Annotated in this window: 40 protein-coding genes and 2 pseudogenes (2 of these 42 cut by a window edge); 5 read left to right on the top strand and 37 right to left on the bottom strand. The window is 34.9% G+C overall.

Features of this window, described 5'->3' with window-relative positions; genetic code table 11:
- Nucleotides 1-1,107, bottom strand: the 5' portion of a protein-coding gene (locus EDD66_RS15420; protein WP_123610472.1) for a carboxypeptidase M32. It extends 408 nt beyond the left edge of the window; the window shows 1,107 of its 1,515 coding nt (coding positions 1-1,107); its start codon is at nt 1,105-1,107; its stop codon lies beyond the left edge, outside the window.
- A 338-nt stretch (nt 1,108-1,445) separates the two neighbouring features.
- On the opposite strand from EDD66_RS15420, the gene argH reads away from it, so the two are divergent.
- Nucleotides 1,446-2,831 (top strand): argininosuccinate lyase, encoded by a 1,386-nt coding sequence (gene argH / locus EDD66_RS15415; RefSeq protein ID WP_123610491.1) that lies wholly within the window; start codon nt 1,446-1,448, stop codon nt 2,829-2,831.
- Nucleotides 2,832-2,955: 124 nt separating this feature from the next.
- Here argH and EDD66_RS15410 read toward each other — a convergent pair whose 3' ends face one another.
- The 3 genes from EDD66_RS15410 to EDD66_RS15400 are packed head-to-tail and all read right to left on the bottom strand — an operon-like array spanning nt 2,956 to nt 6,416.
- Entirely contained in the window at nt 2,956-3,630 is a 675-nt protein-coding gene (locus EDD66_RS15410) for an ABC transporter ATP-binding protein (RefSeq protein ID WP_123610471.1), read from the bottom strand.
- 25 nt (nt 3,631-3,655) lie between these two features.
- Nucleotides 3,656-4,933, bottom strand: coding sequence for an ABC transporter permease (locus tag EDD66_RS15405; RefSeq protein ID WP_123610470.1), 1,278 nt, complete (start codon nt 4,931-4,933; stop codon nt 3,656-3,658).
- A gap of 13 nt (nt 4,934-4,946) precedes the next feature.
- Nucleotides 4,947-6,416, bottom strand: coding sequence for an ABC transporter permease (locus EDD66_RS15400; protein ID WP_170164386.1), 1,470 nt, complete (start codon nt 6,414-6,416; stop codon nt 4,947-4,949).
- 255 nt (nt 6,417-6,671) lie between these two features.
- Between EDD66_RS15400 and EDD66_RS18975 the strand changes: the two are divergent.
- Nucleotides 6,672-6,892: pseudogene (locus EDD66_RS18975) on the top strand (transposase); the annotation flags it as partial.
- Between the two features lie 229 nt (nt 6,893-7,121).
- Here EDD66_RS18975 and EDD66_RS15390 read toward each other — a convergent pair.
- From EDD66_RS15390 to EDD66_RS15360, 7 genes are all read right to left on the bottom strand, one after another.
- The gene (locus EDD66_RS15390) at nt 7,122-16,376 is read right to left on the bottom strand and encodes an InlB B-repeat-containing protein (RefSeq protein ID WP_170164385.1); all 9,255 of its coding nucleotides are present in this window, start codon (nt 16,374-16,376) and stop codon (nt 7,122-7,124) included.
- A 57-nt stretch (nt 16,377-16,433) separates the two neighbouring features.
- On the bottom strand, nt 16,434-17,033 hold the full coding sequence (locus EDD66_RS15385) for a hypothetical protein (RefSeq protein ID WP_123610467.1): 600 nt from the start codon (nt 17,031-17,033) through the stop codon (nt 16,434-16,436).
- Nucleotides 17,034-17,218: 185 nt separating this feature from the next.
- Nucleotides 17,219-17,728, bottom strand: coding sequence for a hypothetical protein (locus EDD66_RS15380; protein ID WP_123610466.1), 510 nt, complete (start codon nt 17,726-17,728; stop codon nt 17,219-17,221).
- A gap of 437 nt (nt 17,729-18,165) precedes the next feature.
- On the bottom strand, nt 18,166-18,525 hold the full coding sequence (locus EDD66_RS15375; RefSeq protein WP_123610465.1) for a VOC family protein: 360 nt from the start codon (nt 18,523-18,525) through the stop codon (nt 18,166-18,168).
- 81 nt (nt 18,526-18,606) lie between these two features.
- Nucleotides 18,607-20,748: a DUF6449 domain-containing protein gene (locus EDD66_RS15370; RefSeq protein ID WP_123610464.1), complete on the bottom strand. Its 2,142-nt coding sequence runs from the start codon at nt 20,746-20,748 to the stop codon at nt 18,607-18,609.
- Nucleotides 20,723-21,625, bottom strand: a complete 903-nt coding sequence (locus EDD66_RS15365; RefSeq protein ID WP_123610463.1) for an ABC transporter ATP-binding protein — start codon at nt 21,623-21,625, stop codon at nt 20,723-20,725. The genes EDD66_RS15370 and EDD66_RS15365 overlap by 26 nt, the downstream gene beginning before the upstream one ends.
- On the bottom strand, nt 21,618-21,995 hold the full coding sequence (locus EDD66_RS15360; RefSeq protein ID WP_123610462.1) for a GntR family transcriptional regulator: 378 nt from the start codon (nt 21,993-21,995) through the stop codon (nt 21,618-21,620). The genes EDD66_RS15365 and EDD66_RS15360 overlap by 8 nt, the downstream gene beginning before the upstream one ends.
- 302 nt (nt 21,996-22,297) lie before the next feature.
- Here EDD66_RS15360 and EDD66_RS15355 point away from each other — a divergent pair, with 302 nt between their 5' ends.
- A complete protein-coding gene (locus EDD66_RS15355) occupies nt 22,298-23,590 on the top strand; it encodes a LysM peptidoglycan-binding domain-containing protein (RefSeq protein ID WP_123610461.1) in 1,293 nt (430 codons plus the stop codon).
- A 217-nt stretch (nt 23,591-23,807) separates the two neighbouring features.
- Here EDD66_RS15355 and EDD66_RS15350 read toward each other — a convergent pair whose 3' ends face one another.
- The 19 genes and pseudogenes from EDD66_RS15350 to EDD66_RS15260 form a co-directional block, all read right to left on the bottom strand.
- The gene (locus tag EDD66_RS15350; RefSeq protein ID WP_123610490.1) at nt 23,808-25,922 is read right to left on the bottom strand and encodes a glutamine synthetase III family protein; all 2,115 of its coding nucleotides are present in this window, start codon (nt 25,920-25,922) and stop codon (nt 23,808-23,810) included.
- 515 nt (nt 25,923-26,437) lie between these two features.
- Complete coding sequence (locus tag EDD66_RS15345) at nt 26,438-27,343, bottom strand: mechanosensitive ion channel family protein (RefSeq protein ID WP_123610460.1); 906 nt, start codon at nt 27,341-27,343, stop codon at nt 26,438-26,440.
- A gap of 45 nt (nt 27,344-27,388) precedes the next feature.
- A pseudogene (glgB, locus tag EDD66_RS15340) lies at nt 27,389-29,647 on the bottom strand (1,4-alpha-glucan branching protein GlgB); the annotation flags it as partial.
- An 87-nt stretch (nt 29,648-29,734) separates the two neighbouring features.
- Nucleotides 29,735-30,388, bottom strand: a complete 654-nt coding sequence (locus EDD66_RS15335; RefSeq protein WP_123610458.1) for a YesL family protein — start codon at nt 30,386-30,388, stop codon at nt 29,735-29,737.
- Between the two features lie 23 nt (nt 30,389-30,411).
- Nucleotides 30,412-31,659, bottom strand: coding sequence for a DUF1015 domain-containing protein (locus tag EDD66_RS15330; RefSeq protein WP_123610457.1), 1,248 nt, complete (start codon nt 31,657-31,659; stop codon nt 30,412-30,414).
- Nucleotides 31,660-31,677: 18 nt separating this feature from the next.
- Nucleotides 31,678-33,057 carry an aminopeptidase gene (locus EDD66_RS15325; protein WP_123610456.1) on the bottom strand — a complete coding sequence of 460 codons (1,380 nt, stop codon included), beginning with the start codon at nt 33,055-33,057 and terminating at the stop codon, nt 31,678-31,680.
- A gap of 181 nt (nt 33,058-33,238) precedes the next feature.
- Entirely contained in the window at nt 33,239-34,186 is a 948-nt protein-coding gene (manA, locus tag EDD66_RS15320; RefSeq protein WP_123610489.1) for a mannose-6-phosphate isomerase, class I, read from the bottom strand.
- A gap of 4 nt (nt 34,187-34,190) precedes the next feature.
- Nucleotides 34,191-35,339 carry a class II fructose-bisphosphate aldolase gene (locus EDD66_RS15315; protein WP_123610455.1) on the bottom strand — a complete coding sequence of 383 codons (1,149 nt, stop codon included), beginning with the start codon at nt 35,337-35,339 and terminating at the stop codon, nt 34,191-34,193.
- A 90-nt stretch (nt 35,340-35,429) separates the two neighbouring features.
- Nucleotides 35,430-36,251, bottom strand: a complete 822-nt coding sequence (locus EDD66_RS15310; RefSeq protein ID WP_123610454.1) for a 6-phosphogluconolactonase — start codon at nt 36,249-36,251, stop codon at nt 35,430-35,432.
- 20 nt (nt 36,252-36,271) lie between these two features.
- Nucleotides 36,272-36,946 (bottom strand): response regulator transcription factor, encoded by a 675-nt coding sequence (locus EDD66_RS15305; protein ID WP_123610453.1) that lies wholly within the window; start codon nt 36,944-36,946, stop codon nt 36,272-36,274.
- A gap of 14 nt (nt 36,947-36,960) precedes the next feature.
- Complete coding sequence (locus EDD66_RS15300) at nt 36,961-38,457, bottom strand: sensor histidine kinase (RefSeq protein ID WP_123610452.1); 1,497 nt, start codon at nt 38,455-38,457, stop codon at nt 36,961-36,963.
- A gap of 100 nt (nt 38,458-38,557) precedes the next feature.
- Nucleotides 38,558-39,610, bottom strand: a complete 1,053-nt coding sequence (locus EDD66_RS15295; RefSeq protein WP_123610451.1) for an ABC transporter substrate-binding protein — start codon at nt 39,608-39,610, stop codon at nt 38,558-38,560.
- Nucleotides 39,611-39,675: 65 nt separating this feature from the next.
- On the bottom strand, nt 39,676-40,467 hold the full coding sequence (locus EDD66_RS15290; RefSeq protein ID WP_123610450.1) for an ABC transporter ATP-binding protein: 792 nt from the start codon (nt 40,465-40,467) through the stop codon (nt 39,676-39,678).
- Nucleotides 40,443-41,252, bottom strand: coding sequence for an ABC transporter permease (locus tag EDD66_RS15285; protein WP_123610449.1), 810 nt, complete (start codon nt 41,250-41,252; stop codon nt 40,443-40,445). The genes EDD66_RS15290 and EDD66_RS15285 overlap by 25 nt, the downstream gene beginning before the upstream one ends.
- Nucleotides 41,253-41,398: 146 nt before the next feature.
- Complete coding sequence (gene nagA / locus EDD66_RS15280) at nt 41,399-42,550, bottom strand: N-acetylglucosamine-6-phosphate deacetylase (protein ID WP_123610488.1); 1,152 nt, start codon at nt 42,548-42,550, stop codon at nt 41,399-41,401.
- Between the two features lie 59 nt (nt 42,551-42,609).
- Nucleotides 42,610-44,727 (bottom strand): methyl-accepting chemotaxis protein, encoded by a 2,118-nt coding sequence (locus EDD66_RS15275; protein WP_123610448.1) that lies wholly within the window; start codon nt 44,725-44,727, stop codon nt 42,610-42,612.
- 160 nt (nt 44,728-44,887) lie between these two features.
- The gene (locus EDD66_RS15270; RefSeq protein ID WP_123610447.1) at nt 44,888-46,339 is read right to left on the bottom strand and encodes a lactate racemase domain-containing protein; all 1,452 of its coding nucleotides are present in this window, start codon (nt 46,337-46,339) and stop codon (nt 44,888-44,890) included.
- Nucleotides 46,340-46,367: 28 nt separating this feature from the next.
- A complete protein-coding gene (locus EDD66_RS15265; protein ID WP_123610487.1) occupies nt 46,368-47,204 on the bottom strand; it encodes a triose-phosphate isomerase family protein in 837 nt (278 codons plus the stop codon).
- A gap of 31 nt (nt 47,205-47,235) precedes the next feature.
- Nucleotides 47,236-48,402: a diphosphate--fructose-6-phosphate 1-phosphotransferase gene (locus EDD66_RS15260; protein WP_123610446.1), complete on the bottom strand. Its 1,167-nt coding sequence runs from the start codon at nt 48,400-48,402 to the stop codon at nt 47,236-47,238.
- A 356-nt stretch (nt 48,403-48,758) separates the two neighbouring features.
- On the opposite strand from EDD66_RS15260, the gene EDD66_RS15255 reads away from it, so the two are divergent.
- Nucleotides 48,759-49,805: a LacI family DNA-binding transcriptional regulator gene (locus tag EDD66_RS15255; protein ID WP_123610445.1), complete on the top strand. Its 1,047-nt coding sequence runs from the start codon at nt 48,759-48,761 to the stop codon at nt 49,803-49,805.
- A gap of 39 nt (nt 49,806-49,844) precedes the next feature.
- Nucleotides 49,845-51,161 (top strand): nickel pincer cofactor biosynthesis protein LarC, encoded by a 1,317-nt coding sequence (gene larC, locus EDD66_RS15250; protein WP_123610444.1) that lies wholly within the window; start codon nt 49,845-49,847, stop codon nt 51,159-51,161.
- A 207-nt stretch (nt 51,162-51,368) separates the two neighbouring features.
- On the opposite strand, the gene EDD66_RS15245 is transcribed toward larC, so the two are convergent.
- The 7 genes from EDD66_RS15245 to EDD66_RS15215 all read right to left on the bottom strand — a co-directional run.
- Nucleotides 51,369-52,217, bottom strand: coding sequence for an ABC transporter substrate-binding protein (locus EDD66_RS15245; RefSeq protein WP_243115386.1), 849 nt, complete (start codon nt 52,215-52,217; stop codon nt 51,369-51,371).
- A 177-nt stretch (nt 52,218-52,394) separates the two neighbouring features.
- Nucleotides 52,395-53,171, bottom strand: coding sequence for an ABC transporter ATP-binding protein (locus EDD66_RS15240; RefSeq protein ID WP_123610442.1), 777 nt, complete (start codon nt 53,169-53,171; stop codon nt 52,395-52,397).
- Nucleotides 53,172-53,175: 4 nt separating this feature from the next.
- The gene (locus EDD66_RS15235; protein ID WP_123610441.1) at nt 53,176-54,258 is read right to left on the bottom strand and encodes a FecCD family ABC transporter permease; all 1,083 of its coding nucleotides are present in this window, start codon (nt 54,256-54,258) and stop codon (nt 53,176-53,178) included.
- A 268-nt stretch (nt 54,259-54,526) separates the two neighbouring features.
- Nucleotides 54,527-55,282, bottom strand: coding sequence for a nickel pincer cofactor biosynthesis protein LarB (gene larB, locus EDD66_RS15230; protein ID WP_123610440.1), 756 nt, complete (start codon nt 55,280-55,282; stop codon nt 54,527-54,529).
- A gap of 48 nt (nt 55,283-55,330) precedes the next feature.
- Nucleotides 55,331-55,759 carry a DUF3842 family protein gene (locus tag EDD66_RS15225; protein ID WP_123610486.1) on the bottom strand — a complete coding sequence of 143 codons (429 nt, stop codon included), beginning with the start codon at nt 55,757-55,759 and terminating at the stop codon, nt 55,331-55,333.
- Nucleotides 55,760-55,867: 108 nt separating this feature from the next.
- Nucleotides 55,868-56,659 (bottom strand): sulfite exporter TauE/SafE family protein, encoded by a 792-nt coding sequence (locus EDD66_RS15220; protein WP_123610439.1) that lies wholly within the window; start codon nt 56,657-56,659, stop codon nt 55,868-55,870.
- Nucleotides 56,660-56,723: 64 nt separating this feature from the next.
- Nucleotides 56,724-57,671 carry the 3' portion of a glucose-6-phosphate isomerase gene (locus EDD66_RS15215; RefSeq protein ID WP_123610438.1) on the bottom strand. The gene runs 333 nt beyond the window's last position, so only the last 948 of its 1,281 coding nucleotides appear in the window; its start codon lies beyond the right edge, outside the window; its stop codon occupies nt 56,724-56,726.

Here is a 57,671-nt window from a genome sequence, read left to right as displayed (position 1 = left end):
TTTCTCCATTTCATATCTTATCATAATATGGAATGTATATGTTAACTCATCTGCTTCGATTCTTATTAACCCTGGCTCTGCCTTATTAATGCCACGGATAAAATCTTCCAATGTTACAGAATTTAATTGCTCCGGAAATGTACTGACCAATTTTGGATAAATCGGTTTCCAGAATTCATAACTTCTGCCAATTACATTTTCAAAGAATCTGGACTGTGATTCATGAACTCCCATAGAAGTACCTGCACCTACAATTGTTTGAGTCAATTCATCAGAAATCCCCATTTCATAAATTGCATGTCCTGATTCATGTATAACTGAAAATATGGCATTCTCCAGGTTCTTCTCCTGATAATGAGTTGTAATCCTTACATCCCTGTTGTGAAGATTTGTTGAAAAAGGATGCTCACTTTCAGCCAGAATCCCTCTGTTAAAGTCAAAACCAATGTAAGAACTGATCCATTTACAAAAATCCCGTTGCTTCTCTATTGTATAAGAAAGAGAATTATAATCTTTTGATATAATATCATTATATTTAATAACTTTATTTAATAAAGGAATGATCTCTGTTTTTATTTTACCGAAGAAATCATCCAGAAAGTCCATGGTGATTCCTTCTTCAAAATCATCAAGTAATATATTATACGCTTTTTCTCCCTCTTTATTTCTGTAATTCGCAAATCGTTTTTTATATTCAATAAGCTTTCCTAATACAGGAGCAAACTCTTCATAATTGTTCTGTGCTCTTGCTTTAGCCCAGATACTTGGTGCCATTGCACTAAATTCACAAAATTCCTTATATTCCTTTGAAGGAATGGCTTCCAATTGACGGTATGTCCTGCGAAGCTGTTTAATGACAGCTCTTTCCCTCTCATTCAGCTTATTATACTCTTCCTTGGATTCTAACTTCTTTAATATATTTTTAACATCATCATTAATTAAAGCTTTAAACTGTTCATCTGATAATATTCCAATGGCTTTACTTGTATTAGAGATACCTTCTAATGGTGCTAAGGTCTCATTATCCCACTCTAATAGGGTTAATGCAGTAGTAAGAGCCATATTCTTATCCAAATATGGTTGTAATTGTTCCAATACCTTTTCCAATCTAATCATCTCCATTCTTACTTTTATCATTATGTAAGGATTGCAAAACGAATAAATATTCTGAATTTATGATACAATTCATACAGATCCTACAAGGATTTTCTCTATAAGTATATACGTTTATCAACCACTTCATACTCATATAATATTTCATTGGGTTTTTGGTATATATCTTTAGATATATACCATATAATTCCTCTTCTTGTCTGTATTTTATCACATTGTAATATGTAAATTCTACTAAAAAATTAAAATGTGATAAAAGTCACATTATTTTTTGTTGCATAAATATTCAAAAAGAGTTAATATATAAACAAAAGTATGAAATGAGGTTGAATATTATGAAACTATGGGGCGGACGCTTTACGAAAGAGACCAATGAATTAGTAAATAATTTTAATGCTTCTATCTCCTTTGATCAAAGGTTTTATAAGCAGGACATAGAAGGAAGTATTGCCCATGTATCTATGTTGGCAAAGCAAAATATAATTTCTCAGAATGAAAAAGAAGAAATCGTTCAGGGGTTGCAAGGGATAAAAGTGGATATTGAAAATGGTATTTTATGCATTGATGAACTTCACGAAGATATCCATAGCTTTGTAGAAGCAAATCTGATTGACAGAATTGGAGAAGCCGGTAAAAAACTCCATACAGGGAGAAGCCGTAATGATCAGGTAGCTCTTGACATGAAATTATATACAAGAGATGAAGTAACCGAAATAGATTCCCTGTTAAAAGAATTATTAGCAACACTGCTAACGGCCATGGAAAATCACATAGAAACCTTTATGCCTGGTTTCACTCATCTTCAGAAAGCCCAGCCCATTACATTAGCTCATCATCTTGGAGCATACTTCGAAATGTTTAAAAGGGACCGAAACCGGCTTCATGATATCTACGAGAGAATAAATTATTCTCCACTGGGGTCAGGCGCATTAGCCGGTACGACCTATCCCCTTGACCGGGAATATACGGCAGCACTTCTAAACTTTTACGGCCCTACTCTAAATAGTATGGATTCTGTATCTGATAGAGATTACCTGATTGAATTATTAAGTGCACTTTCCACGATTATGATGCATTTAAGCCGTTTTAGTGAAGAGATCATTATCTGGAATTCCAACGAATATCAATTCATTGAACTGGATGATGCCTATAGTACCGGCAGCAGCATTATGCCACAGAAGAAAAATCCTGACATCGCAGAATTAGTGAGAGGAAAAACAGGTCGTGTATATGGTTCTTTAATGTCATTACTCACTACCATGAAAGGAATTCCTCTCGCCTACAATAAGGATATGCAGGAAGATAAAGAACTTACCTTTGATGCCATTGATACGGTAAAAGGCTGCATCTCACTATTTAACGGGATGATCTCTACCATGACCTTTAAGAAAGATATTATGGAGTCTAGTGCAAAAAATGGTTTCACCAATGCAACTGATGCCGCTGATTATCTTGTAAATCATGGAGTACCTTTCCGTGATGCCCATGGAATCGTAGGACAGCTTGTTCTGTACTGCATTGAGAAAAACATTGCTCTGGATGATATGACCTTAGAGGAATATAAAAGAATTAGTCCTGTCTTTGAAGAAGATATCTATGAGGCAATCAGCCTTGAGACTTGTGTAAATAAAAGGACAACTATCGGTGCTCCGGGGAAAGAGGCAATGGAAAAAGTAATTAATGTATATAAAGAGTATCTTAATAATTATCAGAAATAAAGGTACCAATGGAGTACTTTCCTTATATTTTGCAGCTTTACTTCAATAAAGATGAAATAAAGCTGCAAAACTTGATGATATATTCCTGTCAATAATCCCAATTTTTAATAACATAATGTATTCCTTAATCTTCACCAATAAATTTTCTATCTTTCAACCTAATTATAATATCCGAACTTTTCGCGAAGTCTTCAGAATGGGTAACGACAATTACACACTTTTGTTCCTGATGAGCCAGCATTTTAAATATTCCTATAATTTCTTTTGCCGTATCACTATCTAAATTTCCAGTAGGTTCATCTGCCAGCAGTATTTCTGCTTGAGTGGAAATAGCTCTGGCAATCGCTACACGCTGCTGCTCACCTCCTGATAATTGGCTGACATTTCTATTCATCATATGTTTATCTATTCCGATTTTTTCAAGGAACTCCTCTGCCCTTTCCTTTTTATTAAGGATTTCGTTCTTTGTTATCTCCATGGCTGCAATAACATTTTGTAATGGAGTCAAATAATTCAGCAAATTATAAGCTTGAAAAACAATTCCTATTTTCTGATTTCTATAATTATCATAACCTATTTCTTTTAAATTCTTTTCTTTATAGAGTACTTCCCCATGTTGGGGTTTTTCGAGACCTCCTAATAAAGTAAGAGCTGTGGTTTTTCCTGAGCCTGAAGGTCCTACAATCGTATATAGTTTTCCTGGTTCAAAAGAAAAATTAACATCTTGTAAAATATCCACCCTATTGTTTTTTGTTTGGTAATAATATCCTACATTTTGCATTTTTAATATTGATTTCATTAATCTCTCCTTATATATCTCTCTTTCACTCCATTATTTGCAAAAGTTTCTTTGGTTGATATTTCATAATTCTTTTTATGGGCAGGATACAGGCTGTTATTGCTAATACCAGACCACACACACATACAATGAAGATGGATTGTATGCTTACCAAGACTGTTATTTTCTCCATGGCTGGACCGTTGCTTAGTAATATCTCACCAAGCCAGCCAGCAATCAGATTACTGCTAATTATGCTTATGGGAATGGCCGGAAGCAAAGGTAAAAAAACCTCTATTATCATCTGTAAAACAATATATTTTCTTCTTTCCCCTAGAGACAATAACACTCCTACTTCAAAAAAACGTCCCAGCATGGAATATAGTACCATTAAACAAAGGACAATTCCTCCCATGAAAATAACGGATACTAAAATAGCATTGGCAACATAAATTGAACTTTTCATTGCAGAAGATGCTTGCAAGAACATAAGATTGTTAGTTTCAAATGTTAATTCTCCCTTGTCTTCCCCTTGCTCCACAATCATCTGTGCTGCATCTATAAAATTATTTGCTTTAAAGGCATTATTTAAAGTATACTCTGCCTTTTTAATACCTCCGGGACCCAGGTAATCTGCAAATTCAACTGGTGTAAAGATATAATTGCAATCAGCTTCATAACTTGGGAATGTATTGCCTATGGCTCCCGAATGAATTCCTACAATTTTGAATTCTTTGACTTTATTTTTCATGGTAAATGACTGTAAGGTAATAGTATCTCCAACCTCCAGATGATTTGTTTCAGCAAGCACTCTGCTTATAATCGCATATGACTTTCCTTCATCTTCCTTTTTTAAATGTCTTCCCTCCAGCAATTTATTTCTATTTTCTTGAAAGAACCAATAGTTACTTGTATCCGTGATCCCTACCAGGTTAACACTTCCATCCTCCCATTCCTTTGAATACCTTTCCGGAAGTATTTCCAGCGTATAAGTATATAAATCTTTATTAAAATAAGACTTGAAATCTTTTGCCACTGCTATCGTATCCGATAGGTAACTACCCATCTTCACCTGAGGAAGTTTTTCCATTTCATGGGCCATCTGTAAGCCAAAAGAATCAAGTTCCATATCATCTTTATGTTTTATTGCTAATACAGATATATCAACTGACTTTCCTATTTGATTAATGCCTTTTTCCGCTGCATCTCTAACACAAATAGAGGAAAGAACCAAAGTTAAAATTAACGTAAAAATTCCAAACAGCAGTAAATTGTTTCCTTTGTGGTAAATTACACTGTAAAAAGCACGCTTCACAAAACTCATATATTACTCCCCTCTACCATTTAGACAATAATAGTTTTATGGGACTTTGCTTAAGAAAGAACAGCATTTGTGGTATCAATGATATCAATACAAAAATAATTCCCAATCCCATAAAAATCATCATATTTTTTGTATAAAAAGAAACTGCCAACTGTTCCTTGGCCTTTACCAGATCGCTTTTATGCTCTAAAATATTTTTTAAGAAAAGTCCTTCTTGTTCACCTTCCAATTTAAAAAGTTCCTGCTTTTGCTCTAATTGAGTATTTGTTTGTTTCGCAGATTGGCCTACTATAATACTTCCAACATAGTTTTTTGTTGCAGATCCTAATAAAAGAGCCAGACAGAGTGCTGCAAAAATCAGGAATAGTTCCTCTAAAATTACTTGTGCGATTATTTTTTTCTTAGACTCTCCCATAGACATCAGAATTCCAAACTCGCGCTTCCGCCCTTTTAAAACGAACGCACTTACTAACAGCATTATAATATAAGTACTTACAGAGATTATTATAGTCACAACTTGTGTCATTCTACCAATTTCATTCATGGGTCTTGCTACAATATCAATCCAATCCTTGTCCCATTTATATATGTATTCAACCGTTTCTCCATGCTGAGTAAGGGTTTGTTTTCCCAATCTTTCTTTTATCCTTGTAATATATTCCTCTACCTGAGACAAATCTTTTAAATAAACGCTTACTTGCTTGGGCATGTAAAAGCTGGTTCCCTGTTCTTTCCCATAAGCTGTCAATGTACCCTGCGGCACGAATACAAAGTTGCCTTGATATTCATAGGGTACAGTGCTTTTTTCCTGCCAGTCTGGAAACTTGAAAATCCCACGAACTGTCAATTCCAGGGTTTGAATAGAAAAATATTCATCGAAATCTTCTCCATAGACCTCTTTTAACGTCTTCCAATTCGTTTCTGGCAGACATACTGTAATCTTGCTGCCAAGGGCAAGACTGTTCTTTCTAGCCAATTCCTCTGATATCAACGCAACCTTTTTTCCATCTTCTTTCTGTGTGATATCCGTTCCTTTTGTCAAAACTAAACCGGCACCGGCAAACATTACACATGATTCGCTATTGGTTATTCCAAACAACGTGCATCCCTCCGGTAATGGTAGTTGATAGGATTCCCAATACTCCTTTGTTCCTTCTTCCATAACAGGTTCTATATTCACAAAATCTGCAGTATCAATGGACGTTATATTAATTTTATTTATAGCAGAATCATTCGTAATTTTTTCTATTTCATCCTTGGTAAAATTATCATAAGCTTGCAATTCACCCAAAGGTGTTTTAAAAATAGTCACTGCATTTGCTATCGAATTTTTTAATTCTTTTACTTGTTCTTTACTGGAAAAACTGGATGCACCCATAACAATAATTAAATAGAAAAGTACGCTAAAAGACAGAATCTTGATAAAATTCTTCTTTTTATTATAGGTAATACTATGTAAAACACGATTTAAAACTGCACTCACCCCATCTATCATCCTTTCTTATTATAGAAAACAGAAACAGTGACAGATATAATTATCTGCCACTAAAACTATAAAATATAAAATTATAATAACATAAATTTAATAAAAAAACATACTGTTTATGGAATTAATATACATTTTTGTTTAAATTTACAATGTATTAGTACATCTTATATACGGCAAGTAACCTCTATGTGATTTCCTCACTGTCCGCAAATTCTAAAACTTCTTACCAATAACCATTAATGGAAATACAATTGGTCAGTCAATTGGGACGTTATCAGCCCTATTTTCAAGTTCTCTTCCGATGTACGGAAGGTTATCTATACGACAAATGTAATTGAAAGTCTGAATAGTACATACGTCGACTAAACCGCGGGCGAAGCGTATTTCCAAGTGATATTGCCTTGTTAAAAGCTCTTTATCTAGCAACTTTTGAAGCGACAAAAAAGTGGAGCCTGCCAATCCGAAACTGAGGTAAGATATATGGTGAACTGTCAATCATGTTTGAAGGCCGTTTATAATTATTAAAAATAACCCCTTTTTGAAAGGGTCTTATTGACATACACAAAAACATAATTTATATTAAAAATGAGGCATGAATACTGGATATCCAAGCACTCATGCCTCAAAAATTATCATAGAAAGCTAATTTACAGAAATTATTTCACACTCTCATTTTAGTTTTGTTTAATTAATTCTTATTTAGCTCCCCCAATATGCATAGAGATATATTGAGCCTGAAATTTTAACTCTTGTATCTGAAGTAACCTGTTCGTTTGAAGATTTAAACCAACCCAAAAATACATATCCATTTTTAGTCGGTGTTGGTAATGAATAATAATCACCGTAATTTACAATTTGTGTACTAGCTGGTAACACTCCTCCATTTGTTATGAAATAAATGGTCAATGTTTTTATCGTCCAATGAGCATATAAAGTCTGATCATTGGTAATTTCAACTATTGTGTCAAATGTAATTTTTTGACCATTATAGGTATACCACCCATCAAAATTATATCCTTCTCTTGTTGGTGTTGGTAAAGTGCCATACTTACTTCCATAGTAAACGTTCATACTTTGACTTGGTACACTGCCACCATTCCCATTAAATGTAACATTTGAATCAATACCAATCCATTTAGCAGTAAGCGTCATTGCACTCGTTATACTCACTAACGTACTGTCTTCAATCTTTGCACCACCATATGTATACCAACCTAAAAAATTATAATTTCTTCTTACCGGAGTTGGTAAATAACCATATGTTTCTCCATAAGTTACTTCTTTGTTCGATATAGATACTGATCCTTCATTAGCGTCAAAAGATATCTTAGATTTTATTGGATTCCAATGTGCATATAGCTTATATTCTTGAGTAATATCAACAATATCGCTCGTTTTTACTTCTATTCCTCCGTCTACTTTAGTATACCAGCCTTCAAATATATTTCCTGCCTTTACAGGTATTGGTAAAACACTTCCATAACTATTTCCATAAGTTGCATATACTGTTTGAGTGTTAACATATGTGTTTCCACTTTTGATTTTTCCTCCGTTAGCATCTAATATTACTGGATAGTAATTTGCTGACCAGTATGCATATAAGGTCTGGTCTTTTGTTATATTAACGATACTTCCTGAACTTACTGTATTACTGCCATTAGATTGTAACGACCATCCTACAAACCTATATCCTGTCTTTGTTGGTGTTGGCATGGCTCCATAAGGACTTCCGTATATTACATTCATGCTATTCTGGGATACTTCTCCTCCATTGGCATCAAATGTTACCGTATGTGTTTCTCCAACCCATTGTGCATATATAGTGTGGGAACCTGTTACAGTCATAATACTATCTTCTGTTATTCTTGTTCCTCCGACTGTACTTGTATACCATCCTTGGAAAACATAATTTGTTCTTGTTGGTATAGGTAATTCCCCATATGCACTTTTATATACCACGATTTTATTACTTATTGGAACAGTTCCTCCATTTCCGTAAAAATTAACAGTGAAACTTCCTTCTTTCCAATGAGCATATAAGGTCTGTTTTTCTGTAGTATTAACAATATTACTTGCTGTTATCTGGGTTCCTCCATCTATTTCCGTAAACCATCCTAGAAACTCATATCCTGCTTTTGTCGGTGTTATTAATGAGCTTCCATATGGATTTCCATAAATAACACTGGTGGTTATACTTGCTGCTTTTGATACTAAACCCCCATTGGCATCTAATGTAATTAAATAATTGTTTCCTATCCAATACGCATATAGTGTTTGGTCTTTTGTTATGGTAACTGTATTTCCTGAACCTACTATACTTGCACTATTTGCCTGTGTAGACCATCCATAGAATCTATATCCTGTCCTTGTTGGTGTTGGCATGGTTCCATAAGGACTTCCATATATTACATTCATACTATTCTGGGATACTTCTCCTCCATTGGCATCAAATGTTACCGTATGTGGTTCTCCTACCCATTGTGCATATATATAGTGGGAACTCGTTGCAGTCATAATACTTTCTTCTGTTATTCTTGTTCCTCCGACTGTACTTGTATACCATCCTTGAAATATATAGTTAGCCCTGATTGGTGTTGGTAATTCTCCATAGGTACTTTTATATACCACTGTTTTATTACTTACTGGAACAGTTCCTCCATTTCCTTGAAAATATACTACGAAACTTCCTTCTTTCCAATGAGCATATAAGGTCTGTTTTTCTGTAGTATTAACAATACTACTTGCTGTTATCTGGGTTCCTCCATCTATTTCCGTAAACCATCCAACAAACTCATATCCTGCTTTTGTCGGTGTTATTAATGAACTTCCATATGTATTTCCATAAATGACACTGGTAGTTATGCTTGCTGCTTTTGACACTAAACCTCCATTGGCATCTAATGTAATTAGATAATTGTTCCCTATCCAATACGCATATAGTGTTTGGTCTTTTGTTATGGTAACTGTATTTCCCGAACCTACTATACTAGCACTATTTGCTTGTGTAGACCATCCATAGAATCTATATCCTGTCCTTGTTGGTGTTGGCATGGTTCCATAAGGACTTCCATATATTACATTCATACTATTCTGGGATACTTCTCCTCCATTGGCATCAAATGTTACCGTATGTGGTTCTCCTACCCATTGTGCATATATATAGTGGGAACTTGTTGCAGTCATAATACTTTCTTCTGTTATTCTTGTTCCTCCGACTGTACTTGTATACCATCCTTGAAATATATAGTTAGCCCTAATTGGTGTTGGTAATTCTCCATAGGTACTTTTATATACCACTGTTTTATTACTTACTGGAACAGTTCCTCCATTTCCTTGAAAATATACTACGAAACTTCCTTCTTTCCAATGAGCATATAAGGTCTGTTTTTCTGTAGTATTAACAATACTACTTGTTGTTATCTGGATTCCTCCATCTATTTCCGTAAACCATCCTAGAAACTCATATCCTGCTTTTGTCGGTGTTATTAATGAATTTCCATATGTATTTCCATAAATCACACTGGTAGTTATGCTTGCTGCTTTTGATACTAAACCTCCATTGGCATCTAATATAATTGGATAATTATTTCCTATCCAATACGCATATAGTGTTTGGTCTTTTGTTATATTAACTGTATTTCCCGAACCTACTATACTAGCACTATTTGCTTGCGTAGACCATCCATAAAACCTATATCCTGTCCTTGTTGGTGTTGGCATGGCTCCATAAGGACTTCCATATGTTACAGTTATACTATTCTGGGATACTTCCCCTCCATTGGCATCAAATGTTACCTTATGTGTTTCTCCTACCCATTGTGCATATAAAGATATTGCTCCTGTTATTGTTACAACACTATCTTCTGTTATTTTTGTTCCACCAACTGTATTTGTATACCATCCTTGGAATATATAATTCGACCTGATTGGTATTGGCAGTTCTCCATATACACTTTTATATATCACACTTTTGCTACTAGGTTGTACACTTCCCCCATTAGCATTAAATGTTACTTTAAAACTTCCTTCTTTCCAATGGGCATATAATGTCTGACTTCCAATAAAATCAACAATACTGCTTGCTGTTATCTGTAATCCATCATTTATTTCTGTGAACCAGCCTAGGAACTCATATCCTGCCTTCGTTGGTGCTATTAATGAACCCCCATATGTATTCCCATAAATAACATTGGTACTTATATTCGTTTTTCCTGATACTAAACCTCCATTGGCATCTAATATAACTGTATAATTCTTTCCGGTCCAATGAGCATATAAGGTCTGAGTAGATGTGAAATCCACCTTACTGCTTGCTACTATTTGTGTACCTCCGACGGCCTGGGTATACCATCCTGCAAATGTATAATTTGTTCTTGTTGGTATTGGCAGTGTACCATATGTATTTCCATAAATTACATTTATATTATTCTGTGATATACTTCCTCCATTAGCATCAAATAATACTTCATATGTCTCTCCAATCCATTGCGCATATAAAGGTATTGCTCCTGTTATTGCTACAACACTGTCTTCGGTTATTTTAATTCCTCCAACTGTATTAGTATACCATCCCTGAAAAATATAATTTGCTCTCACTGGTATTGGCAGTTCTCCATAGGTACTTCCATAAATCACATTTTTATTATTGGTCTGTACACTTCCTCCATTAGCATTAAAAATTATCTTAAAGCTTCCCTCTTTCCAATGGGCATATAAGGTTTGACTTCCAATAAATTCTACGATACTGCTTGCTGTTATCTGTATTCCACCATTTACTTCTGTGAACCAGCCTAGGAACTCATATCCTGCTTTTGTTGGGGTTACTAATGAACTTCCATATGTATTTTTATAAATAACATTTACATTTACACTTGCTTTCCCCGAAACTAAACCTCCGTTAGCATTCAATGTCACTTGATAATTGTTCCCAGTCCAACGGGCATATAAAGTTTGAGTGGATGCTATGTTCACCTTACTGCTTGCTACTATTTGTGTGCCTCCGGTAGCCTGAGTATACCATCCTGCGAATGTATAATTCGTTCTTGTTGGTATTGGTAATGTACCATATGTATTACCATAAATTACATTCATATTATTCTGTGATATACTTCCTCCATTAGCATCAAATAATACTTCATATGTTTCTCCAATCCATTGTGCATATAAAGATGTTGCTCCTGTTATTGTTACAATACTGTCTTCGGTTATTTTTGTTCCACCAACTGTATTTGTATACCATCCCTGGAATATATAATTTGCTCTTGTTGGTATTGGTAGTTCTCCATAAGTGCTCCCATAAATCACGTTTTTACTACTTGTTTGAACACTTCCACCATTTGCATTAAATGTTACTTTAAAACTTCCTTCTTTCCAATGGGCATATAAGGTTTTGCTTCCGATAAAATCTACGATACTGCTTGTTGTTATCTGCGTTCCACCTTCTACCTCTGTGAACCAGCCAACAAATTCATATCCTGCTTTTGTCGGGGTTACTAATGAACTTCCATATGTATTTTTATAAATAACATTTACGTTTACACTTGCTTTCCCCGAAACTAAACCTCCGTTAGCATTCAATGTCACTTGATAATTGTTTCCTACCCAATATGCATATAAGATCTGGTCTTTTGCTATATTTACTGGATTTCCTGAATTTACTATATTAGCACTATTTGCTTGCGTAGACCATCCTACAAACCTATATCCTGTTCTTGTTGGTGTTGGCATGGTTCCATAAGGACTTCCATATGTTACAGTCATACTATTCTGGGATACTTCTCCTCCATTAGCATCAAATGTTACTGTATGTGGTTCTCCTAGCCATTGTGCATATATATAGTGGGAACTTGTTGCAGTCATAATACTTTCTTCTGTTATTTTTGTTCCTCCGACTGTACTTGTATACCATCCTTGAAATATATAGTTAGCTCTGATTGGTATTGGTAATTCTCCATAGGTACTTTTATATACCACTGTTTTATTACTTACTGGAACAGTTCCTCCATTTCCTTGAAAATATACTACGAAACTTCTTTCTTTCCAATGAGCATATAAGGTCTGTTTTTCTGTAGTATTAACAATATCACTTGCTGTTATCTGGGTTCCTCCATCTATTTCCGTAAACCATCCAATAAACTCATACCCTGCTTTCGTTGGTGTTACTAATAAATTTCCATATGTATTCCCATAAATAACATTTGCACTTACACTTGCTTTCCCTGAAACTAGACCTCCATTAGCATTTAACGTTACTTGATAATTGTTACCTGTCCAACGGGCATATAAAGTCTGAGCAGTTGTAAAATTCACCTTACTATTTGCTGTAATTAATGTTCCACCAGTAGCCTGGGTATACCATCCTGCAAATGTATAATTTATTCTTGTTGGTATTGGTAAGGCGCCATATAAACTACCAGTAGAAACTATTTTAAAATCTTGTATTACATTTCCACCAGTAGCATCAAAATATACAATCGGTCCATTTATTTTCCAATGGGCAAATAGTATTTGTGTATCGCCCTCATTAACCATTGTTGTAGGAAAAACTTGGGTCCCACCATCTGCTTCCGTAAACCATCCCAGAAAAGTATAATCCTTTCTTACAGGGGTTGGTAATAGACCATAACTCTCCCCATAGTTTACATAGCATTCATTCTCTTCCATTTCCCCTCCATTAGCATCTAATTTTAAGTTAAATCCTAATGAATCTTCAACAATTACGTAAAAACTAACCGTAATTTCTTTTTCTCCTTGTATTGCTTTTAAGTTTACTTCAACAACGCCTTCTTCAGCAGGTTTAAATTCCCACACTTGATTAGTAATATTACCGATATCAGATTCGACTGAGAAATCTGCTCCTCCAAAAATCTCATCTAAATTTAAGGTAGCAGTCTCACCCAATTTAATATTTATATCATCGGGTTGTTTAATGATGTAGATTCCGCTATCATCACTATGAACAGTTAGCTCGATTTCCTTATAATCATACATTAACCATTTGCTTACAGCATATATGCTAAATAAGTAATTACCACTACCTTCTTCTGGGGTGTAATTAAGTGTAAAATGATCTCCATTTGGAATAAAATTGTATATTTTATCATTACAAATAGCATATACTTTATAATTTTCAACATTAGAATCTGTTAATTTTAAATCTATTGTAGAATTTTTATTAATTAATGGTTCCTCTTTGCCATCAAATAACACACTTTCGATGATTGGCTGATGTTCTTCTGTAAAACAATCTTCCTCTAATTCAGAATATAGTATTAATTCTTTCTCAGCCTTTCTTCCTGTTTCAGTTTCAGCAATAATTAATACTCTGTTTTCTCCTTTATTAAGTATCATTTTATCGGTGGCAAAATTAATGTCATTACCATCATCTTTGCAACCATAGATCGCTACAGCTGTCCCATTCACAAAAACTGAAACATTAGAAGAGTTTATTCCAGTGCCTTCTATAATTGCATAACCTGGATATATATAATACTCATAATCTTCTTCTAGCAAAATGTCTGGAATGGTTGAATCCACAATAAGATCGCACTCTTTTATCCAACTTGTTGATCCATCTTCAGAAATTAAATATAGCTCTACCTTATAATGATCATCAGGTAAATCTTTAAAAGTATATGTAAAATTACCTGCTTGATCAAAAGTATCATATATTAAATCCTGAATTTTTATCCCACTCGACTCTCCAGTAAGGGTAATGCTAACAGCTCCTCCTGTCACAACAGATAACTCACTTCCTGCAGGAACTGATATAGCGCTTCCAGATGTAACTGATATGGAACTTCCTGTTGCAACGGAAGCTCTTAATTCTACCGAAGAACCATCCTGAATCTTTAACAGTTCCTCCTCATTATGTATGATAGGCGCTGACAGCCTTGTATAAATACCCACATAATAATCTGAATCAGTACCGCAATTTTTTATAGAAATTTTCCATGTCCCAGGAATAGGGTTGAATAACATAAACCCACTACTTCCCATATTTAAAACATACTGTGTTTCTAATTCATTTACAGATTCATTTTCTGGATTAACTTCCGTATCAAGCTCATCTTCACTTTCTATATTAGTATAAATCTTTCCTCTAGGATCTTTTAATATAATTTCAAAATCTCCTAACGTATCATCTATAAGAATACCATAGTCATTTCCTGAGCTGATGGTAATTTCATTTTCTTCTGAAACATGTCCTTCATCAAGTGATCCAAATAACTCATTCTTATAAGATAAAGAATATGTATCTGCTAACTCATCTATTATACTATCTGAAAAAGAGCTATTAGAAATTCCACTCTCTTCATTCAAATCCATAAATGGATTTAAAGAAAAAGTACTGACTCCCGAAATATCTTTTTCTACATATAAATCAACAAATTCAATAGCATAAGGTTGGCGATACGCCATATTGCTATAATTATTATTATCATTGGATGCTTTAAAAAAGTCTTTTGCTGGAAATTGTTTTGAAATTTTGTTGTCATATGTTTTAACATTTTTAGCATAATCATAAGCCTTAATAGCCAGCTTGTTTAATCCATCTTTTAACATTTCTTTTGGTATTACATAGTTAAAATTATCTGCTGGATTTGTAAATTTACCTACAGCTTTGCCATTAATCCAAAATTCTACCTTTGAAACTTTTACATTGTCATATAATTCTATATAAAAATTTGAAACGTTATCATTTACAGTTATAAATGCATTCTTTCCTTGACCATTTAATGTTATTTTAGGTTTCGCTTTATCGAATTGCATACCATTTTTATTGAATATATTCCAAAATTCATAAGCTTCATTACTGTTTTTCTTGATATGGTTTTCTATATATTTATTATAAAAATCTTCTATGGTACAATCATACACCATAAATGTATTCTCTATATCATCTATATCAAATGGAATAAAACCCGCTTCCAAAACTACATCTCTATTAGTGTTTAATACATTCTTGATACTCTCATCCACTTTATCCCAATCTTCAGTATTATCAGGATAACCATCAATCGTATCCCATTGAGATGCTGCGACATACGCTTCATTTCTTCTAGATTTAGGTATTTTTGCGTGAGGTGATTCTATGCTATAGTTTGATGTTGCTAGAACATTATTACCATCATAATACCTTGCTGAACCAAGAGCAGATTGTCCGAAAAATGTAGCTAATCCTTCTGAATATGCTAATTTAATGTCAATTCTATTTTCACTACTATGATTCCCTCCCATAAAACTTCCCGAATTTCGTATTGTTCCATATACCCAATGTCCATACTCATGACAAATTACACTTTCATCCCTTTCATCATGGTCTTTCCCTGCTAGAACCATACCATAACGAGCTACCGAATTTGTGTAAGAGTCAATTCCTTTTCCATAAGTCCAAAAAACATTAATTTTGCCAACATTGATACCAGTTTCATTTTTCATAAAGTTTCGAGCATTATTAATAACTCTTGCAATATTAATAGCTCCCTTGGCATTTTGATTATCTATATTTACTTTCAAGTTAACAGTTTTTTGTTTTGAACTAACAGTTTGTTTTTTACTCTTATAGCTATATCCTCTGTTCCCAATGCCAACTTTTCTAGTTACATTGCAAGCCTCATTCTCAGCATTGATTACTACCCATACTTTTTTTATATTAGTTCTATCTAATGGAACGTCAAAAGAGCCTCTACTATCTGTATAGCAATTTTTCCAATATTCATTTCCCTTACTATCTTCATAATATAAAACCAAAGGATAATTATTTAATAGCTTTCTTACTGAATTAGCCTCATTATTCCCATTCTCTTTTATATAATAATATATGTCCCCAGTGACCCTTATATTTTTTGTTTCTGAAGTACCTGCGCTAACTCTTGTATCTTCAAAATTAATAAAAATCATAAATAAAATAGCTATTATGCATATAATTAATCTTTTCTTCCTTGTCATCATACATACCCTCATTTCTACATTATCTTGTAGTATATTTACCTTTTTTATTTTATATTTCTATTTATAATACCCTTTGTGTAGCCAATCAGTGGATTTCAAGTATATGCTAATTCCTTGAATCGTTTCTTCAACAGTTTCCTTCGTGTCATCGCCAGAATGAATAGATTCCACATCTATAATGATTTTAATCCTTCCCTTATTGTATACTACATCACCACTGGTTCTTTCTACCTGTTCATAACCATATTTATACAATGATTTTTCCAAATCATCTAAATCATCACCGATCTTTCCCCCAAATATAGATGTATCTGAATCGGTTGACCAAAAACTGGTAAATTTTAATGAGCTAGATAGATCAGGAAATCCCTCGAATCCGAAATATTCATCCTCTCCCCTCATAAAGCTAACTCCATAACCTTCAGAATTTTTCCATTCCTTTTCATCAAGGTTATACTCTTCAATTGACGTTGCAAATTTATATGTTAAATTAATATGTTCATTTAATTCCTTTATTTCACTTGGTATTATGTAAAATGGAGATATTATTTTGTATAAATTATAAATTATAAATACCAATAGAATCCCTAAAATTATCTTAGTCTTCTTCCTTTTTTTCTTAACCTTAATTGTGTGATCCGTCTTATCTGTAGACATAATGATTTCCCCCTTGTCTGGTTATTCTCTGATATTCTCTTTAATAACTAACTTTTGTATCTTCAAAATCGATAAAAATCATAAATAAAATAGCTATAATACAGATAATTAATCTTTTCCCCTTTATCATACATACCCTCATTTCTATATTGTCCTGTAATATACTTATTTTTATTTCATACTTCTTATTTATAGTATCCTTTACGTAACCAATCAGTAGAGTCTATTTGTATACTTATATTTTCTACTGTCTCGTCCACGTACTCCTCAGTATCTGTCCCATAGAAAATTCTTTTTACTCCTACATTAAATTCAATTCCTCCTTTATAATATTCATATGACATATCATCGTTATAACATTTATATCCATACTTTTTTAAAATATCTTTTGCTATAGCCATTTCATCTCCAATATGAATTCCAAAAAAAGAAACTTCAGGATTATCAGTAATTATACCAGTAAATTTGTATGTACTTGATAAATCTGGATATCCATTAAATCTCAAATAATCACCCTTGGAACCAGAATAAAAAATCTTACAATAATCTTCAATTCTTTCCCATTCACCTTCTTCAAAGTCATATTCTTCTAATGGTGTCGCAAATTTAAAAGGAATATTGATATTCTCATTTAATTCCTTTATTTCACTTGGTATTATGTAAAATGGAGATATTATTTTGTATGAAATATACATTATAAATACTAATAAAATACCTAGAATTATCTTAGTCTTCTTCTTTTTCTTCTTAACCTTAATTGTATTGTCAACCTTATCTGAAGATATAACTATTCCCCCTTAAATATATTATCTGCTTATGTTATCTTTAAATATTGTAAATCTATCAAAACAAATATCTTATACTAGCAATCATAATATCACGCCCTTGTTATATTTTAGAGTTTTTGTAATTTTTTAGTATAATTTTAAATAATTATACATATTTTGGTAGTCATTTGCAAGTAATATTATCTAAAGATTTTATGCAAATAGCTTATAGTCTTCAGCCATATACCTACGATACATAACCCTAAATAAACCAATGCAGCACACATTTCCAATATACTTTAAGAGCATACATTAAAACAGCCCATCCTTATCAGGATGGGCCTATAAAATTTTGTATTAAATTTTTATATAGGACTGGTAACCTCTATATGATTCCCTTCACTATCCGCAAATTCCAAAACTTTGTTCTTACCAATCACCGTTAGTGGAAATACAATTGGACAATTTAATTCTTCTAATTTCTTTAGAAAGAAATCTATGTCACTTACTTCAAAACTTGGCAGGCAATTATTTCCCCATGTTTTCTTTTCTTTCGTTTTATCATTGGCAAATAATCCATATCGAAATCCTTTGATATCGAACACACTATAGATTTCATTTCGCTCCGTCACTTTTTGCCCTAATAGTTCTTCATAGAACTCAATTGCCCGGTCCATATCTTTCACACAAATATATAATGACCTTATCCTATAATTTAATTCCATACTTTCTTCTCCCAAAATTTTGAATTAAATAGATAAGGTCATTATATATAGTTTGACTTGAAAAATCAAATTTATCTTATACTAATTTGAGGTTTCCAGTTCAATAGCTTCTTTTACAAAATCAGGAATGGCTCCTTTTCTAAATTGATAACTGTATCTTCCTTCATTACCAAATTCATCTTTACGGATCACTACTTCCACTCCGATAGAATCTTCCACATCTATCACACTTTGGTTTCTCCAATAATAATCATTATCTACTAGATCAGGGAAGATTTCTTCAATCTTTTCTGCATCTTTTGTATTATCATAAGTAACTGTTCTTAAAGTCCCATCTGAGTCTATATATCCATTTTCAACTTGGCTGTAGCTAAAATCAGCATCCTTGTACATAATATCATATCCTTTCGTTACACCTGTTCTGTAATTTTGAATTGTAATTTGTTTAATATTTTTCGCTTCTACTTTATTTTCTGCATCAAATCCATGACTTTTTAAGAATGCAATCGTTTTTTCAAAACTTGGATATATATTATAGTTTTCATTTATATTGTACATTTGTAACGACAGGACTGCTGCCGGGGAAGCATTAGATATCTCTTCTAATGTAAGTTTACTTAACTCCTCTTTAAACATATCAATTAATTCTTTCTTCTCATTTTGATTTAAAGTAATCTGCTTATTTTGGAGTCTGTTATAGCAGGATATCTCTGTGATCAGATTAATGTCTGATTTATAAATTGGATAATGACCTTCTTTGAATTCCTGATTTCCATAGATATCACTTAGCATACCATAGCTTTCGGAAGTTTTTAATTGATAGGACCTGCTTATTTCCCTTCCACTCTTTAAATGGAATTTAACATTATAATATAGATATTTGGCATCATTTTCTGTGACATCAATATTCTTAATGCCTGAAATGGCCATATCATAAGCTGCGTCAATATCTGTCAATTTCATAAATTCCAATTGGTAATTTTGACTATTCATATAATTAAGATAACTTCCATTAATCAACTCCCAATCATGATACTGTGTAAATTCATCCAATCCAGAGATACTTACACTCACGCTCCTGATGCTGTCTTTCTTTGGAATATAAGTATCATAATGGAATACATCAAACTTGAAGATACAGGCAACGACTGCAATAATGATACCACATATGAGTAAATGTTTCTTATGATTAAATGCACTTCTAATATCAAAATTGTAAATTACTTCAATGACTGCATATACAAATATTAATGCAAAGAGTAACCCAAATATGAACCAGCCATTAGAGCTGCGGTCTGTTATCTCTCGAAAGATGATACCTCCTCCTAAAGATAATGGAATGACTAATAAAAACTTAATAACAGGCTTTGATATAGAAAATGCCATTGCCTTGCTGGCTGCTTCTGATGGACGCTTTTTATATAAGAATAATGCAAAAGCAATAAATAAAATAATTACAAGAATAGTAATAAGTATGCTTCTGCCAATGCCCTGGTCATTTACGCCCACCCGGCTGGCAACATCTACATAACTTCCTATCGGTGATAAAAAAGTAAACATTTCACTAAAAGTATTAACCTGAGTGTAATAAGTCTTGAAAAAACTAAGATAATAGATTTCTTTTAACATCATGAGCATTGGTCCATATAAAAAAAATACCCCAGTTCCAAAAACACTGATCACAAAATTGCCGGTCAGCATAACCGCAATAATTACAACCGTATAAATTAGTATATAGAATAATATATTAATTCCAATTGCACTTAATGTAGTTGTGAACATTTCTGTATTCATCAGACCATTCAATTGAAGTATAATACTATATACTATTATGTTTGCAATATATGGAATAATATATATAAGTACTCCATTTATATATGATACCCCAAATAAAACTTCTCTACGCACAGGTAAACTATGATAGAAATCCACCTTCTTCTTGGAATGGAGATAGAAAAATCCACTTAATCCACAAATAACAGCTCCTATCACTGTTATGGCAGCTACCATATAATCCTGTGGTCCCATAAAGCCCAAAATTCTGTCAAGCAGTCTTTCTTTGTACTCTTTCAGGTCATATATATTCTGGTTGTAATTTCCAATCATTAAGGTACCAAGTATAGGGAAATATAAAAAGAATACAATAGATGCCAAAACGATAGTCCATATTCTTCTTTTCAAATCTTCTATTAATATTTTAAAGAATAAGCTTTTTGATGTCATAACCAACTACCTCCGTTTCACTAATAAATATCTCTTCCAGTGTCAATGGAAGTACCTCAGAAAAAACAGGATTTGACATAGCAATTCTCTTTGTAATTTCTTCACTGGTTCCTCTTGCTGTAATGGTATATAGAGAACCTCTCTTTTCTGTTTTTAGAAGTTCGATATTTTCAAAGACCTGATTTATATCCACTTCATTTTGGAATACACATTGTACTTTGTGAATACTTAATTTCATATCAAACAGATCTTTTGAGAATAAGATACCACCTTTATGGAGTAAGCCTACATGATCACAAATATCTTCTAATTCCCTAAGATTATGGGAAGCAATGACAGGTGTCATATTACGTTCTGTAATTTCTTTGGCAAAGATACTTTTTACTGCCTGACGCATGACCGGATCTAAACCATCAAAAGTCTCATCACAGAATATATATTTCGTATTGGCACAAATACCGCAGATAATAGAAACCTGTTTCTTCATACCCTTTGAAAATGTATTGATCTTGCGATGTTGATCTAATTCAAACTGCTTCATTAGATTATCAAATCTGCCTCCATCAAAGCCTGAATATGCTATTTGATAATAAGTCTTTAAGTCTTTTGGAGTTGCATTACTGAAAAAGTATTGATCATCTGAAATATAGAAAAACAATTCTTTTGCTTTAATATTCTCATAAACATCCATACCATCAATTTTAATAGAACCACTATCTGGCTTTAAAATACCACTAAGCATTCTAAGGAACGTACTTTTACCGGCTCCATTGGTACCAACCAGACCAAATACATTCCCTTCCCTGATAGTAGCTGTAATTTGATCTACTGCTTTTATCTTATCAAACTGTTTGCTAACATTTACAGCTTCAATCATCCTTCATTCCCTCCTTAAAACCCTCATTTACTTTATTCATAAACTCCTCTTTTGTAATCCCAAGATCATGAGCTTCCTTCATTAGTTTCGTTATACTTTGAAATATCTCATCTTTTTTACACTGTATTAAGTGATCATTATTTGAGATAAAACTACCTCTTCCTTTCACAGAATAAATATATCCTTTACGCTCCAGTTCTGCATATGCTCTTTGAATCGTATTGGGATTAATGGATAAATCCATTGCCAGATTACGGACAGATGGCAGCTGGCTATCCACTTCAAGAACACCTTTTAATATTAAGTCCTGAAACCGTTCTACAATCTGTTCATAAATCGGTCTACGATCTTTATAATCGATAATTATCATAGGCTTCTCCTTTCCATATTCATAACTTATAATTAATATATATTCTATACTAACTGTATTATGTCAATTAATACAGTTAGTATAGTAAATTTTCTAAGATATGTCAACTAATATTTATCTGATAACTACCAGCTGTAACACTCCCACTTCTAAAGTGGGAGATAACAGCTGCTACGTCCTAGATAGTTCGACTAAGATTCACTTTATTAATTTTGCTTTCTACTAATGATTCCTTCACAATAAAAATACTTTTTATCCTTTTGCTATCATATAATATTATGATTAAGAAATAGAGGTTAGATATGATCAAGCATATAGTTCAACCCGGTGATACTGTCTACGCTTTATCCAATCGGTACGGTATCTCCCCAAATAGATTGATTATTGAGAATGAACTCACTAATCCTGATACTTTAGCAATCGGAGAAACCCTGCTGATTGTATACCCGAAACAGACCTATATTGTTCGGGAGGGCGATACTTTATTAAGCATTGCGGATGCTCATGGTGTCAGCTGGTTAAACTTATTAAGGAACAATCCCAATATTGCAGATAGGGAAGAACTAATCATTGGTGAGGAAATAGTAATCAATTTTGAAGATGAGAAAAATTATTCTATTTCAGTAAATGGTTATGCTTTTCCTTACATTTCCATGGATGTATTAAGGAAGACCTTGCCATTCCTTACTTACCTTACAATTATTGGTTATCAAATTTTGAGTAATGGTTCCATTGATAATATAGATGATGTTGAAATTATTCAACTGGCAAGGGATTATGGCGTTGCATCTATTATGGAAATATTCACTTTTACAGTTGAAGAATCCATAGAAAATAATGCCTTCCATACGATACTTCATGATACTGCATTGCAGGATATCCTGATAAGAAATATACTTACAACATTAAGATCAAAAGGTTATTATGGAGCAAGTATTGATACTCCTTATATACTTCCTGACGATAAATATCTCTATGTTGAATTTATAGAGAATCTGACCAGACAATTAAACAGAGAAGGTTTTCTTTTAATTGCTACGCTGCTGCCAAGTACTTTTGAGGTTGCAACAGGGATAACTTATATGGGGACTGACTATGCAGGAATAGGCCGGGCCACTAATAATGTTATATATAATCTTTCCTATGATTGGTCAAATCCTTTCGAGCTTACAAAAGATGCTTTGTCTTTCCAGACGATTACCCAGGCAATAGCAAATGCAAGTACACTTGTGCCTCCTGAAAAACTATTATTAGGAGTTACCAGTATTGGTTATTCCCTGATCCTTCCATATATACCGGGAACCACAGTAACGACTTTTATCAATCATACGAATGCAGTTAATTTAGCCAGAGAGTTTGGAATAGCCATCCAATTTAATGAAACAAACCAGGTCTCCTATCTTCATTATTCGGAGGGTGACCTTGAGTATATGGTATTATTTAAAGATGTAAATTCAATGGCAGCTTATCCGGACATCATTAGAAAATATAATTTAAGTGGTATTTCATTTTGGAATATCATGTACTACTTCCCAAGAACATGGTTGTTGTTTCATTCTCAATTTGATATAAATAAAGTTCTGCCCCCAATATAATAGGAATTAAAAAAAGTATCCGATCCTGCAATTGCAGGGTCGGATACTTTTTCGTGGTTTTAAACGTTGCTGGTATACTCTGTTAGAGATATTTATCTGATGACTACCAGCTGTAACACTCCCACTTCTAAAGTGGGAGATAACAGCTGCTACGTCCCTAGATAAGTGGGGCTAAGATTCAGCTGTGATAAAAACCACACCTAAATTAAGTTTCACTTTATACTTCAAATAATAAATCACCATAAGTTGGTACTGGCCATAATTCTTTATCAACAATTAATTCAAGAGTATCTATTGGTTCTCTTAATTCAGCCATTGCAGGAACTACCACATCTTTAAAGTATCTGGCTTGTTCTTCTCCCTCTGCTTTCGTTCCCGCAATATCATCCACTTCTTTTAATTTATATAAAGCACTTTCAGCTTTCACTAAAAGATCGGAAGTTGTTTCTAAAAGTTTTTCCTGAACAGTTGTATTTGCAGTAGGAAGTGCTGCTTTAATTGCATTAATAGAAGCTGCTAAATTAGTGGTATATTTAATTACAGCAGGAATAAACTTCTTGCTTGCCATATTTATCATAGTCTTTGCTTCTATATTAATGGCTTTTGAATATATTTCAAATTGAATTTCTGCACGTGAATGAAGTTCAGCAGAAGAATATACATGATGTTTTTCAAAAAGAGTAATTGCTTTCTCTGTTATAATAGATGGGATTGCATCTACCATTGATTTAATATTTGGTAAACCTCTTCTTTCCGCCTCTTTCACCCATTCATCAGAATAACCATTTCCATTAAATACGATTCTTTGATGATCTGTGATCGTTTTCTTAATCAGATCATGAACAGCCAGATCAAAATTATCTGCTTTCTCAAGTTCATCTGCCATATCTTTTAGAACGTCTGCAACAATTGTATTCAATACTGTGTTTGCTCCTGCAATGGACATAGAGGAAGCAACCATTCTAAATTCAAATTTATTACCGGTGAATGCAAATGGTGAAGTACGGTTTCTATCTGTGGCATCTTTCTTAAGTTCAGGAAGTGTGTGAACACCAATATTTAATTTGCCACCTTGCTTACAGCTTGTAGCTGCACCTGTTTCAATTAATTGAGTTAATACATCTTCTAACTGTTCTCCAAGGAAAACTGAAATAATGGCAGGTGGAGCTTCATTTGCGCCAAGTCTGTGATCATTGCCCGGATTTGCAGCAGACAGGCGAAGTAAATCTGCATGTTCATCCACAGCTTTTAATACTGCTGCAAGGAATAATAAGAACTGAATATTCTCATGAGGTGTTTTCCCAGGCTCTAAAAGATTCTTTCCTGTATTGGTTACAATAGACCAATTATCATGTTTACCGGAACCATTTACACCAGCAAATGGTTTTTCATGAAGTAAACAAGCAAGACCATGACGATTTGCAATCTTTCTCATAGATTCCATAATTAATTGATTATGGTCTGTCGCAATATTGGCTGTAGCATAGATTGGTGCTAATTCATGTTGGGCTGGAGCCACTTCATTATGTTGAGTCTTAGCTGTTACACCAAGCTTCCATAACTCTATATTCAGCTCTCTCATAAAAGCAGCTACTCTCTCTTTAATGCTTCCAAAATAATGATCATCCATTTCCTGGCCCTTTGGAGGCATTGCGCCAAATAAAGTACGTCCGGTAAAGATAATATCATCTCTTTGTAAATATTTTGCTTTATCAATTAAGAAATACTCTTGCTCTGGGCCTACACTTGTTGTCACACTTGTAACATCATTATGGCCAAATAAATGGACAATTCTGGTTGCCTGTTTGCTAATTGCTTCCATCGATCTAAGCAGCGGAGTTTTTTTATCAAGTGCTTCTCCGGTATAGGAACAGAAAGCAGTTGGAATGCAAAGAGTTACTCCTGCCGCATCTTCTCTTAAGAATGCCGGTGAAGTACAATCCCATGCTGTATAACCTCTGGCTTCAAAAGTGGCTCTAAGCCCACCGGACGGGAAGGAAGACGCATCTGGCTCTCCTTTAATTAACTCTTTCCCTGAGAATTCCATTAAAATTTTACCACCTGATGTAGGGTTAATAAAGGAATCATGCTTTTCTGCAGTAACGCCTGTCATTGGCTGGAACCAATGGGTGAAATGTGTTGCACCTCTCTCAATAGCCCAATCTTTCATCGCATTTGCAACTACATCTGCAATTGCAGGATCTAAATCCTCACCTTTTTCTATCGTTTTCTTAAGCGCTGCATAAACTTTCTTAGGCAAGCGCTCTACCATCGTAGTATCATTAAACACATTCATTCCAAAAATGTCGGTTACTGAAATCTTTTCTGTCATAAAATTATCCTTCCCTTCCAACTAATTTCTCTCTTAACTTAATAAATATAATCTTAATCATTTTAATATATGTTACAGTTCAGCCATAAGCTCGATTTCGCTTTGCTACATCTCGCTTAGGCAGAGCGCCATATAGAAAGTATTGCAAATTGCTCTTAGTCTGCAAGCACCCACGTGCAATTTGCAATACTTTCTATATGGCTGAACTGTAACCAATATTATTGAAAAAGGTGTCCTCAATTACCTTGAGAACACCTTTGCTCCAAACGACTTACTTTTCGTCTATAAGTAAAATACCATGTTTTATTCAAAAAGAAAAGCTTTTTTTTTAATAATTACTGTTTTGTTATTTCCGAAGTAAATTGAAGAGTATAACCTTAATTTATTAATTATAATATCAATATATATAATTAAATTAAGACTGTGACAATATTTTATCCATAATCCGATTTATAAAATTACTTATTTAACTCATATTTATTAATTAAATTAATCAATACCATTAGTATTTTTATTTAATTTCTGTTATCTGTAAGCATAATATCCATCTTATTATATGGAATCTGGATATTATTTTCGTCAAATGCTTTTTTTATTGCCTCAAATATATTACATTTTACAATCCAGTAATCATCTGTATTGACCCATAGCCTTACACCCAGAGATATAGAACCCTGGTCAAAATTATTAATAAAAATATGAACTTCCGAATCCTTTTTTACTAATTCTTCCCGGTTAATTATCTTAAGTAAAATTTCTCTTACTTTATTCATATCTTCCTTATAATCAATTGCTATGAAGAAGTCTAACCGTCTTATGGGTTCATTGGTCACATTGATTATATTAGAATTGGAGAGGGTACCATTGGGTATTACGACCATTCTGTTATCACCGGTAATCAATCTGGTATAGAATATATCAATAGACGATACAACACCTTCATAAGTATCTGTGATTATATAATCTCCTGCACGAAATGGTTTCATTAAAAGGATTAAAACGCCGCCGGCAAAATTAGATAAGCTTCCTTGAAGTGCCAGGCCGACTGCTAAACCTGCAGAACCAACTAAAGCCACTAAAGAACTGGTATCGACTCCTATCATACTGACTATCATAATGATAAGTACAGCGTGCAGTACTACTCTTACTACTGCTATCAGAAAACCTGCAACACTTTGTTCCATATTGGTGCGCTTTACTGATTTTTCTACAAGCTTAATAATCAGTTTTAAAATTTTCCTGCCGATAAAATAGACTATAATTGCCAGAAGAATCAGCATACCATACTGAATTGCCTTTGGTATCAATTTTTCAATCTCATTTAGTATTTTTTCCGGATTCAACTCTTTCATTTCATTCAGTGTTTCTTTAGGATCTTGCATTGTTTCCTCACCCACTGTTAGAAAGTTTCGTATATTCATATGAAAATCCTCTCCATAATATGACTCTGTGAATTAAATTATATCTTTTTTATCTTTACTCTTTTTCATTCTGGTCTTTGTTGTTTTCTTTACTGCATCCTCAATTGGTGTACATGTAAATACAGAAATTCCAAGTGGCGGAACCGTAATACTTATTGAATTCGGCCTATCATCCACTTCCTCTTCTTTCGATTGTTTTAATCTTGGATTCACATTGCCGCTTCCTCCAAAGATTTCTTTATCACTATTAAAAGTTTCTTTATATTTTCCTTTAAATGGTACTCCTACCTTATAGTTTTTATATGGATTTGGTGTAAAATTACATACAATAAGTAATGTCTCTTCCAGCCGGTCTGTCTTACGAAGAAACGCTACAATACTTCTGTCCGCATCCATATTATTGATCCACTCAAATCCATCGCAATCATTGTCAAGAAGATAAAATGCACGATAATCATTATATAACCGATTGAGAGCCTTTACATATTCTTTCATCTGAATATGTTTCTCCAATTCCAATAGCTGCCATTGTATACTTTCATTTTCATTCCATTCAGAAATCTGGGCGATATCCTGTCCCATAAATAATAATTTTTTCCCTGGATGAGCCATCATATAGCCATAGGCGACCCTAAGATTATCAAACTTAAGCTTTTCATCTCCAGGCATCTTATTGATCATGGAACCTTTCCCATGAACCACTTCATCATGAGAAAGAACTAATACAAACTTTTCACTATATGCATAAATCATGCTGAAAATAAGTTCTCTTTGGCGTCCTTTCCGAAATAATGGATCACATTTCATATAATTGATGAAGTCATTCATCCATCCCATATTCCATTTAAAATGAAATCCTAACCCTCCATCTTCCACTGATTTTGTCACCTTAGGCCATGCTGTTGATTCCTCAGCGATCAAAAGGGCACCATCTTCTCTTTGCAGGAAAATGGAGTTAAGATGTTTCAGCAATTCTACAGCTTCTAAATTTTCATTACCGCCATACATGTTTGCAACCCATTCTCCATCTTTCTTCCCATAATCCAGATAAAGCATGGAAGCAACTGCATCCATTCTAATCCCATCGATATGATATTTTTCTGTCCAAAACAAAGCATTGGCTATCAGGAAATTGGATACCTGAGGCCTTCCGTAATTATAGATCAAAGTTCCCCAGTGAGGATGACTTCCCTTTCTTGGATCAAGGTGTTCATAAAGACAAGTTCCATCAAAATTAGCTAACCCAAAAGTATCTCTTGGGAAATGGGCCGGCACCCAGTCAAGTATCACACCAATCCCTTTTTTATGCATATAATTAACAAAATACATAAAATCATCAGGTGTGCCATATCTTGATGTGGGTGCATAGTATCCAGTTACCTGGTACCCCCAGGATGCATCCAGTGGATGTTCCATGATTGGTAATAATTCTACATGGGTATATCCCATTTCTTTCATATAATTATATAACATTGGAGCCAGTTCCCTATAATTATAGAATTCCCTGTCATCCTGGGGCTTTTTCCATGATCCAAGATGAACTTCATAGATTAACACAGGCTCGTTTTCCACATCTGTTTTTTTACGATTCACCAGCCACTCTTTATCTTCCCAGACAAATTGATCAATATCATAGATCTTTGATGCTGTTGCCGGTCTGAGTTCTGCATGATAACCATAGGGATCTGCTTTTAAAACAGTTAAATCACCCTTAATCTTGACTTCATATTTATAGATTTCTCCCGGTTTTAAGTTGGGAATAAATAACTCAAAGATACCTGAATCTTCTAATCTCCTCATAGGATGTCTTCTGCCATCCCATAAATTAAAATCACCTACTACGCTGACTCTTACTGCATTCGGTGCCCAAACAGCAAATAAAACTCCTTGTATACCATTAATCTCCATTATATGAGAACCTAATTTATCATAGATAGTATAATGAATTCCGCTGGAGAATTTCGTTATATCCACAGCATCTATAACTGGTTCAAAATTATACGGATCAACAATTTCTTCTTTCGTATGATTGTCATAAGTAACAAGATACTTATACTTTTTAATCTTCTTCCCTGGAATTAAAACAGCAAAAAAACCTTCCTTATCCACTAACTCCATTGGATATTCATCATTGGTATCAATTAATTTTACTACTACCTGTAATGCTGTTGGCATAAATGTATTTATTAATATTCCATCATTTGTTATATGTGCACCTAATAAATTATGTGGATTATCATGTTCTGAATACACCAGAGTCTCAATATCGGCCCAATTACATAAATTATATAGTTTATCGTCCATACGTAAACCTCCCAATCTAATATACGAAATCCGTTTTTTTGTCACCAGGGTATTGTAACATTTTTCCAAAATCATGACAAGAGTAATTTAATCAAGATACCATTGATCCAATTTTGATTCTCCAAATTCGCTTTCATCCTGTTTTGGTATATATTTCTTAAATACTCTCTCTAATAAGAAGGAAGAAACATATAGACAGAGTGCAGGTGCAAATAAAATTAATATTATGGTCAGATAAGAAGCCAATCCAAATATTACGGCTAATAATACGAGTAATATTGTAGACGGCAAATGTTTGATAGATAAGAAAAATGAAGTCTTAAACAATTGCCATACACCTAATTGGAACCTTGAAAGTACAGGGAATAAATACAATGTCGTTATTAATATTAATATTGCTGCACTACGATAGGTATAATAAAGGACAACTCCCATCGTTCCTTCCATTTGCTGTGTTATTTGATTATTTACATAAAGAATCAAACTAAATAATAATATAAATATCCATGAAATAGTACCTATTTTAAAATTCTCTTTAAATGAGCGGAAAAACTCTTTCATTAAATAACCGCGATTCTTACGTATTACTTTAACGATCGTATAGTAAAGTGCTGTTGTTGCAGATCCTATTGTAATGACCGGAATGCAGCAGATAATATATACTAAACTAAGGACCATGATATCAAATAATTTTCCCAGGAATGTAAAGATTGGATTGTCCAGGTTAAAGAAACTACTCATATATTTTAATCTCCTTATTTCTTTTATTCATCAGATAGTTTGTGTATGAAAATTCCACTTCTAAGTTTTGGTTCAAACCATGTTGATTTAGGAGGCATCAATTTACCTTCATCTGCAACAGTAAATAGTTCCTGAATCGATGTCGGATACATAGAAAAAGCCACCGCCATATTCTCATTCACTCTTTTTTCTAATTCACTCAATCCCCTGATTCCACCAATAAAATCAATTCTTTTATCCGTACGGGGATCTTGAATATTAAGGATTGGTCTTAATATGTAATCTTGAAGTAATGAAACATCAAGGCTTTTTACTGAATCCTCAATCCTTCTTAAAGATTCCTTCGCTGTAAGTTTATACCAATTACCCCCCAGATACATTCCAAAGTTCGCCTTTTCATCTGGTAAAAAAGACTTCTTACCCAGAAATTCCATTTCAAAATCAACCTTTACTTTATCAGTAAATTCATTAACAGTAAGTCCGTTCAGATCTGTTACTGCCCTGTTGTAAGACATGATCATGAGCTGGTCATCCGGAAAGAGTACCGACAAAAAGAAGTTGAATTCTTCTTCTCCTATATAATCTTTATTTTCACTTCTTCTTTTTAATCCCACTTTCACTGCAGATGCTGCTCTATGATGGCCATCTGCTATGTAAATACTATCCATCTTTGCAAAGGTATCATATACGGTATCCATTTGCTCTTTCTTATTTATCTTCCATACATTATGACAAACACCATCTACTGCTTTAAAACTATATAATGGCTGTTCTTTTTTCACTTCGGCTACCACATTACTGATTATCTGATTCCTGCGATATGCAAGAAAAATTGGACCTGTATGGGCATTTGTCCGATCCACATGATGAATGCGGTCCATTTCCTTCTCTTCTCTTGTATTCTCATGTTTTTTGATTATATTATCCAGATAATCATCGATAGAAGAACAGGCAGCAATGCCCGTTTGAGAACGTCCATCCATAATTAGTTCGTAGATATAATAGCCTGCTTCCTGATCATTTATAAAGATTCCTTCTTCGAGCATTGCTTCCAATGTCTCTTTCGCTTTATCATATACTTTTTCATCATAGGTATCTACACTATCGTCAAACTGTATTTCAGGCCGATCTATTTTTATAAAAGATAAAGGCTCTTTTAGAAATTCAGCTTTTGCCTCCATACGATCATATACATCGTATGGAAGAGCTGCTACTCTGTGAACCACCTTAGCATCCGGCCTGATACATGGAAATGGTTTTATTGTTGCCATCTTTTGTTCCTCCCAGCTTTAAGCTTCAATAAGAAATGCACTATATCCATTCATAGTTTCATAAACATCAATTTTACTTATTACTTCCCAAGGCGCATGCATATTCTGTACAGGTACACCACAGTCAATTACCTCCATGCCGTATTCTGCCAGAATATATGCGATTGTACCACCGCCGCCCTGATCTACTTTACCAAGCTCAGCCGTTTGATAAGTTACATTATGCTTCTCAAGGATATTTCTTAATTCTGCCATAAATTCAGGATTGGCATCATTGCATCCTGCCTTTCCTCTGGCACCTGTATACTTATTAAATACCAGTCCTTTTCCCATATAAGCAGAATTCTTCTTTTCATTTACCATTGCATAGTTTGGATCAAAAGCAGCACTTACATCTGAAGAGAGCATCTTAGAATTCTTTAGAGTTCTTCTTAGTTTAAGTTCAGAATAATCACCAACAAGGTTAATGATTTCAGCAACTGTATTCTCAAAAAATCTTGATTTCATGCCAGTTGCTCCCATACTTCCCACTTCTTCCTTATCTACTAATAAGCAGACACAGGTTCTGTCTGTACTGTCTAATTTAAGCATTGCAGCTAAGGATGTATAGGCGCAGACTCTGTCATCATGACCATATCCCATGACCATACTCCTATCAAGTCCGAAGTCTCTGGCTTTTCCAGCCGGAACTACTTCTAGTTCCGCAGAGATGAAATCATCATCTTCAATATCATACTCCTTTTTTAATATATCAAGGATATTATGTTTTACCTTATCTTTTTCTTTCTCTTTTAGCGGCATACTGCCAAATAATACATTTAAGTCTTCTCCTTCTACCACTTTACTTGCCTTCTTGTCCATCTGTTCTCCTGCGAGATGAACTAAAAGATCAGAGATACCAAATACCGGATCATCCTCTTTTTCTCCAATGACAATATTTATTTTGGTACCATCTTTTTTCACCACGACCCCATGAATGGCTAATGGAAGTGTTACCCATTGATACTTCTTGATTCCGCCATAATAATGGGTATCTAAAAGTGCTAAATCTGTATCTTCATATAGTGGATTCTGTTTAATATCCAGCCTTGGTGAATCCACATGAGCACCTAAAATCTTAAGTCCTTCCTCCATAGGTCTTTCACCAATTAAGAATAGTGCGATTCCTTTATCCATGTTATTTGCATAGACTTTATCTCCCGGTTTTAGACTGATCCCATTCTTAATATAATCCTCTAAATCCTTATAACCATTTTCCTCTGCCATTTCAATTGCTTCTAAAACACATTCTCTTTCCGTTTTACATTTAGAAATATATTCTTTATATGCCTCATTAAGTTCAAATACTTTTTTTAATTCCTTATGATCATATTTTTCCCATGCTGTTTTCTCTTTCATATAACCCTCCAATTTATTTTTCTTAATTATATTATATATATTGTAATATGTTTTACATCTATATTCAAGTTATTCTCATTTATCTTAGCTTGGAAAAATAATTTGATCACAGGTTCCAGATAGATGCATACACAAAAAGCGGCAAGATAAAATGCCGCTTTTTAATGTAGTGAAAATCTCACTATTTATTGATTCCCGAAATGATAATTGATAGCTTTCCTTCCAGTGTATAATCTTTCAAACCATTTGGTATGATGAAGTGATCACCTTTTTTAATTGGTATATGATTGATCGTACCTTTCCCTTCTGACACACTCATAATCAGAAATGGATTTGTATTATGAAAGATCTGTATTCCGTCCATATCTATTTTGTCAACAAAATAATAATCACATTCTACAAGCCCTTCTTTGAAACAGCCCGGTCCTCTAGTTGTCATTCTTTCTGATTTTCTTTCTACATATGGAGTTTTTATAACATCAATGCTTTTCTCAATATGCAACTCTCTGGGTACACCATTGCTTAAACGGTCAAAATCATATAAACGATATGTAATGTCACTGCTTTGCTGTGTCTCCAGAATTAAAATACCTGCTGTAATTGCATGTACTGTTCCCGGATCAATTTGAAAGAAATCACCTTTTTTAACAGGAATCCTTCTAATAAGGCGGTTCCATTCTTTCTTATGGATCATCTCAATTAATTCTTCTTTATCTCTGGCATTGTGACCAATGATAATTTCAGCATTCTCATTGCAGTCTAATACATACCAGCACTCTGCTTTTCCCAGTGATCCATTCTCATGTATTCCGGCATAATTATCATCCGGATGGACCTGAATCGCTAAATCCTCTTTTGCATCAATGATTTTAATGAGTAGAGGGAATCTGTCTCCCTTTACATTGCCGAATAATTCTCTATGATCCTTCCATAGAGTGCTTAAGAACTCACCTTTATAGGTACCATTTCCAATGGTACAGTCACCATTCTCATGAGCACTCACTGCCCAGCATTCGCCTGTTCTTTCACTGGGAGTATCATAATGGAATTCTGTGGCTAGGCGGTTTCCACCCCATATCTGCTCTAAAAAGACAGGGTTTAAAAATAATATTTCTTTTTCTCCATTCATAACATTACTTTTTATACCTTTCAATCATATCTTCTAACGTTGCACATTCAATGAGAGGAGCCTTGCCAACAGATCCAAAATCAACGATTAAAGTTCCTATGACTTCTTTTACACCTTTTTCTACACATTGGATGATACCGGCAACATCATCATCCGGAATTGTACCATACATTACAGTGTCCATAATTGGAATTAAGAAAGCTCTCGGATCGATTTGATTTTTCTTTTCCTCTAATAACTGATAGATTCCACCAATGGAAGCACTTTCCCTTTTGGATGGATTATATTGAAAGAATTCTTTCAGATTTCTGGTCACAGCAAGACGAATATCGGTATCCACATTGATCTTTCCAATGCCGCATTCAATGGCTTTCTTTAATTCGCTGACAGCAATACCATCTGCATTTTTAATTTCACCGCCTAAACCATTGATTTCATCAACAATATATTTCGGTACAGTAGAAGAACCATGAGAGACCAAGACACCAAATATTTTCTCATGTTTTAAGCATTCTTTAATTGCAATTACAATTTCTCTTCTTAGTTTTACATTCTTGCCTTTTACCGCACCATGCATTGTACCATAGGAGATTGCAAGAGCATCTACCTGGGTCTTGCGGAAGAATTCAACCGCATCAAGAGGATTGGTATAGGTAGACGCTTCAGAGAACACATGATCCTCCACACCGGCAAGAACACCAAGTTCTCCTTCCACAGAAACTCCTCTTGCATGTGCATATTTGACTACTTCTCTTGTTAATTCAATATTTTCATTAAAAGGCAGGGAAGAACCATCAATCATAACAGAAGTATAACCACCGTCAATTGCCGCTTTTACAGAGTCGAAATCTCTTCCGTGATCAAGATGCAGCACAATGGGTATGGGTGAATTTTCTCCAAATTTTCTAACTGCATCTCCAATGTTTTTTGCACCTTTTCTTTTATCTTCTAAAGTAGAATTTAAGAAGTCTGTTCTTCCTCCCATGAACCCATTTGCTAAATCTGCACCCTGTAGTATAGCCGCGGAACGGAACATCTCGTGAACTTCAATTGCTGCTTTCACCTGAGCTACAGCATTTACATTAAAAGCTCCAAATGCGAAATTATATTTTTCTGTTGCCTCTAATAAAGGTCTTAATGGAATAACTGGCATATTTTTGCTTCCTTTCTTTTAAGTGGTATATAAACACCACCTTCAGCCGGTCGACGCCAGACTGGATAAAGTGTGATTTTTGTGTAATTATCAATCTTTCAGATTCGCAATGAATTCTGAAAATTTAATATTGATATCCTTATGCCCCTGTAATAAGGATACCGGAAAATGTGCAGATTTTTCACCGTATGCAGCCTGACGGACTACAGCACGATGCCAATCTCTAAAACAGCCTAATCTGATTTTTCTAGCATTACTGATTTCATTTATACCAACTGTTACGCAGTATTTTGGCATAGCATCCAGTGCACCATTTAAATCACCAATAGAGTTTACTGCACGGGTTTCTTCTGCAATCTCTAAAACCCTGGTTTTTAGTTGGAGGAATTCTTCACCTGATAATTCTTCCATTGGTTCATTAAATGCAACATGGCCATTGATCCCAATCCCTCCAAAAGCAATATCCACTCCTCCCAGTTTCTCGATAAGTTCAGGAATGTATGAAGTGTTTTCAGGATCCGGGAAGATTCTTTGTTCCTGGGACATAACAAGCTCTGGTTTGATTTTTGAATATACATTTCTGTCCATAAATCCTCTGAAACTTAATTTATGATCTTTATCAATCCATTCTTTCTTATCGTCTAAATATTCATCCATGTTGATAAACCAAACATTCTTTAAACTTATGTTATTCTCATTTACCATATGAACAAAATATGGATATTGTCCAACCGGACCCACAGGACAGATAAATACCGTTGTTTCATTCAGGGAATTCTTTCTTTCAATTTCATCCACCATTTCTTTAGCCATGGATTGAAAGATTGACTGGTTATCTTCCATCACTATTAATGGAATTTTAGGGTTACTAAGCAATTCTTTTTTATTATAAGTATAAAATTCCTGTATCATACTTTGATCTCCTTCTTGTATTAGAAAAGGTGGCTCAGATTAAGTTCTCTTATGATTTTAACGATTTCTTTTGTTCTGGAACAACCAAATTTACGTAAGAGACTTTTTATCTGTGTCTTCACAGTGACGACCTCCACACAGCGCTCTTTTGCAATTTCCGTCACCTTCAGATCTCTTAAAAGCAGCCGGACTAATTCCCTTTCCGCACTGGTCAATTGTGATATATTATTAATAAAGAATAAAAGACTCTTTTCAGATTCCTGTAATCTTCTATATTCCTGTAACAGTATTTCCTGGACCTTTCCTTTCATGACCGGTTTATCTTCATAAGCGCTTCGTATGTGATATATTAATTCTTCTTCAGAAACTCCTTTTACAACATAATCCACTGCTCCCGTTGCCATTGCAGTGATCACGATATCTTTTGTTTCATGAGCAGTGAGGAAAATAATCTTAGCATCTTTTTTTTCATCTCTAATACGTTCCGTTGCTGTAATTCCTGCCATAAGATTTTCCATCTCAATGTCCATTAATATGATATCAAATTCTGTCTGCAAGGCTAATTTTACAATATCTTGTCCACTTAACCCAGTTCCTACAACCTTCATATCTGATTGTCTATTAATTGTTTCTGATAAATCTTCCACTAAAATTTGAAAATCATCAGCAATTAGAATTCTAATATAATCTGCCAAAATAACTCCTTTCCCTACTCCATATACTTAGGAAGCAGTATATAAAAACTACTGCCTTTTCCTTCTTTGCTTTCATAACGAAGGCTTCCAAAGTGTCCTTTTGCAATGGCTCTTACATAATACAATCCCATTCCCCAATTATAGTTGGAGTTCTTACTTGAATAGAAAGGTTCGAACATCTTTTTCATGACTTTATCATTAATGCCCGTGCCATTGTCCCTTATTTCAATTACTGTATATAATCTTTCATTGTGTATAATTAAGGAAACTTTGCCTTCATCACCCCGATTAGCCTCCGTCACCGCATCCTGGGCATTTACAAGGAGATTATAGACGGCCTCGCATAAATGTGTCTTATCTGCTAAAATTGTGGCTTTCGTTCTTAATTCAATTTCTATATGTTTGTCCGGATACTTGTTATGAAAGCGTTCAATCGCACATTTAACGATTTCTTCTACCAGAACCGGTACTAAATAGATTGAATTAGACTTTACGGAACGATATAGTTCATCAAGCCTCGTAAGCATAATTTCATTTTGTTCTGACAAGGTATTGATATACTCTCTTAATTGATTTATATCTACGGTATCTTTCTCATATACCTGTTGTATCCTTTTATGAATCACCCTGTTGGCAAGCAGCTGGTTTTTTATACTATGAACAAATACAGAAGCGCCAAAACTCACACTGTCAAATTTATTCTTCATTACAAATTCTTCCCGGTTATCCTCAAAATTTCCCTGGGTATATTTAAGAAGACTGGCAAATCCTAATATTCCTGCAATCACATTGCCAACAACAATAGTAATATATGCCTGTATGGAAAGAGTAGAATTCATGTAATATATTCCATTCCTCCATAGGAAGTCATTGGAATAGAATTGGTAAACCTGTGCAGGATCTTGTCCGCAATAAAGTAAATATACAATGGAGATAGAAGTGATAAAAATTATAATCTGAATAAACTGTTTTTTGCAAAACTTCATAGTAATTGAAGATAATTCAATGATCAGTAGGATAAATGCAATTGCAACATAAAGGATGATCCAGTAGGAAGAAGCGCTTATGATCACACTTTGTAAACGAGGTCTGTTTAATGTTAAAATCCGAAAAATCCTTGGATTATACAGAATTAAAGATAATATTGGTAATATTAAAACAGCAGCATTCAGCCACTTTCCTCTCCGAATCCAGGGTATCATAGAATATTTTATTGCCAGCAGCAATAAAAATAACGGAAATAAATATCTTCCCACTGCTATAATCGTTCCTAATAAATCCAGAGTAATTAAAAGATATTGAATTTTGGTCTTTATCTTAAGAGAAAGGAAAAAGAACTCTTGTAATTCTCTTGATATACCACCCTTTTTTGCAATATAGATCAGAATTCCTGTCAATTGTATTGCAAGACTCAGGCACATACCAAGAAGATAGAAAGATTCCTTATTACGTCTCACTATCAAAAGCAATATGGAAGCAATCATAAAAAAAAGCATCAATAATAAAAGCATTTGTCCATCTCCTAAGATAATATTCCATTAGGGCTATCACAGTAAGCGATAGCCCTAATAGTTTAAGAAGTTATATTACTTCACTGACAATTCTATCATATTATTTTGCTGCATCAAGCATATTCTGGAATGATACATAGTCGCTTACTGCAACTTCTTCTGTAACTGCACCGCTGTCAATAAAGTTCTGTTGTTGTGCCTTATAGTATTCTTCCATAGTACCATCTTCAATAGATGAAATTACCTGAGCTGCTGTAGTCCAATCGCCATCATAAATCTGATCTAATACTGCATTTTTATCTAAAGCTGTTTGTTCGGCAACCCATCCGGCAACTTCTTCAGGGTTTTCAGTTCTATAATCCATTGCTTTATAAAGGGCTTTTGTAAATCTTAAAAGAATATCAGGATTTTTCTCAGCATAACCTGGGTTAGATATCCAAGATGCGATAGAAGGAAAAATATCAATAAAGGTTTTATTGTTTGAAAGCATCACTGCTTTATCCCCTAATTCTTTTTTAATTGCAAATGTGTTTGGTGACCAGGTAGCAGCAGCATCCACACTGCCTGAGAGCATAGCTGTTACAATTGCAGATGCGTCCATATCCATGACTTTAACGTCATCTCTGGTTAGACCTGCCTGCTTTAATGTTAAATCTAAAATTGTTTCACTGGTTGTTCCGGATGCCATAGCAATCGTTTTGCCTGCCAGATCTTCAATTTTGGAAACTCCTTTGTCGGTATTTCCAATTACTTCATCTGCATTTCCATAGTGTGATATGGCAAATATGTCAGCTTTACCCTGAATAGCAAGCTTATGTGCACCAGGTCCAATGTAACCAACATCAATACTTCCGGATTCCATTGCAGAAATTATAGTCGGTCCGTCTGCAAATTCAACTAAATTAACTTTAATACCCTGTTCTTCAAAATAACCTTTTTTCATACCTGCTACAACCGTACATAAACTGGCATAATTAGGCATATATGCTACATTTAATGTAATCTCTTCGGCAGCAGCATCATTTGCCGTATCCGTATTTGTTGTTTCTTCTTTTACAGGTGCTGTTTCTGCTTCCTCTTTTTTACCACCACACCCTATTAGCATTGAAGCAGTCATCGTTAATACCAGAGCTAAACTTAATACTTTTTTCATCTTCATTCCTCCTTAAAATGTTTATCTATAATTATAAGCCCCATTTGGTCTTAATAATTATTTCTTTATTTCCTTACTTCCAAGTACTCCTGATATACCTGTCCCCAAATATGATTCTTTAAATCTAAGAATTCTTTTGACATTTTGGTTTCCTGGTTTCTTGGATAAGGAATATCAATATCAACGATTTCTTTAATGCGTCCGGGTCTTGCACTCATTATAATAACCTTTTGTGCTAATATAATGGCTTCATCCACGTCGTGGGTTATGAAGAAGCATGTCTTTTTCTCTTTTTGCCAGGTATCAAGCAGCTCTGATTGAAGTTGTGTTCTTGTTTGTGCATCTAAGGCTCCAAAGGGTTCATCCATTAAAAGTACGGATGGATTCACTGCATAGGCTCTGGCTATTGCAACACGCTGTTTCATACCACCGGATAATTCTTTCGGATAGTGATTTGCAAAATCTTTCAGATCAACCATGTTAATATATTTCATTGCAATATCAGAAGCTTCCTGCCCTTTGATCCCTTGCAGCTTTAAACCAAACTCAACATTTTTCTTAACTGTTAACCATGGGAAAAGTGCATATTGTTGAAAAACAACTCCTCTTTCTGTACCAGTACCTGTTACTTCATGGCCATCACAATAGATTTTACCTGAAGAAGGTTGTGACAATCCAGCAATTATGTTTAGTAATGTTGATTTTCCACATCCGGAAGGACCGACTACACATATAAACTCATTTTCCAGAATATCCAGATTTATTCCATTTAATGCAACCATCTCTCCATTACGTGTATTGAAAATCTTTTTTACATTTTCTATTTTTAATTTTATATTTCTCTCTTCTCTTGCCATCCTGTCAATCTCCTCTCAAGCATTTTAATTAGTTTCTCAATTGTAATACCTATGATACCAATTATGATGATATATAAAAGCATCGGGGCTGATTCAAAAGAATTGTTCAATGCCCTTATCCGCATCCCCAGACCGGCTGTCGCACCTGTGGATTCCGCTGCAATTAATGTTGTTAAAGCTACGGATGCACCTAATCTTACTGCTGTTATAATGAATGGCAATGTTGCTGGTGCGATTACTTTTAAGAAGATATCTTTATCTTTTGCTCCTAAGATTCTGGCTGCTTTAATGAGTGTCTCATCAATATTAATTACACCTTGATAGATTGTAATTGCCATAGTTAAAAAAGTAGCAATAGTGATAACTATAATCTGAGGTTTACGTCCAACACCTGCTGATATAACAATAAGTGGTACATAAGCCAGTGGTGGAATATTTCTTACAAACTGGATCCAAGGTTCGATTATGTTACGCACTGGTCTGTACCAAGCCATTAATATAGCTACTGGAAGGGCAATAATGAATCCAATACCAAAGCCCGATAATACTGAAATCAAGCTGCTGCCGATATCCTTGAAAAAAACTCCTCTTTCTATCATGGTTTGCAGAGATTTTGCTACTACAAGTATATTTGGAAAACTACGTGCAGTTTTGGGGTTGATTGACAACAACCACAAAAGTAACATAGCTGTTGCAAACGAAATAAGCAACCAAACCTTGTTTGGAATTTTAGCACTGATATTGCTGCCTTTCTTTTTTGATTTCGCTGGGGTGTTCGCTTTCATATTTACATTCCTTTCGTCTCTTTATTGAGGTCTTTCATCTCTTTATGCTGTAATTATACTCTGGGATGTAAATATGCATAAGTATGAAGTTTTATCATACTTTTAGTTATATAATCTGTCTAATAGTTCCCCTTATTGATTGTAACTTATTTCATGATCCTTTTTCCCTGTACAAAGGTGGCAATTACATCATTATCTTTATTTAACACTACTAAATCAGCATATTTTCCGACTGATATGGAACCAATCTTATCGTACAGCCCTAACATAGTAGCTGGATTCTTTGTTAATAATACTATGACTTCTTCTAATGGCCGTTTCGTAAATTCCATTAAGTTCTTAAGAGCATTGATTGTGGTAAGGGTACTGCCTGCACGGGCTCCCCCGTTTGCCAGCTTTGCATCACCATCCACAACAACCACATCATTTACACCTAATTTATAATTGCCATCGGGCAATCCTGTTGCCATAATAGAATCGGTAACCGCCACCACCTTATCAATACCTTTTGTCTTGATCAGCAGACGAACTATACCTGGATGCAGATGTCTTCCATCACAGATAGCTTCGCAGTAAATATCTGATTCCAGTACAGCTCCTGCAATTGCCGGAAAATGCTGATGCATTAATTTCATCGCATTAAAAGTATGAGTGGCACTTGTTGCACCATTGTTAATACTTTTCATGGCAATGTCATAATCAGCACCTGAGTGGCCAATTGCTACTACAATTCCTAATTCCTTAAGATCATCGATACAATCTGGAATACCTTCTACCTCAGGAGATACCGTAATATATTTCACATCACCATTGGCCGCTGTCTGATATTCTTTTATTAATTCCATATCTGGTTCTATCAATAGGTGTTCTGGCATGGCTCCTTTATATTCAGGGGCCAGGAAAGGGCCTTCCAGATGAATTCCCATTAATTTTGCACCATTACATTCCTGGTTTTTATGCTTGTTATATTGATCAATGCACCATAGAGTCTGTTCTTTGGTATCTGTTAGAATGGAACATAACCAGGATGTTGTGCCCTGCAAGGCAAAAAAATAGCTGATTTTATCTAAATCCTCTGCCGTTGCTCCATTTACATCCACATTGACAGCACCATGGGTATGAACATCTATAAAGCCCGGTACAATATTTTGTTCATTCACATCAAACACTTCAAAATCTTCTAAATTCCCGGTATCAGAAGTTATCTCTTTAATGATTCCATCTTTAATGATAATATCTGCTTTCTTGAAACTGCCATCCGTATATACATTTCCATTTTTAATGATTAAATGATTCATTGCATCCCTTCTTTCTAAATGATGTATTTTTTTATTACTTACCTTAAACATATATTTCACTAATGTTTCACTCTTGTTCTAAACTGCTCTGCTAATTCATTAAGTAATTGAGCCTGACTGGTTAACTCTTCACTCGCTGCGGAACTTTCTTGTGCTACGGCAGAATTATTCTCAATCACTTCTGATATCTGGTTGACAGCATAGGTTACCTGCTCTAAGGCAGTCGCCTGTTCTTCTGATGCTTTTGCAATACCTTCAATGACATTCTGCATTTCCTTTGTTGAAATCACAATTTCCTTTAAGGAATCTGCTGTTTTATCTGCTATCTGTGTACCATTTTCTACCGCTTCTAAAGAATTTTGTATTAAACGGGCAGTATCTTTTGCAGCTTCAGAACTTTTTGAGGCAAGATTCCGTACCTCATCTGCTACGACAGCAAAACCTTTTCCGGCATCCCCTGCTCTTGCAGCTTCTATTGCAGCATTTAAAGACAATAAATTCGTCTGTTCTGCAATTTCTTCAATTGTTTTGATAATATTCACGATCTGATTGGAGGAATCACTGATTAAATTAATTGCCTGCATCAGATTTTTCATTTGCTGGTTACTCGTCTCCACATGCATACCCACTGATAATGATTTCTCGTTAGCAATTTGAGTGCCGGAAGCGTTATTTTTCACTTTTTCTGCAATATCAGTAATTGTTGCAGTTAATTCTTCTACCGTACTTGCCTGATCAGAAGCTCCCTCTGCCAGACTTTCTGCTGATCTTGCAATTTGTCCTGAGCCATCTGCAACCTGGGCAGCATTTTCTTTTATCTTCAATAATGATTCATTAAAGGAATCTGTAATTTTTCCAATGGATGTCCCCAAAGGAGCAAAATCACCAATATACTCATCCCCTAATATGATACATAGGTTTCCCTCTGCCAGTTCTCCAAGAGAACCGGATATGCTCTGTATAATATTTTTTAATCTTTCAATAGTAATTTTCATTGAATTAAGCAGCAGGGCTGTTTCGTCTTCCACTAAAGGTTCTGGAACCGGAGTATTAAGATCCCCACCGGATAAGAGTTCTAATCGCTTTACTGCCTTTTCTATCGGCAGTGAAATCTGTGCTCCAATCTTTTTACCAAATATATTGGCAAGAGAAATGAATACCACTGCAAATAAAATAGTAATTACAAGTGACAGGTAGAATTCCGTCATAAATTCATTTTTATCCGCATACACCCCTATACTCCACCCATTGGTATTCTCTACTGGAGAATAGGCGATAATTTTAGAGGAATGGTCTACCCTGTATGTATCAAATCCGGTTTTCAGTTCAATCATTGCTCCATTAATCTTAGCTAAACTGCTGTAAGAAGAATCGGATTCTGCTTCCTTGATGGCGTTAAATTTTCCTACTTTAGAATAATCCTGATCTGCAATGGTTGTCCCATATCTGTCTAATAAATATGCAGCACCTGTATCCCCAATATGTATAGAAGATATAATTTCATTTAAAAATGTAGATGATGGGGTGATAGCAAGGACCCCTACAACTTCACTGTCTATAACTCCTCCTTCCCATACCGGAGCTGATATGATAAATCTGGGTTCCCCGGATTCTTCATCAAGAACAGGGTCACTAATATACGCTTTTCCTTTCATAGCTGCCTTGTAATACAGCTGATCTCCTAAATTTTTTTCTTGGGCAATGCTCATACCGGAAGCATCAATAAAATCAATAGAGATAAATTTATATTGTATTGTTTTGGATTCAAGTAAGAATTTTTTCTGAGAAGTGGCAATACTTTCTTTGGATAAACTAGTATTTTTCCCTAATTCTTCTGCAATTCTAAAATATTCTTCCAATTGTGCACTAACTAAAGCTGAAGATAAACGTACTGTTTCTTTCATAGATTCATTTAAAACTCCCATAGAACTGGTATAATTAAGCACAACGGCACTTCCTCCCACAATAATGGTGAGTATCAGTACGATCATCAGTATTGTATTGGATATTTTATGCTGTATGGTATTATCACTTTTTGATTTGAATATTTTTGGCAGTTTTAAAAATACTTTTTTATTGTTTTTGTCTGAGTTTTTCTTTATCCCTTTATTATTTTTCTTTATCTCTTTCTTATTCCTTAGGGTCTTATCGTTCCTTTTCATTTTTATCTTAATCATTTGTACATTCTCCCTCTCTTAATTGATTTATTCTTTGCAATGAATTCATTACTTTCATGCAAATTAATAGAACCAGCACTAGCGGGACGTTTTTCAATTTTAATTTTAGCATTAAAATCGAATTAACTTCCCGCTAGATTTTATTTTATATTATTTTACATTAACCGTGATATACTTCATCTTTCATCGTAAGGTGAACAGATGCCAGTTTATATGTCATAGGTAATGCTAAAATGTTCGGATTTGGTCCTACAAATTTTTTCTTGGCATCTTCCAGGGCTTCTTCAAAAGATGCTCTCGTCTTTAATCCCATTCCTCTTGCAAATCCAGGCTGCTCTGCACCTACAAGGTAGATTGCAGAAGTGTTTTGTTCTGCAAGATGTCCACAGGATATCATGGAGAAGCCATGGAATGGATGGAATGCATTGGTATAGCGATATTTTCTGATATATTCTTCGTTGGTTGCAAAGTATTCTCCAAGTCTGTTCATATCCGGTAATGTATTCATGCCATCTTTTTGGAACATTTCATACATTTCCCTTAGATATGGCCATAATTCATCATGAAAATATCCATTGCATACAGAAGAACAGATAATGACACAATTATCACTCATTATTCTTTTAAAACGAATCACTTGTGCTGATAAAGCCTGCATGAGCATGATCGGATTTGTTCCCATTCCATCTCCATAATGGAAGAATTGTGGCATACCAAATACCAGAACATCATATTTCTTCTCTGCAAATGGTACATAAGTTCTTTTGTCCGCTGTTTTCCATGATATTGACTGCATTTCTTTTGCATAGCCGCTATTAATCTCAATCTGTCTGGATTTTGTATCAAGAACAGCATCGCAGCAGAAGAATTTTTTACCCATACATTTTTCCATATGCTGGCCAATCTCATCAAATTTAGTTCTCATCATGGAATGTCCGCTTACAGGAACAAAATCTTTTCTATGCATAACTTCAGGAACATGATGGGAAGCAATGGATCTCCAATGAGTAATACCGGTTGCACAATGTTTATATCCACCTGAATATCCACCATACGGATTTCCTTGTGTATGTCCTATCAATATGGCAACATCACTATCATACACATATTTATTCATAATAACCGGATCTCCACGATCTGTTACCCCTAAATCTACAAGATGTTCATAATCTTCACTATCATGATTTATGATCTGATGTGTATACCAGAATTCATTAAATATCTCATTTCCTAAAACACCGCGGATTTCTTTCTCTGTATTCTTTCTATGAAGACCGTTGGAGCAGATAAGAAGGATATCTTTTTTCTCAACACCCACACTGTATAATTCCTGTAAGATTAATTTAATGGATATCTTTCGGTGAGCAGTAGGCTGTTCTCCCCCCTTTACCCTATCCGGGAATATAATAGTTACTTTTGACCCCTTTTTTGCCAGTTTGGTCAAAGGTTCCATCCCAATAGGATTACGAATGGATTCCAATGTTTTTTCTACTAATTGGTCTTCTGGAATGCATGCAGGATCTTTTACGGTTTCTCCTGTAATAAAAACATCTGTATTATCTGGCAGGTTCGCATCCATCATGCCATGTCCATACTCAAATGATAATTTCATATTGATTCCTCGCTTTCTTTCATATCTATTATTTACCTAAATAGGTTTTAATAATCTCTATATATTCATCGGGATAAAATCCAATTTCCCCTTGAAACCTGGTCAATGCAATTAATCCACCGTCAATTTCCGGTATAGAAGCCAGCATTTTCGCATTATCTACCTTAAGGCCTCCACCATATGTAACCGGCAAACCATTGGTTTCTGATTTTATAAATCTGGCAATCTTCTCAATGTAATCCTTATCCGGAGGTGTTTTCCCTGGTCCAATCGCCCAGATTGGTTCATATGCAATTGATATTTTGCTCATATCCACTCCATCTAAACCAACGGATAATTGTTTCTTTAATACTTCCTGCCAGTTTTCTTGTTCCTCAGCACTCTCACCGATACAATACAATACTTTAAGACCTGCCTTTGTTGCTGCTTTGATTTCTTTATTAAGAATACGATTCACGGCATCTGTATCTGTAATGCCAGCTTCAAGTAATATGCCTGCTTTATCTTTTCTCTCTTCACAATGGCCGATAATCGTTCCGGTACAGCCAATTGCTTTCATGGAATTGCCGGTTCTGTTTGTAGTAAATGCACCAAAATTACCTCCAATTGCAGTATCTTCACGATATACACTTTGGCAGCCGATTTGAAGTATACCACCTTTCTCCAGATCACTGATTGCTCCTATCAGATGTGCTTCAGGCAGATACATAACAAATTCTACTTCATCTTTGCTATATCTGCTTAATTCTTCTCTTGTATTTTCCACAATATACTTTCCCCATTCACCAGGGTCTGCAATACTGTTTACACCGCCGTATTCTTTTGGGATATCAAATCTCTTTAAATTCAAATAAATATGTTTCAAATTTTTCTTCCTTTCTGTTCTTTCATTATCATTACATCTCATCTTTGAAACTTAAAAAATCTAATAAATCTTCACCAATCAAAGGTCTGCACCAATCGATAAACTCTTTCGTAACATCATTGCCCCGTTCATTGATATACTCTTTCGGCAGCACTCTTTCATGCATCATAACTTCTTCAATTGGAATTAATGAAGTTTCAATCTTATATTTCTGTCCCGGAATACGGTTTATCCCTACCATAACTCCCGTATGCCCTGCAACTGCTGCTTTCACTGCTTCTTTTCCCACCAGGATTGCTTCTTCTCTGTCTACATTTGATTGGAGTGCAATGGAAGCCCGTCCGCTCAGTCCCGGTTTTTCACTTCTTGCTTTAATCCCTAATCTCTTAATGATCAAATTAGATAAATGTGAACTTACATCGCCATAATAAATAGCCCGTTCTGTTTTAAAGATTGGCGGAACTATGGATTCACCATCTTTATTCTTTAAACCTTCACTTACTACAACCACTACACCGCCAAGTTCATCATATAATTTTTTTACATCTTCCAGAAATTCTTCTTCATCAAATGGCCTTTCAGGTAGGTAGATCAAATGAGGAGCATCTTTTTCATTTTTCCTTGCCAATGCAGAAGCTGCAGTAATCCATCCTGCATTTCTGCCCATTGCCTCAATAACGCAAACATGGATTGGCAGAGATTTAACATCTGCCCCTATTTCTGCTGTAGTGGCCGCAATATATTTTGCAGCACTGCCGAATCCCGGTGCATGATCAATGATTGAAAGGTCATTATCTATCGTCTTAGGAATACCTACCACATAAATATCTTCCCCTTCACATGCCTTCTCGGCCTTTCCACAGGTATCCATGGATCCGTTTCCCCCATTAAATAACACATATTTAATATTATTTTTTTTGAATATCTTGACCATTTCCTGGTAATCTTCCTGTTCCAACGCAAATCTTGAAGAACCTATCGCTGTTCCAGGTGTATGAAGCAATCGTTTTAACTTCTCGTCATTTGTCTTTCCTAAATCCAGGAAATTTTCCTTAAGAATTGCCTCTGTTCCTCCAATTGCACCATATATTTTATCTATTTTATCATTTTGCTTTGCCTCAGTGATTACACCATATAGGGATGAATTAATCACTGCAGTTGGCCCGCCACCGTGAACAACCAATAGATTGCCTTTCATATCTGATACCACCTTTCTCATCTTTCTGAATTGATATTATCATATTTAAATTTAGAATCCTATGAATTTTCTATGTTTTTTACACAAACGTTTGCATAATAAAGAATCGTAATGTTATAATAGAATGAGTATAATAAAGTGAACCTTAATTCAGGTGTGGTTTTTACCACATCTAAATCTTAGCCCCACTTATCTAGGACGTAGCAGCTGTTGTCTTCCACTTTAGAAGTGGGAGTGTTACAGCTGGTAGTCATCAGATAAACTTGAGTATATACCATATGGATTTTTATATTCAAGAATACAAAAATCGTAACAGTTCAGCTATAACCAAAAATCAGTTTAAATGGGAGGATTCTATGACATTAAAAGAAATTGCTAAAATGGCTGGAGTTTCCGTGTCTACAGTCTCTCGGGTAATTAATCACAGCAATTTGAAAGTTGCCAGCAAAGAAGTTCAGGATACTATCTGGAGAATTGTAAGAGAAACAAATTATATACCCAACTCTACCGCCAGAAATCTAAAGTTAGGCAATAATACAGAATATGTACAGCCACCAATGAAAACTATTGGTTGCATTTTTGCCCGTTCAAATAGTACAACCAATGACCCGTTTTTCTCTCAAATAGCCAGAGCTATTGAACAGGAGGCTTTCAGACAGGGATATATCATGAAATATTCTTTCTCTGCCTATGATATTAATGATGCCAATACCTTTCATATGATATCCAACAATCAGGTAAATGGTATTGCAGTACTTGGAAGATTTGATAAAAACCTGTTGACCTTTATTAAAAAACAATATAAGCATGTAGTATATACAGGACTCAACACTATCGATACAGATTTTGACCAGGTAATATGTGATGGATACGAAGCTTCTGTTGCCGCAATCAAATACCTGCATAATCTTGGACACACTTCAATTGGCTATGTAGGAGAAAAGAATAAAGAATTAAGATATCAGGGATATTTAGATACCATGAATTCCCTAAGCTTACCTGTTACCCGTGAAAATATTATTGTGACACCTCTTTCCTCAGAAGGGGGATATAATGGAGTAAAAGAATTCTTAGAAAAAGGATCCCCTGTTACTGCTTTATTCTGTGCCAATGACCTGACTGCAATTGGCGCAATGAAAGCGATAAAAGAACAAGGACTTAATGTCCCTTCTGATATATCAATTATCAGTATTGATGATATTGATACCGCACAATATGTTTCTCCTATGTTGACAACAATTCATGTGCCTATGGAAGAATTGGGTAAGATGACTGCCAAGATTTTGATTGACCGTATTGAAAATGGGAAGAATCTCCCTATCAAAGTAGAATTGCCTTTTTCAATTATTACAAGAGAAAGCTGCGTGGCTAATGATTTAATCAAAAGATCAAATAAGAAATAGATACTTAAAAGAAAAGTATAATAGAAAGCTGGAAAAAAGATGAATAAAAAAACTTTATATTTAGAATGTTACTCAGGAATTAGTGGAGATATGACTGTCGCCGCACTATTAGACTTAGGTGCAAGTCAGGATGTTCTAATGGCTGGTCTTAATAGCCTTCATGTAGAAGGATATAAAATTAAAATTGGCCGCAGGATAAAATCCAGCATTGATGCATGTGATTTTGATGTTATACTGGATCAGAATGGCCATTCCCATATGGATGATGAACATTCTCATGATCATAATCATAATGGTGAACATGACCATGGACATGAATATACTCATATTCAGAATCACGATCACGACCATAATCATACTCCTATACAGCTGGGTCAACATGATCACAGAAATTTATATGATATCAACACAATCATAGATAACTCTGATATTTCCAAAAAAGCGAAAGAAATTGCGAAGAAAACCTTCCATATTGTGGCAGTTGCAGAAGCAAAAGCCCATGGAAAATCTATTGAAGAAGTACATTTTCATGAAGTAGGAGCCATAGATTCCATTGTTGACATTGTGGCTGCTGCTATCTGCCTTGATAATCTTGGCATTGAAGAGGTAATCGTATCAGAATTATATGAGGGTACCGGTCATATTAAATGTCAGCATGGAATTCTTCCGGTTCCTGTACCTGCTGTGGCCAATATTGCAGCAGAACATCATATTCCCTTGCATATCACTTCAGTCAAAGGAGAATTAGTAACTCCAACCGGTGCCGCAATTGTAGCTGCCATCAGAACAAAGGATTCCCTTCCAAAGGATTTTAGAATCCATAGAATTGGTCTGGGAGCCGGAAAACGGGAATATGAACAGGCAAGTATCTTAAGAGCAATGCTTATTGAAGACATCACAGTGAATAGTGGTAATACCATCAATGATAAAGTGTGGGTATTAGAGGCTAATATCGATGATTGCAGCGGAGAAGCATTATCTTTTACAATGGATTTATTATTGGAAAAAGGTGCAAAAGATGTTTACTATACTCCTATCTATATGAAGAAAAATAGGCCCGCATATATGTTAGGTGTCATCTGTGATGAAGAAAAGTTATCACTTTTAGAAGAAATAATCTTTACTCACACTACCACAATTGGAATTCGAAAACATGAAGATACAAGAACTACTCTGGGCAGGGAAGTAAGAAAAGTGGCAACTCCTTACGGAGATGCCCTGGTCAAAGTATGTACTTATAATCAGAATACTTTTTATTACCCGGAATATGAAAGTGTTAAAAAGATATGCCTGGAATATAATAAAGATTATAATAGTATTTATCAACTTATTCAAAAGATAGCATTGGAATTATGATTAATAGTATATTAGAAAATTATTTTTCCATTACAATATCTTGCTATATCGTTTGACAAGTGAATATGAAGAAATATTAAGGGACTATCGCATAATTTTGCGATAGTCCCTACTTATTTGATTTATTAATAACTACAATTCATTCTCAATATCGAGATTTGACACTGCAAACTCACGGTTGTACATGTTATGTTTAATTTGGGAGGGCTAGTTAAACAAATCAGGATAGAATCCCTTCGCTAATTTTTCAACAGTATAAGCCATACGATTTCCTGGAAGTACACTTTCCAGCTCAATAGTAACAAAACGTTCATTTTTCACACAGTCAAGTTGAGCAAACATGTCATTCCCCTTAATTTCAGCAATTTTTTCTTCCACTGAAGGGCTGTCATAATCGTGTATAACTATAACATCCGGTTCCCTTGCCAGAACCTCCTCATAGCTTACCGTTATCCATGCTTTTTCGGTAAGATCTCCAAACAGATTTTCTCCACCTGCCATTCCAATTAACAAGGATTCAAAATTTACTCCGCTGCATGTAAACACACCGTCATTACCGCTGTCATAAATCAGGACTTTTGGAGCTTCTTTCCCTTCTATTTTTTCCTGTACTGCACTGATACGGGCTTTCTGGTCCTCAACATACGCCTGTGCCTTATCCGTGACCCCAAATATCTGACCTATGTCCAAGATTTCCTGATAAATCTCTTCCATAGAAGTAGCAGAGTTCATATAAGTTGATATACCGTAGGTTTCAAGTTCGTCAGTATTTAAACTATCTCCTCCAAATTCCCAATCCAATCCATATATAAAATCAGCTCCACTGGAAATAACAGCCTCACGTGTAGCACTTCCGTAATTAAGTTCAGGGATTTTTTCAAACTCCTTGGCATATTCAGGAAGCGGTCCTCTACTATGATTTTTAAGACTATTACCCACAATATGGTCTGTAAGTCCCAATGCTACAAATAACTCTGTGCAGTTAGGTCCAAGTGTTAAAACCTTTTGAGGTTTTGTATTGATAACGACCTCTCTGCCGTAGTTATTAAAAGTCATTGGATACTCTCCTTCTTCTTTACTGGAGTTTTGAGAAGTCTCAGTCACGGAGGAATCAGGTGTTTTCTGTGCAGACGGGGCTGTACTCCCACATGCTGAGAGTGTTAATGTTAGCATAAGTATTATTGATATTGCAAATAGGTTTTTTTTCATAATTTTTCTTCCTTTAATTTTAATTTATATACCCATTCCAGCAGGCAAAAACGTTATTGCCACCTTTCCCGTAATAGGGTGAATAGTAACATCGCAACGAACACCATATACGGAATATATATTTTCGGGTGTAAGAACTTCCTCAGGTGTGCCGCTTAAAACAATCTTTCCGTTCTTTAAAACATATATCCTGTCACAATAAAGTGCTGCCATATTTAAATCATGAATTGCAGAAAGTACGGTTACACCTAGCCGCTTAACAAAATCAAATATTTGAAGCTGATAGCTTATATCCAAGTGGTTCGTTGGCTCATCCAATATAAGAAAATCTGTTTCCTGTGCAATTACACGTGCTATTATTACCCTTTGTTTTTCACCTCCTGAAAGGTTCTGATAACTTCGCTTTGCCATATTTTCCATACCGAGATGTTCAAGGGCATGATGAACAATTCTTTTATCTTCAGCAGTATCAATGTCAAATAGCTTTTTATGAGGACTACGTCCCATAGCAACTATTTCTTCCACTTTAAATTCAAAAGGTACTTCGTTCTCCTGCCCTACGACTCCTAGTTTCAGAGCAGCCTCTTTATGGCTCATTGCGAAAAGATTCTCATTATCCAGCATTACACTTCCTTTATCAGGCTTAAGTGCTCGATAAAGGTTTTTCAGGACCGTTGACTTACCGCTGCCATTTGGTCCAATCAGCCCAATGAATTCTCCTTTTTTTACTTTAAGGCATATATCCTCTACAGCATCTATGCTCCCATACGAAAAAGAAAGATTTTCAATTTGTAATCTCATATGCTCACCTCCCGGCCTTTTCTTTTGTATTCCGCTTCAAAAGCCAAATAAATAAGGGCCCACCTATAATTGCTGTAAGTATACCAACAGGCATTTCTTCAGGTGCAATAAGCATCCTTGCTGCAACATCAACCCATATCACAAGAATTCCACCCAGCAGAGCAGAAATAGGCAAAACCTTGCGGTGATCTCCTCCTACTATAAGTCTCGTAAAGTGAGGTACCATAAGCCCAACAAATCCAATTGTTCCACTGACAGCAACAGTTACTCCTGTCATAAGGGACGCTACCAAAATCAACAGTTTTTGCAGTTTTGCCACATTTATTCCCAACGCCCCTGCGCTTTCATCTCCCAGTAAAAGCAGATTAAGTCCTCTGTAATTTACCATTAGAACAGCCATACAAATAAGCAAAACCACTAAAGGCAATGTGAGGTATCCCCATTTAGCACCTGCAAGACTTCCTGACATCCAAAAAGTTGCATTATGCAGCCCCAATGCATTGGGAGCACTAAGAGTTATAATTCTTGTAACCCCATCCATAATCATTGAAATTGCAACACCTGAAAGAAGCAACTGTGTAATATTGATACGCCCCCGTACCTGGGAAATCACATATACAAAAATTATAGTTATTGCAGAACCAATGAAAGCGCTTATTGAGAGATAATATTTGCCAAGGAAAGCGAACACTCCGAATAACATTCCTAACGTTGCAACAGCCGCTGCACCTGAAGATACTCCCAAAATAAATGGATCCGCAAGATGATTTCTGACAAGAGCCTGCATAGTAACCCCGATAACAGCCAAAGATGCTCCAACTACAAATCCAAGACAGACTCTTGGAAGCCGCAGTCCAAGAACAATATTCTGGTCAAGCTGCTCCCAGGTGTGTGGAATAACCCCGTCAAAACCAGGAATTAAATTTATAAGTATTTTAACAACATTTCCGGGTGTAACCGTTACAGGACCAAGCCCTATGCAAATAAGAATAGATATCAATGAAACAACAATAAGTATGCTGATAATTCCTCCAATATTTGATGTTTCCTGCTTTAAGTCTTCTTTTTGTGCGTTTATAATCTTCATGTTTAGATATTTTTCCTTTCTTAAATCGAGTCAAAAAAAAGATCATTAAAATAAAATTTCCATTCCGAAATTTATTCTTAAATGATCTTCGTGATCTTATATTCTATAATATGTAATTTTTCATCAAGATTTGTTTATAAGTCGTGATTCTCCACGGTATGTTCTTTCATAGAACATTCTGTATGATTCTACCATATATAATTTGATTTTACAACACTTCTAGTATAAATAAACAGGAGTATTGTACTTTGATCTGCTGATGTCTATCTCAATTACTGCCATTTTCATATCCTAATCGATTTATCTGTGTTGCAATATAACCAGCTCCAAAGCCATTATTAATATTCACGACAGAAAGACCTTCTGCGCAGGAATTCAGCATAGTAAGCAGGGCAGATAATCCACCAAAATTAGCACCATAACCTATGGATGTAGGAACTGCAATCACTGGTTTATCAACAAGACCTGCCACGACACCGCCTAAAGCTCCCTCCATTCCTGCTACTGCAATGATGCAATTTGCCTTACGGATCTCTTCCACTTTGGAAAGCAGTCTGTGTATTCCTGCCACTCCTACATCATAGATTCGAATTACATTACTTCCAAAAAACTCTGCGGTTTGGGCTGCCTCTTCTGCCACTGGTATATCAGAAGTTCCTCCGGTACATACTGCAACACATCCTTTTCTTAGAATTTCTTTTTTCTGTATTGAAAGGATCCTGGATACTTTATCATATTGTACCATTGGTAAAATTGATTTTACTTCTTCATATTGTTCCCCCGATGCTCTGGTTCCTAATACATTCATATCCTGTTCGTAAAACTTTCTAAATATCTCCCTAAGATGTTCCATGGACTTTCCTTCACAATAAACAACTTCACCAAACCCGGAACGCAGGGTTCTATGATGATCTAACTTTGCAAATCCCAAATCTTCATAAGGCAGTTTCTTTAGAAGTTCTTCTGCCTGAGCAATAGAAGTTTCATTATTTTTCACTTGTTCTAATAATTTGTGTATATCCATACTCTTTCTTTTCTCCTACTCCTTGTTGGATATCAAAAAATCTGTTGACTATAATTTTAATTGATCAATATACTGGCTGACTAATTTAATACTGTAATCAATATAGACCTCCGTCGTTGAATTCAGCTCTGCCGCAATTGTAATATTGCATCGGTTCAGCGGAATCAGTATCTTCCTGGCAGAACAAGAACTGACTGCCAGTGCCATTGCAGGTGTTAGTTCTCCTAACATGGAGTTGGCTGCAACAATAGCCATTGGGCCTAAAATTATATGAGATTCCCTGGCTGTCCTTACAATTGCATTTTGCCCTGTTGCCCCAATATCGGCACCTGCTTTTATCATATTATTCGTTGCCGTAGAATTCGTGCCTAAAGCACATATTGTAATACCACTGTCTTTAGGAATCTGTTTTCTTAATTTACTGACAATACTCTTTCCGATTCCTCCGCCTTGGCCATCTATAACTGATATCAAAATATCTCTTGGTACCATAGTGATTAACTCCTAACTGATTCTTAAATAAAGATTATGTAAATTCTTATATTAATATGTTCTTTCAGCACAGATACAATAAACTATTTATTTTTAGAATCCTATTGAAAATTTTACTGCATTGTATATATTGATAAAAATGATAACTACCATTAAAGTAATAAATAATTTATTCACATTTTTTATGGATATGGTCTTATTCACTTTACTTCCAACCATACCGCCAGCTACTCCGCCAATTACCATAAGTACTAATACGAGTATGCTGAACTTAGGAACCGTACCGCCAATCACCGTATTCACTAAACTTGTGAACTGTGAAAACATTATAATGTATAAGGAATTTACTGCACCGCTTTTCATGTCCATTGAAAAGAAATATGTAAGTACTACTAAATTAATAGGTCCTCCACCGATTCCCAGAAAGGTAGATAATATTCCCAAAAACAATCCTATTATAGCACATACCGGTAAATTTTCAATATGATGTGTCTTAATTTTGTAAGAATAAATTGTATAGAGCAAGGTGCTGATTGTGATAAAAACTAATACAACAGCTTGTATAGCTCCAACTTTATCCTTATCCGGCAAGACCAGATATACATATTGGAACATCTCTTTCCCGAGTATCCCTCCAATAGCTGCCCCAAGTGCAAGGGATGTTCCCGTTTTTAAATTCACCATTGATTTATCTCTTTTTAATGATTTCATTACTGATATAATCGACATAGAAAGTACTGTACATCCTGATAAGAAGCTGATAGAGCTTACATCCATAATCCCAATTGCATCAAGTACAGGTTTTATGATCACACCTCCACCGATTCCGCAAATACCTCCCGCTACAGATGCCAAAAAACTTACAAGTAAAAATATTAAATTCACTTAGCTTCCTCCCTTAAAGCATGCTCTGTCAACAAAAATATTAAATTCATTCATAGTCTTTAGATTACTTAGACTCATCAGACCTGCCCAACTTGTTGAACATATATCCTTTATAGTTCTCAACTCCTGGCTGGTCGAAAGGATTCACTCCCAAGATGCTGCCGGAAACATAGCAGGCAAACTCGAACATATAAAACATCTTTCCGAAATAATATTCATTTAAACTTGGTAATGTAATTTTCAAACAAGGTATTCCACTATCACTATGAGCGTAGATGGTCGCCTCAAATGCAGCTTTATTAATATCCCAGAAGTCTTTATCATTCAGATAGTCAAACTTGTCATCTACATGATCTTTTGTTAATATTAGACTTTCATTTTGCTCGATCACATCAATAAATGTCTCGAAGATTATCTTCTGTCCATCTTGAACATATTGTCCCACAGAATGGAGATCTTCCGAATAATTTACTGAGACCGGATATATCCCTTTATTGTCTTTGCCTTCACTTTCTGCAAATAATTGAATCCACCATTTTGAAAAATAATGAAGCTGTGGCTCAAAAAAAGCCATCATTTCAATATCGTACCCCTTTTCCAATAAAAGATTACGATAAGTCGCATATCTTAGGGCAATGTTCTCTTTTGGATCACACTCATGCAGATAGGACTGCATATCCTTTGCACCCTGTGCCAGCAATTTAATATCAATACCTGCCACTGCCATAGGAAACAATCCCACATCTGAAAGTACAGAGTATCTTCCTCCGATATTGTCTGGGAACGTAAGAAAATCATAACCATTGTCTCTGGCAATCTCATCCAGCCTGCTTCCTCTTGTCCCTGTCAGAGTAATACGTTTATTAGCTTCTTCTCCATATCTTCCTTCCAGATATTCTCTTAAAACACGAAATCCGATTCCTGGTTCCAATGTTTCAAAATTCTTGGCAATTACATTGATGTATACGGATTTATCTTTTAATTTCTTCAATAGCTGCCTTACATAATGTGC

Origin of the sequence: Mobilisporobacter senegalensis (assembly GCF_003752155.1) — a bacterium.
GTDB lineage: Bacteria > Bacillota > Clostridia > Lachnospirales > Lachnospiraceae > Mobilisporobacter > Mobilisporobacter senegalensis.
Note: the sequence above shows the minus strand (reverse complement) of the source record. Positions and strands in the feature narration are given on the sequence as shown.

Coding starts and splice junctions, on each gene's coding strand:
- EDD66_RS15410 (WP_123610471.1), bottom strand. CDS start 3,630: ATGAAATCAATATTAAAAATGCAAAATGTAGGATATTATTACCAAACA.
- EDD66_RS15405 (WP_123610470.1), bottom strand. CDS start 4,933: ATGAGTTTTGTGAAGCGTGCTTTTTACAGTGTAATTTACCACAAAGGA.
- EDD66_RS15390 (WP_170164385.1), bottom strand. CDS start 16,376: ATGATGACAAGGAAGAAAAGATTAATTATATGCATAATAGCTATTTTA.
- EDD66_RS15385 (WP_123610467.1), bottom strand. CDS start 17,033: ATGTCTACAGATAAGACGGATCACACAATTAAGGTTAAGAAAAAAAGG.
- EDD66_RS15380 (WP_123610466.1), bottom strand. CDS start 17,728: ATGTATATTTCATACAAAATAATATCTCCATTTTACATAATACCAAGT.
- EDD66_RS15375 (WP_123610465.1), bottom strand. CDS start 18,525: ATGGAATTAAATTATAGGATAAGGTCATTATATATTTGTGTGAAAGAT.
- EDD66_RS15370 (WP_123610464.1), bottom strand. CDS start 20,748: ATGACATCAAAAAGCTTATTCTTTAAAATATTAATAGAAGATTTGAAA.
- EDD66_RS15365 (WP_123610463.1), bottom strand. CDS start 21,625: ATGATTGAAGCTGTAAATGTTAGCAAACAGTTTGATAAGATAAAAGCA.
- EDD66_RS15360 (WP_123610462.1), bottom strand. CDS start 21,995: ATGATAATTATCGATTATAAAGATCGTAGACCGATTTATGAACAGATT.
- EDD66_RS15355 (WP_123610461.1), top strand. CDS start 22,298: ATGATCAAGCATATAGTTCAACCCGGTGATACTGTCTACGCTTTATCC.
- EDD66_RS15350 (WP_123610490.1), bottom strand. CDS start 25,922: ATGACAGAAAAGATTTCAGTAACCGACATTTTTGGAATGAATGTGTTT.
- EDD66_RS15345 (WP_123610460.1), bottom strand. CDS start 27,343: ATGAATATACGAAACTTTCTAACAGTGGGTGAGGAAACAATGCAAGAT.
- EDD66_RS15335 (WP_123610458.1), bottom strand. CDS start 30,388: ATGAGTAGTTTCTTTAACCTGGACAATCCAATCTTTACATTCCTGGGA.
- EDD66_RS15330 (WP_123610457.1), bottom strand. CDS start 31,659: ATGGCAACAATAAAACCATTTCCATGTATCAGGCCGGATGCTAAGGTG.
- EDD66_RS15325 (WP_123610456.1), bottom strand. CDS start 33,057: ATGAAAGAGAAAACAGCATGGGAAAAATATGATCATAAGGAATTAAAA.
- manA (WP_123610489.1), bottom strand. CDS start 34,186: ATGAATGGAGAAAAAGAAATATTATTTTTAAACCCTGTCTTTTTAGAG.
- EDD66_RS15315 (WP_123610455.1), bottom strand. CDS start 35,339: ATGCCAGTTATTCCATTAAGACCTTTATTAGAGGCAACAGAAAAATAT.
- EDD66_RS15310 (WP_123610454.1), bottom strand. CDS start 36,251: ATGATACAGGAATTTTATACTTATAATAAAAAAGAATTGCTTAGTAAC.
- EDD66_RS15300 (WP_123610452.1), bottom strand. CDS start 38,457: ATGCTTTTATTATTGATGCTTTTTTTTATGATTGCTTCCATATTGCTT.
- EDD66_RS15295 (WP_123610451.1), bottom strand. CDS start 39,610: ATGAAAAAAGTATTAAGTTTAGCTCTGGTATTAACGATGACTGCTTCA.
- EDD66_RS15290 (WP_123610450.1), bottom strand. CDS start 40,467: ATGGCAAGAGAAGAGAGAAATATAAAATTAAAAATAGAAAATGTAAAA.
- EDD66_RS15285 (WP_123610449.1), bottom strand. CDS start 41,252: ATGAAAGCGAACACCCCAGCGAAATCAAAAAAGAAAGGCAGCAATATC.
- nagA (WP_123610488.1), bottom strand. CDS start 42,550: ATGAATCATTTAATCATTAAAAATGGAAATGTATATACGGATGGCAGT.
- EDD66_RS15275 (WP_123610448.1), bottom strand. CDS start 44,727: ATGATTAAGATAAAAATGAAAAGGAACGATAAGACCCTAAGGAATAAG.
- EDD66_RS15270 (WP_123610447.1), bottom strand. CDS start 46,339: ATGAAATTATCATTTGAGTATGGACATGGCATGATGGATGCGAACCTG.
- EDD66_RS15260 (WP_123610446.1), bottom strand. CDS start 48,402: ATGAAAGGCAATCTATTGGTTGTTCACGGTGGCGGGCCAACTGCAGTG.
- EDD66_RS15255 (WP_123610445.1), top strand. CDS start 48,759: ATGACATTAAAAGAAATTGCTAAAATGGCTGGAGTTTCCGTGTCTACA.
- larC (WP_123610444.1), top strand. CDS start 49,845: ATGAATAAAAAAACTTTATATTTAGAATGTTACTCAGGAATTAGTGGA.
- EDD66_RS15245 (WP_243115386.1), bottom strand. CDS start 52,217: ATGACTTTTAATAACTACGGCAGAGAGGTCGTTATCAATACAAAACCT.
- EDD66_RS15240 (WP_123610442.1), bottom strand. CDS start 53,171: ATGAGATTACAAATTGAAAATCTTTCTTTTTCGTATGGGAGCATAGAT.
- EDD66_RS15235 (WP_123610441.1), bottom strand. CDS start 54,258: ATGAAGATTATAAACGCACAAAAAGAAGACTTAAAGCAGGAAACATCA.
- larB (WP_123610440.1), bottom strand. CDS start 55,282: ATGGATATACACAAATTATTAGAACAAGTGAAAAATAATGAAACTTCT.